Here is a 41,420-nt window from a genome sequence, read left to right on the forward strand (position 1 = left end):
TGTCAACCTACTCTCATCTCGACAACATCCGAATTCAACATGAGGTTTCCTTCGGTAACTCAAGTTTGGTTAACACCTCCTTAGGTCCGACTCTCATCCTGGATTCCACTGGCCCAACTTTCTCAATCAACCAGTTGTATTCCTTGGCGAATGGGTCACTTGCCCCTCTTTCGGTCACGGATTCGGGTTCAGGTCCATCGCTGATGTTCTGGAGATGGGACAACGGTTCACTCCAACAAACAACAAATCTGTCAAATGTTGTCCTCCCATCTTCCCTCTCGAATCATTCATGGTTAGAAATTTATTCTGTTGATGAGGTGGGGAACCTCGGGGAGGCCCTCTCCCTATCCGTGTCCAGAGATCTCAGTGCACCCAGCATCAGCGTAAATTCCAGCCATTTGAGTTATTTTGGCCCAAATTCTCAAATTTCTGGTGAGATTTATGATGACACGGGCCTCCAGAGCACAACAATTTCCTTCCATGCCGGATCAGTATTGGTCTCTGTGTTGGCAACCAATGTTTCAAGTTACAGCATTACAAATAACGATCTCCCTTCTTGGTTCTGGAATCAGTCAAGTGTGGAGATCAGAACAAGCGTTCAATCTAATTCAGGCCACTTTGTCGTGTCGCAATTTTATGTCGTACCAGATAACGTTGCACCCTCCCACGCAATCGTTGAGTCCCTCTCTCAAAACTATACTTCATTGAATTCGAGTAATTATTCGGAAATGTATCTTCAATCCTCGCAAGATATCTCCACACAATGCGTTCGGATTGGTGGAAATGTTTCCGCTGTGCAATCAGCATCATGCCTCGAATTTGAATCAAGCATTTTTTCGGTTTCGAGAAATTCAGGTTCCTATTACATTATCGTCTCAAGTACTGATTATGCCGGCAACACCAACACTGAACAATATTTGATGGAACATTTTACCCAACCCCCCACCATATCCCATTCACTTCCTTCCATTCTGCGACCGGGCCTTTCCTATTCTTTTTCAGTCTCAACGGGCTTTACCTACGAAACCAGTATTAGATTGAACAATACACTCATTGGAACCGGTCAGTCGAATTTTACTCTACCATCCGAAGAAGGAAATCGTCTCCTTGAAATCCTGATTGTTAATGCCCTTGGTCTCCAACAAACTCTCTCGTTGAACATTACCTTGGATGATTCCTCACCACAAATTGATTTTTCAGGAGAATTGTACTCAAACCATCACTTCGGAACCAACACAAGCATATCGTTTGTATTTGAAGATGATTACTCGAACCTTTCTTCGTTTTCTCTTTATTTCAACTCCACTTCCACCTCGTGTACTCTCTCACAAAGCTTGTCAGGAACAGAAGCATGGTTGAACGTTACATTTTCCACGCTTCTTCCCTCCAGTTGTACTATTTTGCAAGAGGCGAATACACCCGTCTCCCTCATCGTCCTTGTTTCTGATGATCTCGGACATGGCCAACGATGGTCTCGAAATTTGACATATCACGGGTCGATTTCTCCACTCACATGGTCCTCGGTGAATTCGAGTCAAGGCTCTGGTTTTGTGTGGTCCAGCGGCCTCTCTCGTCATGTTTGTGCTGCTCACGCATCGACCATTTCCCCAACATATGTTGTTCATTGGAGTTCAACGAACCAGACCTTCCAGAACACAACGTTGAGCAACCTTAGTGGCGATGGTATTGCGACATGTACCGTCAATGACACATTCGGAAATTCGGGCCATCGGGCCATCAGTATCAGAACTGATTCAACGCCTCCAGTTGTCAACCTTACCTGGCCGAGTGCTTCATTCCAAAATTTCATTCGATCAAATGTTGGCCACTTCTTCGCCAATGCGACCGATGACTCATCCATCCTAAGTGTACATTACTGCATCTCATCTGCCGTTTGTTCTCCCTTGACCCAAACAACAGGCATCATCGGTTCGTTGCCCTCAAGAGGTAATTTCACGCTATATCTCAAGGTCGTGAACGGTGTCGGTTTGACCACCACCAGCTCGCATGATTTTGTTGTCGATGATTCTCTCCCCACACAAGAAATCAGTTCAGTCCTCAACTCCACCATTGGTGGAAATGTGATTTATGTCGGTATGGTCTCCCCAGCAGTGAATCTGTTCTCGGAGGATGAGCATTGTATAGATGGGGCAACCTATCGTACATCTGGGGGCACGATCTCCCTTTCAGCGAACGCGTCGATCAGCATTCCTCTAAACGTCTCTTGGATTGAATTCGTTTCAATTGATTGTGTTGGACACACCACTTCTTCGAATTATACCGTCCAGCAAATTGGAAGTATTTCCACGCAACCCATTGCAGCCCTTCCATCCACTCAGTCATTGATTCATCCTAATGGGGCAGAATTCTTCCACAGTGGGAATGCATCGTTTTTGATGAATACTTCTCATCCAGTCTCAGTCAATATCAATTGTAGTGTTCAATCGTCCTCTTCTTGCTCGGTATTGGGCATTCAAAACTCGTTTAGATTTGACATTTCATCTAGTCTCACCAGCGAAATGATTGAGCTGGAGTTGACGGATGCGTTAGGAAACAGGAAAGTCATCATCCTCAACCTCCGTGGTGATTTTATTCCTGGAACTTGCGTTCCCGATGATTTTGTTTCTCTTCTCGGGACGACATTGGTTATTCCGGCAAATCGCCCTTCGTTCTTCTCTTGCACAGATTCAGGCTCTGGAATCGCCAGCATAGCATGGGATTCTTCCTCTGGTGTGGTTCAATGGGCGGAACAGGGCAATGGAACATGGATTGCCCCCACAATCTCTCAAAGTGCAGTCCAGCTTGTGATCGTTGATCGGGTCGGAAATGAACGACGTACAAATTACGCAGTCATTCTCGATTCCTCACCGCCTGTGCCATCAATCATAGCAGACAATGCGTTCATCAATTTTGACCAAATGCGCACCCGTTCAGATGGGCGATTCGCCTTTTCGTGCAATGACGCTGTGTTTTCTTCATGTGAAATCAATGTAGGTGTCGAAGTTCTCGGAACTGGTGAGCACGTATATTTCGGTGAGTTTGTCAACAACGGCGAAATTTCTCTGGTAAATTTGCCTCAAACTGGCTCTATTCGAATTATCGTCAATACGACGGATGAACTCCACAATTCCGATACGCAGACCCATGTGCTGGTGATTGACGATGTTGATCCTGTGTTTTCACTTTCCTCTCTGTCGTATTCGGGAGTATCCCTGCCCGAGGGCATCGTATCCGCAAACGGTTCCATTCAACTTTCGGGCTTGTCTTCAGATGTCAACAACTCATTGTCCCCAAACATCGAATTTGATTGCGGTCCAGGAACGCAAGGTCAGACGATTCAATTTGAAGATTTGATCGATCTTCGTGAATTGAACCTCGTCGGATGTTCAGAATTGAATGTCTATGCCATCGCCCGTGATCATGTTGGAAACGAGTATTCTGAATCAAAGGTTTTTGCAATTGATTTCTTCCAACCCGAAGTTGCGTACAATCTCGATTCCACGTGTTCAAAACCTATGCAGAATGCGGTTGACATCACCTCGTCTTGTATCGTTGAAATTCAAGTTTCGGACGATGGCGGGCGCCTCTTGGGTAACTACACGTTGAGCTACTTAGTAGATTCAGAGGTTGTTCATGACGAATTAATCGGGCGGACTCATCGAATGCCTCTTTCTCAGTTTGAAGGCGAAATTGTCACGCTCAGGGTGAGTGGTTTCGACAAAGTAGGTAATCTGGTTTCTCCGAACAGCGCAGTCTTTGCAGTATCCGATGAATTGGAGCCCATTTGGACCGGAATTGTGTGCAGTGGTGGGACTGTTTGCGATATGCGTGGAGATGTAGAAGCGGCACCAACAGGCGATGAAATCACCATCATGACTTCCAATCTTAAGGCAGACATTGCTGCTATCAACATCACGTTGGTCAACATTGACCAAGCAGCCATTTCATTCAACACTCCTGTCCTGCCGGTCGAAGAGATTCCCGATGGAGAATACCTCTTATCCATCAATATTGAGGACGAAATTGGTCGAACAACCATCACACAAGCCATGAAATTTGTTTTTGACAGTTCCAAGCCCGAGATTGAAGTGATTCAAACGCGTTCAACAGGGCTCCTTGAAGACGGGCGTGTATTGGCATGTGAGGGCTGTTTCCTGGCCTGGAAAGTCAACGATTTGACGAACTCCACCTCGTTTACGAATCATGGCATTGAAGTTGTTGACGGGGCACAATATGTCATGGAAACTTCACTCTTGGGAGGCAACACTATCAACATCACAGCGATTGATGATTTCGGCCGAAAATCTCACCTTGAGTTCTCCTCCGTATCCATCATCTCAACTAAAGTTGAGCCCGTCACATCTCGGCAGGAATACGACAGTGTTCATGTGCATTGCATCGAGATTGAACCGGAACTGAGTGTCCGGCAGGTGAAATGTCTGTGGACGCGAAAGCAGCCCACCATCTCGAACATCCCGGTGGCGATTGATGTGTTCATCGATCAGGAAGAACTCAGAAATGTGCAATTGGTGATGAGAAAACCTGGGTCCAGTGCGATTGTCCTCGATATAACGGATGGAAGTATGCTCATCTCTGATATTTATTCTTATGACCCACTCGTCAATCTTGAGCTTGTAGACAAATATTCCCAAACCAACACCATTCAACTCCAAATGGTTGAGCACAACCGCGGATGGGAATCAGTTGACCTCTTTACCTCAACAATTTCAGAAGAGGATGAAACCTCCACCATCACGTTCAATGTCCATCCTCCTGCGGATGAAGGCCGACATCTTGTCCTCGAGCGCGGGTACGCAGAACTGAGCGATTACTATACGTGTTCGGTTGAATACACGTTCAAAACCTCCGAACAGAAGCAGTTTGAGGTCCCCTCTGAAGCTTGTACGTTGCCGACGGAATCGGTTGTGTTCCTCCCGAATGGAACGATGCAGCTTTCAGCCATCATTGACCATGGGGTCCTCCGCAATGAAGAGCATCCGTTCTCCCAACACCCTGCCTACCTCTTCAACCTCCTGGAGTTCAGGATTGTACTCGAATACAGCGATGTATTCGGGGTCCGTCTTGAATCCGGTTTGAATGAGTTGACCATTGGGGAAAATATCCCTGGTACCGTTGTGCTACGTACTGATGATTCGAAACCGGTTTTCAACCAAACCGTTTCGCCGTCTTGCCCGTTGAATTTTGATTCACGAACTAAACTGGCAGGGGATGGCTACATGCAAAGTCAAGCCTCGTTCCCAATGTCCGAATGTACCGGCGCATTGAGCGATGAAGATGGGATTCGAATGGGTGGTCTGGCAATTTACATTTAGAAACCCTTCCTCAACCACATACTTGGAAATTGCGTGTAGAAACGGCCATTTCCCGAAGGATTGGGATTTCGAAGAAGCCATACGACGAACGCTTTGCCTTGAGCCAAGAGGTGAATTCCCCGACGGTACCTTTGATGCTGAAATTGTGCCCCCTTATCGTAGACGGGGCTGCCTTTAATCGAGATCAAAGTGAGTACGTAAACACCACTTATGGTATGCTGGCCAAACAGGCTTTCGAGCCGTGCGAGGAAGAAGAATGCCCGATGCTCATGGTGAGCATCGCAGATGTGGTTGTTTCATCTGATTTAAGCCCGGCCTCGGCGATCTCCAACAGCAAGGAACTGGTTGACACAGCGTCATCGATAGCTGACTCATTGTTCTTCAGGGTTTCATTTGTGCTGATTATGGGTGGCCTCGCTGCTACTGTGGGTTACTTCGCCATCAAGTTGCGTGCTCGTTTAAGGGATAGCTTAGCCTTCGAGGTTGAAGAAAATGAACGGCCCGCTCTCGCAAACGATCTTCACTTCGAGATGCGACCAAACAGCATCAACAATGTCGTGGATACCCACAACATCCTCGACCGTGATGACTTCATCAAATTCGCTGAACAATTTGACCACGACAACGACTTGCATCTCAGTAAAGAAGAATTGACGGAAGCGGCTGTAGAGTACCTGAAACAAGGCCTCAACGAGGCTTGAATAAGGTTGTTGAGAATCAACCAAGGTGCAAAGAAATTAAATGCCCGCCCCTCCTACCACAGCCATGAATCAAGATATTGCAATCTATGCAGGTGTTGGAGCAACCATCGGGTTGTTGGTGGGATATGCTTGGGGGAACATTTCTTCCAAGCGTAACCAAAACAAAAAGGTCAACCAAAAGCTTCTCCAAAATGAAATTGATCGCTGGCGAATCAAACCTAAATATGCGACTCTATTGATGGGGAAAGACCCAAAAAAAGACGCTGAGGATGAGTATGAGGAATACAAACAATTGGTGAGTAAAAATGAGGTCGTCATCGAGGAAATAGAAGCAAGTGTTAACCAACATCTCAAGGAGGTTACGAAGTTGAGATCAGAATATGAAAAACTCGAATCTCCGATTGAAAAGTCTTTCTTCATGGAACAACGTTATGCTATTTGGACCGCACGAGTCGTGAGAGAACGTCTCCGTACTCAAAATGCTTCAAACCAATTGATTGCACATGCCTATAATATGGAATTCCTCAATTTCTGTCGTCAAGGAAATGTGAAGCCAGAGATCGTGGGTCTTATGGATCAACTCGATTTAGCTAGAGAGATTAAAAATAGTCATAAGAAAAACTGGGATGGAATTGTTTCGATAACGGATAGTATCTTCACTGATTATCAAGAGGAGCAGGGTCACGCAGCATACTTGTTCGGTGCGAAGAAGTGAGGGTTCACCTTGGTTCGAAACGAAGTGAGCACGGTTCGTTCTCTCTCTCGTGCGAACCTGAGTGATAAGCAACGGGAAACGTTATCGGATGACCTCCGGCGAGCGATTCAACTCCTTGTTCCACTGATGAAATCCGAACCTGAAATGCTCATTGATGAGCCAAGAACACCGGGCTCAAGAGAAGAGGCCGTGATGTACTTTGGTCGCGCGCTGGTCGATTTTAGTCATCTCCTTCAGCGATGCACAGCGGCCTCACTGCACCACACCATGTTGGGAGATGAAGCCTACCTTTCAGGTGAAGAACACGCAAGCCTTGCCTCGTTCACATTGGATGATGACACCCATTCTTCCATCCGTGTGCTCTCAGAGCAACTTCGAAAAATCCGAACATCACTGGGGAATTGAAATGGGTCTTGCATGGTGGATGAAAAAGGCAGAAGTCTCTGCCGAGCAGTATTTTTTCTTCCTCCCTATGCCCTCACCACCCTCGCCAACGGTGGTCAACCCTCAAGAACTCGAAGCCATTGAACATGAATTCACCGAAGAATCGGTGATATCAACTTCCACGGTCGGCCGTCTGCTCGAACTTCGTGAGCAGCAAAAGAACAACATCTTTTCCGACCTCAGCCTCATTGTGGGCCAGTCTGCCACAAAGCGAATGTTGATACCAAAAACTGAAGATTTGCTTCCAGATGAGATCCTTGAACTGGCAGAGGGTTTTGTAAAAGCCTTTCACCTTTTGACCAACAACGGTGATTGAATGGAGGAGGACACCGCCCCCCCCGATGAGATTGTGCCGAGTCCATTTGAATCCGTCATCTCAATGGCTCAACAGGTTGCGGCTGTTGCAGCTGAACGAGCAAGAAGGTTCGCCGTTGAGGATACGAAAACCAGCGTGTTTGCCTTCTTTGCCGGTTTGGTTTTGTTGGCTGCACTCTTGGTTCAGGCAACCTCCGCTGTGAATCCATTCAAAGTCCTCGATCCTCGTTTCCTGTTTGGGTTGGTTGTCTTGTCAGTTTTCCTTGGACATGTGTTTTCAAGTGTTCTGACAAAAGTGTCGGTGTTCAAAGGCGCCATTGTGTTGAGTTGTTTGGCCGAAGCATTCTTTCTTATCACGCACGCACTCTTCGGGTACCTTTCAATGGACAATGTTATGACGGGCTTTCTCTCAGCATCAACCGTTGTTTCCTTCTCACTTCTTGGTGGTATTCTTTCCTCCGACCTTCAAGACTCAACCTGGCTTGGTGCGGCCCTCTACATGCGTCATATCAACGGTAAATTTTCTTCACAAGGCATTTCCTACCTGCTTTGGGACACGAACGGAATCGTTTCGATATTGCCCTCGAATAAAGTCCGTGTGAGATGGGACGGTCGTTCACAATCCGTTGTGTGCTACAGCGGGAAACGTCAATACCCAATAAGCCATTGCGCTCCCATCCTTTCTGCTGGGCATCAGGTGCGCTCAGCGCAGGTGGAGGTTTCAAGATTGTTTCAGGGACTGAATCCTTCTTGGCAACGCCTGCTTAAGCCGTATTCTGAAGCCCTTGAGCATGCAGAGATTCGAACCTCTTGGTTGGTCATGTTAACCGTCTCTGTTCATCGCGACCCTTATTCGTTAACCTCCGAGCAATCAAAAGTCTCTGTAGGGGCTCAGTCCTTGGAAATTGAAGGGGTTTCACGTAGCATTGCTTGGGGCCACCCACGATTGAGTTGGACCGAATCGCTGAACTCAATTTTTTTCCAAACTGAGGCTAACTCCGTTCTTCATACAGCCTTGTGCTCTTCGTTACCTGATGGGCAGCCACATCCATTTGAGGAACTGATTCAGAGTGAATTCAAAGGTGATTCAACGCTTCATCTCAGGGTTGGCTTGGATCGCACCCGCTTGGCCTTGGTGGTCGTCTTGTTCACCAACCTTCACGAACGAAGAAGCGTGGTTTCTGAACTGGCAAGGCAAACGCTCAGGGGATTTGCTCATTGGTACCCTCGCCTCAAAAGGGATCGGGTTTTTCTCGACTGTCTTCGGAGCATGACCGCGCAAAATCGGCCAGAACATGTCGTGTTCTCGTCTTGCGATGTTTGGGCAGAGCATTTTTCTCACATCATCTCCAATCCAACAAGCCTGTACCTCACCATGCACGACCGGCTTTCCAATCTCTCAAACGCCGCAAGTACACCGTTTGAGCAAAAAGCCTTGATACGCCAAATCATTTCTCAATGCACAAAACAAATCATGAGTTCCAACAGGCAATCACCGAATCCGGTGAACAAGATTTCGAACCAGAAAAATTCGCTGATTGATGGTTTCCAACTTGAGATTGGTCATAAGGCTCAAGTTGTGCTGAGCGCCATGAAACTGTTGTTCATTCATGAATTCCTTGTAGGTGATGGGGAATGATGCCATCCTCAAGGTCTGTGCCATCTTCTCATGCGAGGAAAACCCTCCACATCCTTGCCAGTTCGATTAAGGAGTTGGCCAAAGAGCTACCATCAGCGGCGACTGCTGATTGCAAACGATTCAAACAAGAGCAACTCCTTCTCTACCTTCAGGGGAATCATGTTGATGTGTTCTCGGGTGAACCGCTTCCCGAAGAGTTGGTCCAATCCAACGCCTTGAATTCATTTTCTCATCTTGGCGCCATGAGTAAAGATTTGATTGAATGTGATTTTGATGCCCACCAAGGGCGTACCTTTGTTTCCGTCCAGGAACTGCATACAATGGGTGATGATTGGTGTGGTTCTTGCCCAAGCAGCGCCAGTAAAAAAATCGATCTTGCGAACGGGTTCTTGAATCCGTTCGGCTGTTGGCGACGATCACATTCCTCGGGCCATCTTGGCTTTCCTTCTCACCTCTGAACTTCGATTTGCTGCGAGGGGGGAACTACTCCTCCGAAATTCTCAGACATTTGTTTCCCAAACCTTCGCTGCCCAAACACATGGGCAAGACCTTGGAGGGGCATTAACATGGGATTCTGGCCAACTCGACCCGGGTACCTCCATGGTCCAAATTATTCACGTCAACGTGAACCAAAAGTCAGAGAACGATGAATTGATTGAGATTGAGGGCCTGCTCGGCCAACAACTCCTCCGTTCGAAACGAGTGAAAAAGCGAACGAATAACCGCAGGATGGATTACACGCTCCGGAATCAAAAGATTCCGAGTTTTGTTGAAGAGGAAATTCGAAAAACGCACAACCGGTGGCAGCTCGATGGCCCTTCCGTCAACTCAAAGGGACTTCTTGCTGTGGCCATCGTACAAAACAACTCACCGTATGCGGAATCACCGACCTTCCTAAATCCGATTAGGACGCTGTGTGCAGAGCACAATATTCAACACATAAATCATACATTGCAGGAACTCAATGACCACATCAAAAAGCACCTCTTGCTCAACGAACATTCTGTTCCAGAAGGTTCGTTTTCTGTCGTGATGGTTCTTGACCCGCTGATTGACCTTGGTGAGGTGAAATAATGTCGGAAGCACAACCTCGATTCTCTCCCTTCTCTTTTTCATTGATGCTTGTCGCCGTTCTGGCCATCACGGCAGGGCTTTCTGGGTTCCTTGACTTCAACATCGCTACCTACGGCGTGTATTTTGTCAGTTCTCTTGGAATATTGCTCATGGTTTATCGAATTGAGTTGCAGCATAGTCTCTCAGAGTTAATCGACAGCAAGTTCGGGTCAGTGCCAGGAATGGAATCAGAATACAATTCAACCCGCAGTATGATCAACACAACGCTTGTCCTCTCTTTTGCAATTCTTTTACTCACGTCGTTTTACGCACTCAGCAGGCAGTTTACTTTGTTATTTGCCGTATGCCTCGCCGCGAGTGCTGGACTGTTTGGACTGTTCCTAGGCCGAACCTACAATGGCATTTCCTCCGGAGGTTCGGACTCATGGAGTTCTCAATCCTCGGACCAAAAATATGCAGAGTTCAATGAATTGCGTCAGTGGTTGGAGGGGGGGCAATCCTCAACACTTTCCGTGCACGTGATGTCGAAAATCGAAAAACAGCGCAGCGTTTTCGTTCGTGAAATTGAATCTGTTATCTCCGATAAATCAAGCCTCACGCCCCTATCTGATCAATCTCGCAGAGAGCGAAATCATGCACGAAGCACTGTTGAGGGGGCCTCTCAGAAGAGTCCAAGCCAAGTGGCTGGTCGACGCGCTGGAGTACATCAAGAAAGAGCGAATTACCCAATTCCGACAATTGTTAGGAAGTCTTCTGACCTTGCCCGTCAAAATGAAACTCCTTGAAGCGTTGTCAACACCCGGTGTTGGTCATTTGCCGCACGAAGAAAAGGCGAGGCTGTTCGGAAGATTATTGCAGGGGCGCTGAGGAAGATGCAGTGCGGTTGCAAGGTTTTGGATTCAGTCATACCAACGCCGACGAACGAAATCAGGTGTCTTTCAACATACAGGACGAGGCCTCCCAGTTTGTTCTCTTTGTATCAAAGAAAGCCAATACCACGCCCTTGTATGACTTTTCGCCAGGTTGGCTTCATCGGCTCATGTGTGTGTTTCAACTCCAAACTGACCAGCGCGAACGTTCAATTGACGCACGCCCGCAGCACTATGATTTTGAAATCAGGTCTGCAGTAGAGGATTTCGGCTCATGGTGCCTCTGCATCTCCGAGTTGTTGCAAGGCAGGGAATTGGTCGATCACCAAGGCATACCCGAAGATTTTTCAGATTTGTTTGATAAGATCCGCGAGAAAAACACAGGCCAATTTGAAAGAGATATCGTGTTGATGACATGGTTTGCATACGTCAAACTCGCTTAGGTGTTCAGGATGAAAATCGCACTCACCGACCCGCAAATTGACCTCCCCAATCCGGTTTCCAGAGAGGTTTCCTCACCAACGCTCGCTCAGTTGCTCATCTCGATTCTCGCCGAGGAGGACCCGAAAAAGTACCGGGCCATCGCCACGAAGATTCACCAAGCTTCTGCCCCTGATGACGAGCATGACGATACATACAATTGTCTTCACCCTGACTGGTTTGAAGACATTGCCGGTACCTTCCCCATTGACTCGGTGACGTGTTCCTTTTGCGCTTATGCCCATGCTTGTTCCCTGGGAACAGATAATCGGCCCACGGTAGCGATTGTTCCCCTTCTTGGTACATTCTTGCCAGAACGTGAAGTCCTCGTTGAGCTGTTCGAGCGTGTATCGAACTCATCAGACATGCCTTACGACCCATTTGTTGGCTTTTCTCACCGGGCCGGTAAACCTCGGAACATTTACGCCATTGAATATTCGAGATTTTTGAAATCCTTTCCTGAGTGTCATGTTTCCACATTCAAGCCTCAATATGCAGTGGGTTATGACCGGTCTTCAGGAGTCCCCCTTTGGCCGCAAGACCACGCCTTTCTTGAGGTGTTTGAGCAACTCAATAAACAAAATCTTGAACATTTTGAAGAGATAAAAATCGGCTCAAAAGAAACCTTGAGCAGGTTAGAGTCAAACCTTGTTCTAGAAGTATGTTATGAAAACAATTGGATTCTGGCAAGCGATGATGGACCAACAGAGGAATGCATGCTCAACTTTTTCTCCGGGGTTCGTGATTTTCTTTCTACATCACCTCTCTTCGGTCCCCTTTCTGCGTTGGCAAATTCGTCCGCCATTCCAGGTGTTGACCACCCCCATCCTGTCGGTGCATCGAGGTGGATGCACCTTGCAATAAGGTGGATGGAACTTCAACCACGCACATTTCATCGGTTGTTGTGTGAAGCATATCCAAATGGTGAATTTCCTGAATCCATCCAAACTTCATCGAAAAACTATTCACAGATGGAACCTGGAAAAACTCGGTACATTCCTCGATTTCCTGCCGTAGCCCTTATCCCAAAGAATACACCCAAATCAATAAAATTGGAACTCGGTGCTTGTCGAATTATCGATGTTCACGAGTATCGTGGCCAGGACACTGTTCTCCTGCTGGATTCACTCGGCCTCTCTCTGGAGGATGAGTTGTAAATGGGCCCTCCTCTCGACCCAAATTTGGACGCAGTCATTGAAGGGCTACCATCTCATTTCGATATTTCAATTCAAAATACAACCAAGTTTGAGGCGCAAGAAACGACTCTAGGACGGAACTCACTTTGTATTCGGCCCTTGAATCACTTGGTGTCGCTGCCTCTCCAAACGAGACGCCGTTTGTTTGCTCCTCTTTACAAAAATCAGGCATGGAACGAACAAAGCGATTCTCCTATTCGCCAAGTTGTGCGCGAGGCGACGTTGTTCATGACGGCAAAATATGGAGAGGACACTGCATTACGGTGGCGCGATGAGATGTATGAACGGATGCTTTCCCTCTTTGTTGCAGAAGGAATTCGGGGTTTGTTCTTTAATCAGAACGGTGCGTTCAGAATACGAGAGATTGGGGATGGGAATCGTTATGAGTACAACGAATCCCTCGAATTCAACTTCCTCCATGGTTGGGAAGACCTTGCGACCAGAACCGTACAGTACGGTGAGAAACCACCCCTCTTTTCAGAGGGCTCTGAAGCAATGTGGAATTGTCGACCTGAATTTCGATCAGTGTTTGACGGAGCCAAGAAACTGTATCTTTCAAATCTAAGTCGTTCCATCGGCGGGATGACCGACCTCTTTTTTTGGCACGATCAGGCCTTGCAGAATTATCCAAAATCGTTCGTGAAAGCTGCTGTCAAAGATGCTGAATCCACCTTCGATGTGCGTTCGGAAAACCGCTCATTTGCGGTGTTGCTTGTTTCGCTCAACGACGAGGGCCTTGAGGCCCTTAACGCCCTGGAAAGAATAGGTCTTCAGCGATTCGATGGGCAGGTCCGTGTCATGTTCTCCCCCGGCATCCACGAATTAACGGGGGACTCCGAACTCAAATTAAGAGGACTTGAGGACTTGGACGGGTCGCAGCTCGAGAATGCATTTTTCCAACGAGTTGAGGCATTGAATCTCCACGACAGCCCGCTGTTTGACTGTGAACCAACGGTCTTGATGCATCAAGGAACACAAGACGCCCAAGACCGTTCTTTTGTTTCGATTTCATTCCCTTGCTGGAACGGAACATGGGGGAGTTCTCATCAAATCGATGGCGAACATATTATGTCCTAATGATTTATGCTACACCCATGTCAGACGGTGCTTTGCGTCGATTTCGTTTCCGCTCAATTGGTGTTCAACAACTGAAGGCCTTTGAGAACATGATGAATAAAGATGCGACAACATTTCTAGAAGTCAAGCGGACGACACGTGCAAGGCTTGCAAAGGTAGAACCTCTCCATCTGCCCAACCAGAATATGCCGTATTCTTTGCTCCCTGGATCATTGCATTCATTCACAGTCAAAGTTGATCATGAAGGCAACTACAAGCTGAAACGAATTGTCCCGCGCAATCTTGAGGCTTACGCTCATGCACCATCACAATTAGCCTCTGACCAATACACCGAACCTTCGAAATTACTCAAGGAAACTGAGTTGATGGAACTTTTTGAATCCATTCGCCTTCTTCAGGATTACTTGAAGGAATTAGCAACAAGAACCACTGTGATTGATTTAAGCACGAGCGACTATGCCATGATTCCTGCCTCGCTCATTGAATCACTGCGCGCTGTTGAGGATGTGTTTTCAGAAAGCACGGAGGCCGCCTTGATTGGAATGAAAAAGAGCATTAAAGACCTTAAAGGTTTTTTGGATCTAAGGAAAGATCAGTTGGTTTCCTCGTTGGGTCAAATTATTACAACAATGGGAGAAGAACCGACCGAAAATATCGAACCTGCCCCTGTGAGCATAACCGTTAGCGAAGCATCCTTTCCACTCCCTTACTATCGCCCAGAGGAGTGGGTTTCCGGAAATTATTCCACCCATTACAAGCGGTTTTTGAATGGAAAAACACCCACCGCCTATAACCGTGAATTCATTAATGAATTACTTCAAAATCTCGTGATTGACGCCCTCATCCACAACCGTGAAAACTGGGTCCTGAGTAAAACCATCGACGACCAGGAGGAGGAAGTGAAAACCCCTCTCGTTTCGATTGAATCGTGACCTGTCTGATTTAAGGGAACAGTACGTCCCTGTGTCCAAAAAACTCTGATCCCTGTGCAGACGGCCTTGACGGAGCTCAGGCAAAAAGGGATTGAGGATGGAGATGCGTTAACAACGGCACTCACTCGAACGATGCGAGGACATTGGCAAGTTCCTTGACAACATCCAACAGTCTGATCTTTTGTCCTTCGTCATAGAGAGCCCGGGACAGCTTGTGAACCAAATCCAAGAGATGGTCTCGACTTTCAACCTCCACGGCATCATGGAACAGGAACTGAAAAGAGATTTCCCAGGAATCTATGAGACTCTTGAGGCTGAAACGGGTCCGACGCAAGGGTCAGCTGAACTCGATAAAATCTATCAGCAACTCACGAAAGTGCGGTACCACGTTTGAGAAAATAGATCGCCAGATTCGTGATGCAAGGGATTTAATTGCACGGAAAAAGCGACGCTTCGGGATGTCGCAAGCGTCCGCGAGCAATGCGAGTAAGGACATTCAGCAATTCCGAACCGACATACACGATTATCGAACCAACTGTCTTGAGACCGAAGACCTCTACCACAAGGCGAAAAGACCTCGACAAGCGAATCTTAGATTGGTATGATGAGCTGAAAATCAATCTTTCAGGGACCACAGATAAGGACGCTCTTTTATGGATCGGCCTAGGGCAGGCTGGAGGGCAAATTCTCAGAGAATGCCTCACCTATTGTCTGCAAAATCTTGCCGATGCCAGGTGTTCTGCCTTGCTAACGGCCTTAGGAATTACATCGGAGGACAAGAAGGAAATTCTTCGAAGCATGAAGAACATTCATTCGACAAAGGTCGAAAAGAAAAAAGAAGCAGAGCACGAACTCATTGGAATTTTTGATAAGAAAGCCCACATTCTTGCCATTAATCTAGGTGAAGAAATTGATAAGTTAGCAAAATCAGATCAACCTAGCTATTTCCTTTGGGGTGACAAACACAAAGCTGACGCCTCCTCTCAAACAGTCCGGACAAAGAGGAACATTCTGAAGTTGATCGAATCTGGAGCGGGCGCTGGTGGAGCAACCGGGATTGGTCGAGCTTATGGTTTCAGATTCCATTCGGACATTTCCGAAGCCATGCGTGATGTCGGTAACAAAGGGAATAGAAGCCCTCAACATATTGTCATTACGCACAGCTTGGCAGGAGGAAGCGGCAGCGGTATGGTGCTTCCAGTTTTGGAACAAGCTCGTCGTACATTCGGGGAGAAGCCAGTTATTTGGGTCATTTCTGTTGGTGAAGGTTCCTCAGAAGAAAAACAAACGGCAAAGATCAACACTCCGTTCATCCTTAGTGATATTCTCCAGGCAGCCTACGAAGGCATCCACCAAATTTACGACCCTGTGACACTTGGGGACGTTCGACAGTTTGAAAGAAATATCAGAGACAATATCGAAGAAATGGAAGCATCTGCGAATTCTCTTTTGGAATTCCTTAACGTGGATTTTGGTGAAGAGGGTTCCCTGTTCAAAGCTTTGCAGTCATTGGCAGGCAAGAGAAGCATGCGGTCATCTGAGACTATACGAGGGATTCATGAATCTTTGATTTATCTGAACGACACGCAAGGGAAGAATGACAACAATGGCATTAAGAAATTTTCACAGGATTGGTTCCCTACGGAAGCCTCCGAAATCGCTAATACGTATTCGGGGACGAAAAACTTCGATAACCTCCAAAAAATGTTGCCAGATTCCTCAGAAGACGCTACCCTTTTCTCAGAATGGTGTGAAGAACTTGCAGCAGACGGCACGCGCCCGGCTGTAGAGTTTTGGAGGCATTGGAGAACCTGCTTGCCCGACCCTCTCAGCATGCATCTGCGTGGCAGGGATAAGAGCAGTCAAACCAAAAACGACGACGGTGAATCGCCGACTCAGACCTTCTTTGAGCCAGATCTAACGGGCGATCAACTACGCCAGGTCGTTCGCAGTCTATACCATGAATTCCAAATTGAAAAGAACGGCAAGCAGGTTCCTTATATAGAGGTAAAGCAGGGTTTATCTTCGTTTTTTGAACTTCTCGAAAGACATCTCACCCCGAATGATGCGAATCGAAAAGAATCCCTTGAGGAACTTGACACAATCATCAACCAATATGCACGTGAACTTGACTCGTTTAACAACGCAGTGTATCGCTTTGACCGTCATCTCCATTCGCTAGGAGGAGCCGGAGATGATGACGGCATTAAATCGATCATTGTGAGCAATCGTCACCTCGAGAAAGGCGTCGAACAAACGGGAGGCATTAAGGTGAGCTCTGAGGCTTACACCATCTTTAACTCTGTGATTTTTGACTTGATGCTGAACATCATCGGGCCTCGCCTTCCCAGTGAACCCGGAGTTTACATCGCCACCGACGCCGAAAAATTCGATCACAAGGATATGTTGGGATCTACAAAACCTCCGATGGTCGTGGGGTTGTTGAATCAACGAGACTCTGCGAGCCTGGCTGAACCGATTTCGGTCGGAGGAACAGAAGCAAGACTCCAGTATCCCCAAGGCTTTGAGGACCTTCTCAACACCATGCTCAGTTCTACGCATTTTGATTCAAATGGTTCGGTAGCCAATCCTGTCTTTGTTGAACACAAACAACCCGATTTGAAATTCCAAAATATGTTTACAGCACTCTTCGGAACTCGCTTCCGATACCTGCTCGAGATTAACCCGTTCATCGGCCTCGATTTAGGCGGTGTGGATGCCAAAGCCATTGATGAATCGTTGAATTCCCTCGTCTCTCTTTGGGATAAATCTGACCATGTTGTCTTGGATTTGGACAAAGAGCAGCGTGTAACCATGTCAGAAAGTAACGGAATCAACGGGCACCACATTGCCAACTTGGTTCGATGGTATGGGCTAATTCCTCCTGAACAATTTGCTCGATTTATTTCACAAAAGAGAGGGGAAGTTGGGACGCTGGAAAAAACTACGTCGAACGGGAAGTATTTGGGATTCCATGAAGGGGCTTGGGCGACGCTTCGATATTGGCATGCTGAAGAAAGCAAGTACGCTTCAATACTACAGCAAGCATGGGACCTCTCCAAACACAGATCTCCTTTACGAATTATTCCCGACGATGGGTATACTGAATGCAGAATTTTTGAGAGCAGTCGGCCCTGCTTACATCAACAGTTTCCTACCCCTCGTCATGATTGATTCAGAAAAAGTGAACGATTTTTTGGGTGAACAAAAATTCAAAAATCCTAACAAAGATATCTTCACTGGTGGGGAATACGAGGAATTTGTAGCGGATATTTGGGAAGTAATAAAAAAACAGCACACATATCGCCTTGATGGTGAAATCAATCTCGAAGATGATGAGGCTGATACGTTCTATGACTTTGAAAAAGAAATCAATCATTTCCTTGATTCCATCGATCTCCGGCTTGATATGCATCAAGTTGGGGATGAGGTTCATCTTCAACTTAAACTTCATCCGAGGGTTGAGCGATATTTGTCGGTGATTCGAGACATACCTGCTGAAACTGACCACAAATACCTCCCTGCACGGTCAGCGCCAGCGAGCCTGGCAAGATATCTATACGCTGACAATAATACATCTTTACTTGACATGACATCTAACGTCAAAAAGCGAACGGGTATTGCCTCACCTAACTTTACTAAAGGTTTAGACTTGCTCAAGCAATTGCGCTTCTCGAACCTTCTCCCTGATGAAACGAGACTCTCACTCCCTACCTTGACGAGGATATTACTGCTGACACCAGATTCATCTGAAATGGTCCTTGACAAATTGGGAAGTCAATTGCAATCATCAGGCATCCCTCGTGAAGAGATTGCACCTCTCGTTCAGACGGTTTTGGATGATGTCCCCTACGTCTCCATGAAGTCCTACGACGTACCTGAACAGTACTGTGAGTTCATCAAAACATTTGTTCTTCGATTGCACGCGTTCAGACCACTGATTGATTATTTTATTGAATCCCGGCCAACGAAATGGACCGGTAATGACGATGCTGGTCTGAAGTATCTCGAAAGCACCATCTTCAGCAACGATGAAATCATGTACGATGATGCACAAGCCGTGAATGCTGTTCTTGGACAAGACACGGAATCGATACCAAATCTGAAAGATTGGTTCCAGGTTGTCATCAACGATGTGGTCAAAGAATTGAAGGCGGACGTGGACCAAGGCGACGACAGTGAAGAGGAGGTCGAGGACCGTTTGACTGTCTCAAATGAGAATCCCACGATTTTAAAGATTAAACAGTTTTTCTATGACCTTGTAACGACGACCTCCGAGGCTTTTTATCAAGCAGAGTACTTCAGGAACGAAGGAAAGGACTCCCGCAATGTCCATTTTGAGATGACTGGATTCAGTGATCGCCTCCTTGGTCAGCCAAGTGGCTTACTGTTGATGATGCACGACAGAAACGTCAACCTACCGATGAACATCATTAAACAAAATGCTCGTTCATCGCTTGAACATTTCATGTCTGATTTCTCCAACCCTAAGGAATTCAGCACAGCATCAGATTTTGGCCCCTCATCCTTCTTGACAATGGTCTTTACCATGGCTCCTGCAGCAGATTTGGCCGATCAGTTCCAGGAATTGATGATCAACCCCCAAAACGGCTTGGGGGGGCAGAATCCGGATTTACCAATCAGAGAGAGTAAACTGCATCCTTACATCTTGCTGTACAATATCCTCTGGTTGAGCAAATCTGTTGTGGGTAAATGGTCGCTGAGAAACAACAAAGTCTACTCCCGGCGGTTCCAAATCCCCGTCTCTGTGATTGAGCATCACTACCAATCTCCGAAACAAATTTTCGAAAATGCTCGAGAAATGCAACAAAACTACCTCCGATTTCCCCGGTGAGATTACCATGCCGCCAAGCGATAGTCGCGCCTATGCGCGTGCGCTAAAGTCGAAAATCAACGGGCCACCGCTCCGAAACATTGTACGGCTCATCGGCATCCTGGCGTTGAGGTATGAGCACATTTCTGAAGGTCGTAAAGAAAATGAGCTCTGGAAAGACATTCTCACCGATGAAGAGTATGAAACTCTAACGAACAGAATACCAGACTCTGAGATTGCCGTCGATAGAGACCATTTGATGGCACCCGGCCAAAGCTCGAACAAGCCGGCGCCTAAATCATCGATTGCAGGTAAGTGGGGTAAGAAGAAGAAGTCCGGGTCAAATCAGAATCAACAACGTGACACAGCAGAAGATCGTGCGAAAGCATGGTTTAACGCTTACAAAGCGTGGATTCGCTACGAGCCAACAGAGGACGAAGTTGAGGAAACCAGCAGCGAAGCCAACCTGTTCACGGTAAGTTCAGAACCACCGGCACCCGTGGTTCCTGTGGCCACATCTCAGCCAGCCATGCCATCCGATCCGGAAACCTCCGCCGAAAACAGCGAACAGGAATCTCCCACAAACACCGCTCAGGATGATGGTCTTGACTTGAATTAAGTCAAGTCTAAGTCTTTCTCCAACGAGTGGATTCCCCATGTGGAACGCCTTGTTTCGGTGTTTTTTTTGAGAGCACCCAATAAGGGCGGCAACGAGTGGTTCACCACGGACGATGGAACCAATTTCTACAGACTGAATGGAAGCGGTGGCGAGTGGGTCAAGTTTGAGGATTGAGTTCTTGCTCGATGAGGGCCATGGCTAAATCGGGGCGCTGTGCTTTGATGAGCGTGGCAATGGCATACAGAATGAAACGGCAATTGCATGCCTGTGCGACTCCCCAGGATTCGAACCCCCGACTCGGCCTCATTAATTGAGGTCAAACGGTTTGGCGAAACGTATGGAGGCATGAAGTTCAATAAGACGGCAAACAGCAGGTGCCCATTGACGCTTGAAGGCAACATGATGGCGTAACTCAGGGTTGCGCACAATCATACGTCGGTAGAGTTCATCAATTGCATGGGCTAAGTTTGGCATAACGATGCCAACTTGGCCCTTTTTTCCCGGTTTATAATCGGAATTTCTCTCAAGGAGCTTCTGTATTTGTTCATCGCTCATGGCGAAAAAGTTCGCCATGTGACTTCGTAATTGATGTGGAACGTTTCTGGCTGGCGCCCCGGCACGCAGGAAAGAATCGTCCGGCGTTGCCCCTATGTGCCGATTAGAGCGTCGCCCTTTCGGCCCGCTTTTCTGTCCGAGAAAATCAAGAAATTTGACCGTGGGTCGAAGCGTATGCTGTTTGAGTGTTTTTGTGTCTTCCCAGTGGAATGTATGTGTAAGGTGTGTGCCGCTTGTCCGTACAAGGAATCGGGTGCTTCGAAGGTCATCAAGAGATGGTTCGCCATTGGCGGGTTGAGGTCCCATGACTTGCGGTTAGATTTCGCAGGTTATAAACGCTTCAAAACCGATATAATATTGGGTGTCAAAAAAGGCGGTGCCTCGCAGTAAGCGGGAAAATTTACGTCTTTTTATATGCTAGAATGATTGTATATATCAATACCCCCAAAGGGGAAAAGGAGACCAGAAAAACATGGAAATGAACGTACGAAGCAAAGGGAACTACACACAAGCAGGCTACCACACACTGCATGAAGACGAGATGCCAGAACTTGACGCCTCACAGCTGCACCAAGCAGCCGACCCAAGCGACATTGAGTTCATGAAGCGTTTTCTACGCAAGGAGGAGGTGGGGCGTTACCACTGGTTTGAGAGCCTCGGCTTCACGCTTCAGAACGCTGGTGCAGGTGCGCTGCGCTGCATACACCTCGTTGATCACGAGGCTGCAGTTCTCAGTTTGTCCATCGTAAGACAGACCATTGAGCTCGCAGGAGGCCGACTTGAAGTTGCTCCTTACACAGTCATACGCCCTATGGCGGATGAGGTGGAAGAAGGGCCAGAAGGCGAAGAGCGGGTAGTTGCTCAGGTTGTTGGCATGGAGGTGGCTTGAGTGTGGTTGTACGTATCAGGTGGCTTTGTGTCCATCGTAGCCCACAGGACCGAGCCCGAACACCTGCTTGTTCGTGCTCGACACCCTAAGCACATTGCATCCATACTGCCGGACGCGAACGTCACTCACATGCCATCAGCAGACTATCCCTATCGTACCGTCGCCCGCCGCGGTGAGGTTCACCGCGCCTTGACCGAGTACCTCCTCAATCTTGATTATGACAATTTCAAGAACAGTGTGCCTGACCCCGAATACCATGACGCTTGTCTTGACGTGTGGCGCACGATGTGGTCTTACGGCAACCGTTACAGAAACCGAGGGGGAGTTTGATTGCGTAACAGCACCACGCATCCGCTCTACGTCTCGTGGATTGACCTTGAGGGTGACGAGGGAGCCCTTGGCCTAACCTTGTGTCCGGGGAAGTATCAGCCCGTGGCGTCAACGGGCAGCTGGGACCGCCAACTCGACGTTGACGTGCAAGCCCTCGTTGACATGGGCGTTTCTCATCTTGTCAGCCTTATCACCGATGAGGACATGCGAATGTTGCGAGTGGAAGACCTTCCATTACAGGTGCAAACCAGTGGACTGACCTGGGACCACCTTCCATTCGCCGATACCACCGCGCCCACCGAGGCTTGGATGGAACAGGCCAACCCCGTGTTGAATCGCATCATTGGGACCATTTCAGCAGGTGCCAAGGTGGTTGTGCATTGCATGGGGGGCTTGAGCCGCGCAGGAACCTTTGCCTCGCTGTACCTATGGTTGCGAGGTATGGATATGCATGAGGCCATCAGGACGGTCCGAGAAATTCGTAGCCCACAGGCCATCAATTCACGTCAAGTGACTTTTTTGATGCGCATGGCCAACGGGCATGATGGTGATCTGCATGAACCAGAGGGTTCCGTTTGAGTACCATATCCAAAAACACCTCAAGAGCATATAAATCGGAAAAGAAAGAGAACAGGGGAGAACCATGAAGAACAATCCGACCAATGAAATGATGCAATTGATTGCAAACCACGTCAATCACAACGAATACGAGCACTATCTCGATGAAGCGAAGCTGAGCGTTGAGGAACTGCTCGTCTTGAGCGATGAATTGTACAATCTCCATTCGGCCCGTTGGAACATCCAAGAGGCGTCCAACAACCACGGTGTGAACCCCTTTGATGTCATCTCTTTGCTTGATGCTCGTGTTGCCATCTTTGCCCGATGCGGAAACGAAGGCTACGCTGATTGGATGCAAAATATGTGGGACCTCGCCATCCGATACTCCGACCAAGCCGGCCTCAGTCGCAAGTTCAGTCTCTTTGCTGAATTGGTTGCTTCAACCAAGGCCGATCTTTCTCGAGAGGAACGCTCTGTTTTTTTCTACACCCGTGCCCTCAACCGACTTGCCCAACTCACTGATTATTGGATTGGCGAGGATGAAGCAAGACCGTTGTGGCAAGAACTCATGGAGTATGCTCTTTCTTCCATGGAAGAAGGTGAACAACTCCAAGCGCTCAATGTGATTCGGGAAAACGCACCATGGTTTGCCCAAGAAAACGAACAACACTTCCAATTCTGATTCTTCATCAAGGGGCAGGCGTGAATACGATGGAATGGAAACCGGACGAAGCATTGGTTGCATGGGGCAATGAACATTTTGACAAGATGCCAGTGGGCAGCATCTGGGCACCCGACGACACTGGTGTGCAATATCAAAAATTGTGCCAGGCCAGTTATCTGCTCATTTTTCTGCGAAACGACCCGTTGGCTCAAGAACACCACAAGAAATTCACGATGATCATGAAGGCTTGTGGTTATGCGCTTGTAGCCTGATACACTGGTGGGCGATGCAGGATTCGAACCCGCGTCGACGGGTTCGAAGCCCGTCAGGATATCCAAGCTACCCCAATCGCCCTTGTGCCTCCGAGATGTCCACCCCTCTTCAATAAGGCGGGTACCTTGGAAAGGACATGGCGCGCAAATTACCGTGTATCCCAACGGGATGTTCCGCGTGTTGTCGGGAGACAACGATGCCTATTACCAAAGCCGAAGCTGCTCGTCTTGCTCGCAGAACTGGGATGCAGGTATCCGATTTCGCAGTGGACATTAACGGAGCCTTAACCCTCTTGAATCAGTCTTCCACTCGGGCATGCGTGTTCCTTCTGACCGACTCCTCAGACACCGACGCAGAAGGTTTGTGCTCGGTTTACGAAATCCGGCCAAAAGGATGCAGAACCTACCCTTATGTTCTCAACGAAAGCGATGAAGCCATTTTGGACAAAGGATGCCCGCACAGGGAACAATTTCCAAAGCCCCCTGACGACATGGCGTTTACCCTCCTCAATCTCGAGGAACGTATCTTGCAAGAAGGATCAGACGACTGAGACTCTTGTGAACATGCTCAATATGGGCTGATTTGGGCATCCATCCGCACGACTTTAGCAACAGCAGAAGTTCGGGCCAGGATCCGTTCAGCAATTCAACCGCTTCCTCGAACCCTACCGGAAGGTTTGGCCGTTCACCCATTGGTTTGATCGGCAGAATGAGAACAAAACCGGCATCCTGTGAAGCCGTTCGGTACGAACTCTCCAGCGTCGCTTTCAACAAGGATTGAGTGTCCATGCTCCCTTGTGAGTTTCTGCCGTAAGGCGGGTCAAGAACAAATCCTGAAACCTTTCCATGCCAGTTATCAGGGAGAGCATCGCCGATTCTCGTGGCGTCTCCTCTTTCGATGGAACACGTTGGATGCTCATCGCTCCCGTGTGCCCAAGCAAGGTTTCGTCTCGCCCCTTCTACCATCTCAGAGTGAATATCAATTCCCATGCCGTCCCGTCCACTTAACGAGGCTTCGATAATGAATCCGCCAGTTCCAGTCATTGGGTCTACAACGGGTCCAGTTCCAAGCGGGCCAGCGGCAAGGTTGACCGCAAGCCGAGCAAGGCGAGGGTCAAGGCTCACCGGCTTGAAAAATGGACGTTCCGCAGCGCGCCGTTCGCCGCTTCCAAAGGATGCATTTCCACCCCCTTCCATCCAACCGCATGCGAGCGATGAAGAGGGTCCATCCGCGATGAGAGCGAGCGTGTAATCTGGAGTTTCAAGGTCAATGTCGTACTCTGCCCGTACCATGATGCCTCCAATCTTCCCAGCCAAAGAACTGGTACTCACGCCTGAAATTTTACCTTCTTGACGCCAGGCTTTGACGGCCACTGAACCGCTAACAGGGTGCTGGATTAGATAAGCCTCGACAACGGAAAGAAACCTATGTTCATCGTCCCACGGATGAATAAAACCATTCTCAAGGAAGCATTGTAGCCCGCTGGCTACTCTGAGCGCTTCGTTGCGTTGAGGCGGTGTTGAAGCATCCACGAACACCCACCGATGCGATGATGTTGGCCGAATGCTTGCTTTGGGCAAGAGCGCAGCCAATTCAGCTGCAGCGAGGGCGGGGTGCCATCCTCGAAGACACGCAAGGTGTTCGCCCATGACCCCGCCTGTGGCTTTGCCTTCTTGATGCTCTCGCAGGCCAACCCCTACATAGGGTGACCCGCTGCTTCTTTACATGGGCTGTAATTTGAAGGATTTAGCACCGGCTGAAACCATCAGATTGTCTGAACTAGCAGGGAAAAAAGTAGGTATTGACGCCTTCCTCACCGCGTTCCAATTCCTCACCACCATGCGTGACCGCTCGCCTGAAGGTGACGGCCTGCCCCTTCGGGATGCGAATGGAAACCCAGTGTCTCACCTGATGGGATTCCTCCACCGGACGACCACCTTGTTGAGCATAGGGATCAAGCCCGTTTTCGTCTTCGATGGCGATTCACCCGAGTTGAAAGAAGAAGAACTTGCGCAGCGCCGTGCTCGGCGAGAGGAAGCCGAACGCATTCACATCGAAGCGTTAGAAGCAGGTGATTTTCCTCTCGCTCAAAAAATGGCCCAACGCATCGTCCATTATTCTCCGCAGATGGTAGAAGAAACTCAACGGTTGCTTGACCTACTCGGAGTTCCCTGGGTGACGGCAGCAGCTGAAGGCGAAGCCCAAGCAGCGGTTATGGCTGCAAAGGGGCAACTGGATGTTGTAGCAACACAAGATTGGGATGCGTTACTGTACGGCTCCCCAGTCCTCGTTCGCAATCTTATGGACGATGGAGCAAAGCGCTACGGACGCATTGTTAACGCTCAACAAATCAATTTGGAATCCATGCTGGATGACCAAGATGTGTCCCGCGAGCAGTTGGTCGATTTAGCCATTATGATCGGTACGGATTTCCACCCGGGCATCAAAGGCATAGGGCCAAAGACGGGCTTGAAGTTGATTCGCGAATACAAGACCATCGAAGCGGTTTGTGAAGCAAAAGGCAAAGAATTACCACAGCGCCTTGACGAGATTCGTGAAATTTTCCTTAACCACCCGGTAGTTGAAGTCGATGATGAACGCCTGGTACAGGGTGATGTTGACCGCAAAGGCTTGGTGAAGTTTTTGCAAGAAGAGCGCCAATTTAGCCAACGCAGAATGGACCAAGCCTTCGAGAAACTGACACAAGCCGGCCTTCTCCGAGGGGCGGGTCAAACCTCGTTGTTCTCGTTCTGATGAAACCGTAATGGGCTAGCGAGAACTTCAACTCCATCAACGGCTACAACAGCTTTTCGGGCGATGGATTGAACATCGTTCAGGGCTTCATTAACGGTGTTGACAGGCGCACAGGGAATCCCCACCAGCATGGTTTCCAATTCATCGCGCGAATGATTGGCGATGTGCGCTTGAACCATACCTTCGACCGCATCACGTTCAGCAATACGCGCATTGTTCTCCCGCCATTCGTCAGGTGCATTAAGTCCCAGAGCCTTGACCAAAATATTCCATTGCCCGGTCGACCCAACGCCAACAGCAAACCATCCATCACTGGCTTCAAAGACACGATACGGGACAAGATTTGGGTGTGCAGTCCCCATACGCTTCGGCGTGACTCCAGTCAGTGCATTATGCCCTTGATTCACCAGCGCTGCTATTGCAGTGTCCCATAATGAGATGTCAATCCTCGACCCCTCTCCGGTCCGTTCCCTGTGATAGAGCGCAGCAAGAATTGAACTGACGGCATTCATTCCTGTCATCACGTCAATCCATGCTACACCGACTTTTGCAGGAGGGCCATCAGCCTCTCCGGTGATGGACATGATCCCAGACCTTGCCTGCATGGTGAGGTCAAATGCTGGTTCGTCACGACGCGGACCGTTTTGACCGTATCCGGAGATACTGCACAGGATGATTCCCTTTGGAAGTGAGCCAAGATACCGTTCAAACGTTCCAGGTCTGAAATTTTCAATGACAACATCCGATTGTTCGATCAAAGATTGAATGTGCTCTCGGTCTTCCTTGATGTTAGCAGATTGGATGCTTTTACCTCGGTTGCAGGACAGGAAATAGGATGCAACGTTTTCACCGTCAAATCCTTTTTGGAAAGGGGGACCCCATCCTCGTGTATCATCGCCCCAAGGGGCTTCGATTTTCGTGACATTTGCACCGAGATCACCAAGCGACTGGGCCGCATGCGGCCCTGCTAGAATCCTGGAAAGGTCAAGAACGCGTATTCCCTCAAGTGGACGAAGCATGAGCAGGGCTCGTGCGTGGTTCAAATGAACGTATCCACTAAGGGCGTTGTTCGAAGGGCAATGCTGCCCTAAAAGAAACGAACGAACTCAGTTCTTGTCTGCTTGGACTTGCTTGCGCACGTCCTGTGCAGTGTTCTTTGCAGCTTGCATGGCCTTGCGAACGCGAGTACCAGCTGCGGAGTTTCCTTTGTCATGCTTTGCAGCATCACCAAGGGATTCGGTCAAATCGTCAATCATCTTCTGTACCATAGCCTCAACGGACATAAAGCCGGCTCGGAAAGTCGGTTCTTATGTATTGCCGTGGGATAGCATGAGTATTGGCTTCTAACGAGGCATTTTTCTTCACCCAGAGAAGTGAATGAATCAGGCGTGCTGAAAGGACCTACTTTTCCGAGGGGTTGAAAACCCTCACCATTGAGCACTCCCCAAGGGGGGCATCAAGTGGGCTTTACGCGACGGTCAACACAACCAGACCCCGATCCTGTTTCAACACGAGAATGGATGGATTCCATTCGAGCCGTGAAAGAACAACTCGGGGAAGAAGAAGCACGACGTCTTCTTCACGCAACCCTCAGTGCTGCCCGTGAGGTTGGGGTTGATGTCGACGTCGTCAATACGCCGTATCTAAACAGCATTCATCCGGACGACCAAGGTACCTACCCGGGCAACCTTGACTTGGAAGAGCGCCTTCATGGAATTCTACGGTGGAACGCTATGATGATCGTCACTCGTGGAAACAAGTATTTCGAAGGTATCGGAGGACACATCTCCACCTATGCTTCAGCATCCCATGCCTGGGAAATCGGCTTCAATCATTTCTTCCGAGGTAAGGACGGGGACGGTTCTGGCGACCATCTCTACTGGCAAGGACATGCTTCCCCTGGGATTTATGCGCGTGCATGGCTGGAGGGGCGCCTTACGCTAGAAAACATGGAACGGTTCCGACAAGAAGTCGCCGGAGGAGGCCTTTCCTCCTACCCCCACCCTCGCCTGATGCCTGATTTTTGGGAATTCCCTTCCGTGAGCATGGGCCTCGGTGCGATGACGGCCATCCATCAGGCTCGCTTCAATCGCTATCTGGAAGACCGTGGCCTTGTCACAACAGCCAACTCTCGAGTTTGGTACACAATGGGTGACGGAGAGTCCGATGAACCCGAATCACTCTCTCAATTGTCGTTGGCGGGAAGAGAAGGATTGGACAACATTGTGATGACGATGAACTGCAATCTGCAGCGGTTGGACGGGCCCGTGCGCGGGAACTCAAAAATCGTACAAGAGCTTGAAGGTCGATTCCGAGGCTCAGGTTGGAACGTGATCAAGGTCCTTTGGGGCAGTTCTTGGGACGACCTCTTTGCTCGCGACTCAGCGGGTTTGTTGGCGTCTCGCCTCGCCGCGCTTGTTGACGGAGATGAACAACGAATCATGACAGCCGACGGCGCCACCATTCGCAAAGAACTGTTCAACACTGAAGGACTGGCGGGTCTTGTTTCGCACCTCAGCGACGAAGACCTCGTTGACCTCTGTGCCGATGTCGGTGGACATGACTTCGTCAAGTTGCATGCAGCATATGCGCAGGCTTCCGCTCACAAAGGCCAGCCGACGGTCGTGATTGTTCGGACCATCAAAGGATACGGGCTCGGGCCAGCCTTTGCAGGACGAAACACAACGCATCAAAAGAAAAAGGCGGGAATGGAAACGATGCAGTTCATGCGCGACGATCTCGGACTTTCATTCACTGATGCCGATTTGGAATCCTATCCTTATGTTCTGCCTGAAGACGTTCCCGAATTGGTGGCTTACGCAAAGGAACGCCGAGCAGCTCTTGACGGATTTATGCCTACAAGAACCGTCCCCGATGAAACCATTACTCTCCCTGGAGAGCAAGCATATGCAGATTTTGATGAAGGTACGAAAGGAACGTCCCAAGTCTCCACGACCATGGCCTTCGTCCGTGTTCTTCGTTCACTCATGAAGGACAAGGAATTCGGCCAGCGGGTTGTACCTATTATTCCCGATGAAGCCCGTACCTTCGGTATGGACCCCTTGTTTTCCGAATTTGGAATTTACCATCCTGACGGCCAATTGTACAAGCCAGTTGACCACAAGGTGCTGATGAAGTACAAAGAATCGGAACAGGGACAACTGTTGGAAGAAGGAATCAATGAAGCCGGAGCAACCTCAACGTTCATCGCTTCTGCGACATCCTATGCGACCCACCACTATCCTACCGTACCGTTCTACACCTTCTATTCCATGTTCGGATTCCAGCGGGTTGCGGATTTGATTTGGTCGGCTGCAGACCAACGGGCTCGCGGCTTCCTCATGGGTGCAACATCGGGTCGTACAACCCTCAATGGAGAAGGGCTGCAACATCAGGATGGCCACTCTTTGCTCATGGCTCATACCAATCCGGCCGTGCGTGCTTGGGACCCAGCATTTGCTTACGAGTTGGCCACGATCATCCGGCATGGAATCGATGAGATGTATGGCCAAAACAAAGACGTCATTCATTACATTGCGGTTTACAACGAAAATTACCCGATGCCACCCAAGCCAAAAGGTGTAGACGAAGGAATTGTTCGCGGAATGTATCTGTTGCGTGGCGCCCCAAAGGGCGATGGGCCCGTCGTTCGCCTCATCGGTTCAGGGCCGATCATGGTTCAAGTGTTGGACGCAGTTGAGAAGTTGGAGACCTTTGGTGTTCGCTGTGAAATCTATTCTGCAACATCCTATGGAGAGATGCGTCGCGACGGACTCGAATGCGACCGTTGGAATCGTCTCCATCCGAGTGAGGAGGCCCGAAAACCATGGATTGAAGGCCTTCTTTCAGAAGCACTCCCGACCGTTGCAGTTTCGGATAACATGGCTGCCGTCCCCGACATGATTCGACAATGGGTGAGTGGGCATTATACCGTGCTAGGTACGGATGGATTTGGACGCTCAGATACCCGAGAGGCGCTTCGCCGATTCTTTGAAATTGACGGAGCAGCCATCGCCCTCGCCGCTCTTTCTTCACTGGTGAGGGACGGTTCTATTGAGGCCAAGGTTTACTCAAAAGCAGAGAAGGATTTCGGTATTTCCACTGAACGAAACGACATCACAGAATTGTGACGGACAAATACCCTTTTCGAACCGGATGTTGATGTTGGCCTGTGGTTCTTTGGAATCATTCTGCCCTATCGTGGCGGGGTGGTCCTGCTCATCACGAATCTGAGCGATCAAGTCAACGCTGTTCCCAAAGACGGTTCTATCGGCGCGAGTTATGCTTCGGGTGGCTTCCATGTGCCTGCTTCCTTTGCAAAATCCAGAAGATGGCAGTAGAGCGTGACCACGTTCGTTCGGTGGTTGCTCACTTCAAACACCTCGTCTTGTTTAAGCGGGGCGGGTGCGGTGTTCCAAGCCTTTTTTGCTATGAGTGAAAGAGGAAATCGGAAGAGAGCAGGACCGGTTACAGGCAAGCCAAACCTCGTTCTCCAAGGGCGTTCAATCATCCCTGCTTGGAACATTGCTGAATTCACCGACTTCCATGACCCACCTCCCGTCTTGTGGCGCACCAACCAAGAAGGATTGACCGATGAATCAACGGTATATCCGTGGTCGGCCAACACTTGGGCCATCCACGGCGCGATGTATCCGTTTGGGGCTCTAAAAAAGGGGCGAAACGAAGGGCCTGCCGATTGTTGAAGAAGGGCCGTTGAAGTCGTCAACATCGCACTAAACCCTTCAACATCTTCGCCCCAAGCCGACCATGAACGGTGACTGTGGCCGTGACATCCCACGGTGAGTCGTTCTCCAAAGGTGTTGAGCAATCCCTCAAGAAGCGAACAAAACCCATCGTTTTCAAGCAAGTCAGTGATCAGAAAAAGGGTCACTGCATAATCGTGATGTTCCATCCAACGGCGAAACCCTTCAACGCCAATGAGAAACTCATCAGAAAGTTCCGTGTTGGAATGAAGCATCTGCTTCTTGCTCCTCGTCGGGTGACCTTGGTACTGGGGCAGATGCCGGAAATCGTCGCTATCTACGGTGTACCACGTTCTCATGACGCCTCACCACGCCCAATATCGACGAGGTGAAGATGGTGGGGGACGGTCCGTTCGTTGAATTCAATTCCAATAAATTGTTCGAGCCGTTCTCCGTTCCAGCGGTTGCATATTGCACTTGCAGTAGCCAGTCCTGCTTCGTTGTGGGGGTGAACTGCGATTTCCACGACAACGTCGCCCCCACGGTGCTTCAACCAATTGAAGACGGCATCAACACATAGGGTTGCAATGCCCTTCTTCTGATGGCCTTTACGAACCCAGTACCCCAGATTGTACTTGGCATGCAACGATTGCAGTTCGTCTCCCAAGCCGAGCAAACCGATGAATTTCTTGGTCTCAGTCTGGTGGATGGACCAGAAATGAAGTTGGTCCGTCCCGTTTTGTGCTTGGATGTCAAAGAGCATATCTCGAAGTTGACGGCGGATGTCTTCGTTTGGGTTCAGCCATGGAAGGGCTGTTTGAGCGGCTACAGAATCCTCGTTGTAGGTGTCCAGAAGGTCGGTCAAGATGTTGTTTTTTGCAGGATTGAGGGTAATGCCGTTTTCCAAACTCAGTGTTGGTGTATGAATCATTTTATCCACCTAATTGATCACTTGAGACCGTGCGCGCAAAACTTCTGGATGGTTGGGGTGGACATAAGCAGCCATGTCGAGCGTCCACTTCACATGGTCGTGACGGCCCAAATGTTGCATGAGGACCGATATGTGCAACAACATGTTCAGGTTTTCATGCAGATGCGGCCCCAGCGTGTCGAGCGTCGTCGCTGCTTCGTTCATTCGTCCGTGTTTGATGTGCTCCATCGCTTCTACCACTTCTTGGTACACCCGGTGTTCGTCCCATGGTTGACCTTGAGGCCAAGGCCAAATCCGATCGTTATCAATTGGTGGCGCAGGCGTTTCTTCCTGGGCTTGTGCAGGTGGTGTCGCACCGGTCGGTTGAGCAACTTCGTCATCATCAGGCAGTTCAGGAAGAGCCATTTCTTCGTTCACAGGGGTTTGAGTGACAGCAGCTGCCTCGGGCTTTGAGGCTTGGACCGATTGGCTTGGAGGGATGTCGGCGGGCAACTCCGGTGTAGTCGCAAGTTCAGCCTCAATGGCGGTTGCTTGTGCAAGAGAGGAACGTACCGGCTCGTCATCCGGAAGGTCCGGCAGGTCGGGAGTGGTCTCACCAACATTTGGCCCAACACTTCCCAGCAGGTCGTCATCGTTCGCTGTTGGTGTCGATGGAGAATACAAACCACCCTTGCCGGTGTGAACCGGCTCTGCAACTTCAGCGAAGGGGTCCGTCTTTTCAATTTCAAACATCACAGAAGCAGCAGGAGCGTCGCTGGGTTGCAATTCCACTTCTTCCTCTTCTTCGCTGGAAACAGTTTCCGAAAGGGTAGGTCCGTCCCCTTCAATGAATTGAAACGATTCTGGGATATCTTCACCGTCTTCATCGGTTTCGGCCTTAGAAATTTCGTATTGGTCAACATCAACGGTAACATCGTCAAGCGAAAGGACTGCTTCGACTACTACTGCATCCTCTTCCAGAAGCTCATTGTCTCCAAGGAGAAGGCCCATGATTTCCTCTCCGGTAGCCGTAGGTTTCGCCATTGGCTGTTCTCGTGCTGATTTATTCAGCGAGTAATAGCATTGGACGCACGTTTCAGCCCCCTCCTGATTCAAAAATTCGCAATAGGGACAAGGGTGACCATCGGCCTCCCTCTCCTTCTTTTTGCGACCGAACATCAACTCACCCAGTCCTCGGCCGTAGAATATTGGTTTAAGAATGCGGGTTTCCCGATTACCTACGGCTTCATTCCGAAGGCATATGCTGATGAAGCGAGGCGACTTGGTTGACGCCATGGGACGAAAGGGTTCAGTGCATCGGATGAACAATGCCGCAGTGCCGGATGTTCCGATGGCCAAAGGAGAACCCATGCCGGACCGTTGGCGGAAAAGCCAAGACCATTTTCAACGCTTTACGGAACTCATCAAACAAGAATTGGACGATGAAACCCAACTGGTCGAAGAACGCTGGAAAACTTGGACCAAACAACGTCTGGTTGTTGCTGGCGTGGCCATGTTTGACCTCAGTGCAAGGCCACAGGGCCGTTTCTTTGGCGATGACATCATCGTCTTTGAAACGCAGCGTGGTGACCGAATGCCGAACCATCGGTTTGGCCCCGGTGATATCGTGTTGATCTCACGTTCAAGGCCGTGGGGGGAAAAGGTCGTTGAAGGCGTTGTTTTGGACCGCGGTCCAACACGCATACGAATCGTCGTTAAAGAACGGCCCAAGGATGTCAAAAAAGGTGGATGGCGCCTGGACCGCGGAGCAAATCGTGTCGCCCATGACCGAATGCATGAGGCACTCATTGGATTTCACTCCACCGAAGGGGAAAGTGGAACCGTGCTAAGGGACCTTCTTTTGGCCAATGTTTTGGACGTCAATGAAAGCGCTTCTCTCCCTCCAGACATTCGAGGAAAACCATCCCTTCGCGCTCCCCGCCCAAATGTATCTCACCTCAATAAGTCACAGCAACAAGCCATTGAATTGGGTCTTTCTCAACGCTTGACGCTCATTCAAGGCCCGCCTGGGACGGGGAAAACCTACACGGCAGTCCATCTTCTCAACACCATGGCCCATTTGGGCAGTGGCCCATTACTGGCGACTGCAGAATCCAATGTCGCAGTAGACAATTTGCTCGAAGGCCTCCTTGATTTGGGGGTCAAGGCCTTGCGTATTGGCCGCCCAGTAAAGGTGCGAGAAGCATTGAGAGATGCAACCCTTGACGCTCTCGTTGAACAACATCCCATGCAAGAGGAACTCGCTTTTCTTCAGGACGAACAACGTCAACTTCGCAAGGCTCTCCCTTCGCTAAGAGGTAAAGAAAAGGGTTTGATGCACAAGGACATCAGCATCAATCAACGGGAAATCCGTCGAATTGAAGCAAACATGATGGCGAGTATTTTGGATGAAGCGGAAGTCATTTGTGCCACGACCATCGGGTGTGGGCATCGATTGTTAGGGTCCAGAAAATTCCCAATCGTTCTCATGGATGAAGCCACTCAGGCCAGCGAACCGAGCGCTTTGGTCCCCATCGTGAAGGGGTGCAGGCAATTGATTCTGGTCGGCGACCATCAACAACTCCCGCCGACGGTGATCAGTCGACGTGCTGAACAGGGTGGATTGAACCGTTCACTCTTCGAACGATTGATTGCTTGCGGCCTGACTTCCACAATGCTCACGACACAATACCGTATGCATCCGGTCATGCGCGAATATCCAAGCGCTCGATTTTACGAGAACAGACTCGAAGACGGATGCGCACCGGCCGACCGCCCTGCTCCTGCAGGATTTTTATGGCCCGATTGGGACCGTCCAATGGCCTTCATCCCGATTGAAGGGTCTGAAGTTCAAGATGAAGAAGGGAAAAGTCGTTCCAATCTTGACGAAGCTGCAAAAGTTATCGGTATCGTTGACGAATTGCTTGCGATGGGCGATATTCAAGCCGCCGAAATTGGAATCGTCACGCCATACAACGGCCAAGTTCGTTTGCTCTCATCGCTGTTTGAACAAGCAGGCGGTTTGGAACCAGGCCAACGGTATGGGGGCTTGGAAATCAAGAGTGTCGATGGCTACCAAGGCAGAGAGAAAGACGTCATCGTATTCTCCACCGTCCGTGCAAACGATGCCGGCGAAATTGGCTTCCTGTCAGACCATCGCCGTCTTAACGTTGCGATTACCAGGGCAAAGCGAGGCCTGATTGTTTTGGGCCATCCAACAACATTACGCCACGACCCAACCTGGCGAGCATATTTGGATTGGGCCGATGAGAGTGGATTATTTGCTTGGCATTTGACGCACAGTTAGAAGCGCAAATTGACAAAGGAGAACCCACGCCTAACACCATGGCCGACAGTCCCATTACGATGGTTCAAGGTGGCGGGACGCTCGCTCAAACCGTCTTGGCCTCTGCACCAGAAGGCATGCTCATCGCTCCAGCATGGAAGCGGGTTGCAGCCTTTATGCTCGATGTCGTGTTGATCAGTGTCGTCCTCTCATTCGCCACCGGCGGACGGCTTTTGGCGGCCCTGTTTGACCTAAGCCTTCTCACGGTTGACCTGAGGACAGGAGCCTTTTTCGCTCTGAATTGGTTTGTCTTCTTGTCTGCATTTTATCTTTATTTCAAGTACACCGGCCAAACCATCGGGAGGTCACTTGCTCAGCGAGGGTTTAGAATCGCCATTGTTCATGACAACGGGACGCTCCTCGAACAACACCATTGGGGTCCACGGGCCATGGCCAAACTGATCTACCTCATTCCAGCTGTTGGATGGCTGTATTTTGGACTCCGAGACGCCTACAACGCCCAATCATCGAAAGAAGAATACCGAACCAAGGTTGACCTTAAGCACCATACTGTTGCGGCCGTAGATTGGTCGTTGCCGGCAGAAACTCGTTTCGGTCTTCGCTGATTTTTATCAAGTTCAAGCATGATATTGAAGTACAGCCACCTCTCAGTGCCGGTTGGTGAGAATGCATGAGCGATGACCACAGCGCCCGAGCAGGCTCCCTGAGCACTTCCCTTCAATCGGTCTCGATGGAGATTGATGATGATGATGAAGACATCATCATGGTCGTTATTGAATTGACGAATGAATCCGCCATTCCGGTCGGAGGTTTATCCGCTGCTCTAGTGAGTGACAAAGGTCAACGGTTTGAGCCCATTGATGGCATCAGTTCCATCGGGCCTGGATTGACACGACAATTCAAGTTTGAAGCTTCGATTGACACCGGAGAATGGACGTTTGAATTCAACGGGGGCGGTCATGCGATTTCATTGGGCCCATACGCCGCCGACTTTGAATTCCAGGCAAATAAGGGTCGGAAAATGGGCAATGCGATCGGCTCGACTCTGTTCAGTGGAGCATTTGATAACCATCTCGATGATTTTGGTACGACCGAAGAACGAGGCATTATTGATGCTGAAACCATCACGATGACGTCGTATTTTGGTGAAAACAGTGAGGGCGGTTCAACAAAGGTGATTCTTGGTGAATCCGGAAGCGCAGACGAAGAAGACGGACCTCGAACGCCACCGTGGCAGAGCGAAAAACCTGCAGCGGTTGAACCAACACCGGCCGCCGCTGCCAGCCGTCCAGACCCACTGCTTGCACCGCTCAAGCCGCTGACACCTTTGACTCCCCCTACGCCACCAGCAGCTGAGCCAGAGCCAGAGCCTGAACCAGTGCCTGAGCTTGAACCTCAACCGCTTAGCGTACCAGAGCCCGTTGAAAAAGCAAAACCAGCCCCTGCTACAGCCTCTACCCCACCCCCACTTCCCTCTTCACCAAAACCAACTTCCAGCCCACCCAGCGGTCCTCCGTCCGGCCCTCCGTCCGGTCCACCCAGCGGTCCACCTTCCGGCCCTCCGTCCGGTCCACCCAGCGGTCCTCCGTCCGGCCCTCCGTCCGGTCCCCCAGCGGTCCACCTTCCGGCCCTCCGTCCGGTCCTCCCAGCGGTCCACCTTCCGGCCCTCCGTCCGGTCCTCCCAGCGGTCCACCTTCCGGCCCTCCGTCCGGTCCACCTTCCGGCCCTCCTTCCGGCCCTCCCAGCGGTCCACCTTCCGGCCCTCCGTCCGGCCCACCCTCGCGTCCCGAGAAGCTCTGAGGTGATTGCATGTCAGACGGATTTGCGATGGAACTCTGTGGCAATCAAGCCTCATGGCAGATCGTACCAGACGGGATTGGTTCAGTGAACTTGGACAGCGTTGGTTCTGCAATAGAGGCCGCGGGATACATTGTTGAAATCCGTTCGGTGTTGTGTTGGACCTTCACAGGACCTTGTGACCTAACGCTTTATCCGAGTGGAAAACTGTTGGTTAAGACCCAAGACAGAGAGTTAGCGAACAACGTCGCTCAACTTCATGTGACGAAGTGGGCTCTATCCTGAGGGGCAGCCATGATCGATGATCAAACGCTTCATCACCTTCGCAACAACGGGGTCGTTGCCTATCCAACGAGCACCCTGCCTGGCTTGGCTTGCCTACCTACTGTGGAAGGGTTGGATGCATTATTTGCTCTCAAGAACAGAGCATCCGATAAACCCGTCAGCCTTGGTGTACTTTCATTGGAACAAGCCACAACCCTCGTTCACGTCGATACAAAAGTGATTGAATTGGAGGCCTTTTTCCCAAAAGGTGGACTGACTTTTATCCTCCCAGCCCGAACACCGCTTGACGAACGCCTCGGTGGTTCATTTGTGGCTGTTCGGTGCCTCGCCCATCCAGTCGCTCGTGAATTGGTCTCGGCGGTGGGCCCGATTACGGCAACCAGTGCGAATGAATCTGGCGACGAGCCACAATTGACATCACAAGATGCAGGAGCCGAACTTAGGCTCCCGCCATATGCCATTCTTGAGGGGGATTGTGCGGGCGGTCTGGGCAGTACAATCATCAAAGTAACAGATGGTGGAGATGCTGGCCCGGTGGTAACTGTTATGAGAGAGGGCGTTGTACCTACACATGAAGTGGCTGAATGGTGGAAGAATCGCAACTGAAGTATTGGCGGGATGCAGGGCATGTCGCTCGCCGAACCTTGGAAGCCATGAAACTCGAATTACAACCTGGTAAAACCTTTCATGAGATCATTGAATCTGCGGAACGATTCATTCATCGCCACGGTGGAAAACCGGCCTTCCCTGCCACCATTGCCGTCAATGACATGGCTGCACACTTTACCACGAACCACTTGATTGATGGTGTTGACGGATGGGATAACGACAATGTATTGTCAAAAGGCGATTTGGTCAAAATCGACTTCGGAGTTCACATCAAAGGACACATCGGTGATAACGCCCTGTGCATGGAAATCGGGAACTCGAACAACCATACCGAACAAATCAAGGCTGCAAAAGAGGCCCGGGACGCAGCAGTTGAGATGCTTCATCCCGGCACCCCGTGGTACAAAGTAGGCCAAGCAGCCGCCCAACCTTCTCTTGATGCAGGATTCCAACCGATTCGCAATTTGTGCGGCCATCAACTCAAGCCATGGGAACTTCACGCAGGAGTTTCGGTTCCTTCCTACGCTTGCGGTAAGGACAATCAAGGGTTCAGGGGCGTTGTTGAAGAAGGCGCAATCTACGCCGTAGAGCCGTTCAACACCACGGGCTCCTCAGGGATGATTGAAAACATCGGCTCTCCACACTCATCCAACATTTACCGCGTAACAGGAATGACAACATCCAAGAAGGCACGAGCCAAAAACCAACTCAAGCCGCTTGGGGCACAGATGGCCAGGAATCTCGAGGAGCGTTACTCAACGCTCCCATTTGCAGAACGCTGGGCGTTCCCCATGCTCAAGAAACCCTTCCCCGATGCCGATGAAGCCAACTTACAAAGCAAATGGAATGCGCTTGTGAAGAAATTGATCAGCATACGCTTCTTGGAAACATACCATGTACTCCGATGTAAAGACGGCGGCAACATTGCCCAATTCGAACATACCGTGCATGTTACGTCGGGTGGACCTGAGATTTTGACCGTAGAATGACGTTTAAATCACGGATTCCCCTTCAAAAACCAATATAAACCGTGAAATCATGGACTTACATGAACAGGGCTGTTGAAGTTCTCGTTTGAGTGCATCCCATCCCCTCTGCGTTTCTCTCACCCTGTTCACCTTTATTCCCTCATTAGCCGTCAGGCTGGTTTGGTTATTTTCGTGAAAATCGAAGTCTTACAAATCGTATGCTCCACTCGCTTGGCGCGGAAAACAACAAAAAGTAACATTTGAAGAAACCCCTTTTTTTGCTGTTTTTGGGCTTCTACGCGAATTAAATAGACAATATTGTTTAATATGACGACGGCTGTGGTAGCCCTACCCCCCGAAAGGGGAAGGAGGACAAAAATATGAAAAACGAAAACCGAAATGAAGAGGCTGTCAGCCCAGTTATCGCTACCATCTTGATGGTCGCAATCACTGTTGTGCTGGCTGGTGTGCTGTACGTATGGGCTAGCTCCCTTGCTGAAGGCAACACCGACGGAAACCTGACCTTGTACGTCTTTGACGGAGAGGACGCCAGTGGTGCACCATCTGATGGAACCACTGACAACCTTATCCGCATGTCAATGACCAAGGGAGAAAACATCAACTGGGCCAACCTAAAGGTCCAAATTGAAGTGGACAACGCTGCACCTGTTACCTGTGACAACCCAGGACAGGACTCTGGCGCTGTTTGCTTGTTGGTGCCTTTCGAAGGTGATGGCGGCCAATTCTGGTCTGTTGGTGACGGTGTTACCATCCAAGAAAGCGGACAAGACCTTTGCACTGCTACGTGCACCATTGACGTGACCATCACGGACACCCGTGAAGGAACTGTCATTGACAACACCAACGGCGTTTCAGCAGAAGCAGACCAAGCTTGAAGCTCGTCTAAGCCCTTAGGGCATCTGCAAGAACACTTCCACGTTTGATCACAAACGTGAACATCGCCTCCTCGTTGACTTCGGTCGGCGAGGAGGCCTTTTTTAATTTTCAAATTCAGCAACCATCGCTTCCCTAACATCAGCGTGCTGCTGCCACATGTGCAAGGAACGCCCGCGGGCAGATGTGACCAGTGAACGCATGAGCAGTTCCATGCTCGAGAGCCATTGACCCAGCAAGGACAGCGGCCCAGATGTTTTCCCACTTCGAGCACGCCACCATAATCCGAGCATGATGGCTTCCATAGCGCAGAGGCCCATGTGAAGGGAATGAGCGAGGGTAAAGGTGGCTGGCCATCCATAAAGGCCAATAAAACCCCAGCGCAATAAGGCACTTATCGAAGCGATTCCAACTGCGAGAGGAGCGGTAATGTGAAAATGGAATTGGCGCTTCATGATTTTACTGAACACCCCATGGCGACGTCCAGAGCCCTCCTTTCTCCTGCGAACGAGCAAGCGCTGAAGTGCCCTGCGCCTCTTCGTGATTTTTTGCCGACGTTGTTCGCTTGGGCGGTCAGGAGCGGCGTCATGAAAGACCGCTTGCTCGTCAACGACAACCCTCCACCCCTGGCAGCGAATGGCTGTTGCAATTTGTGCGTCATCGGCATTTGAGAGCGGATTGAGCTCATCGATAGGAAGTGCTTCCTGCCTCCACATCATGCATGAGCCTTCCAAGAAAGGTGTGCTGTCAATGTAGGATTCAGTGATGCGCATCATCTCCCACATCGCCCGGTGACCAAGTTCTTCATTTCGGGCGTTCATTCGTTCGGGAAGAGCCCCTACGGCCCCGATCATCGGGTCAGAAAACCAATCCATCAACCTGCGTAGAACTCCACGACCCAAACGCGCATCGGCATCGGTCATGCAAACCAAAGTGGCTTCGCCCTCCTTCTTGATGTGGTTCAATGCTCGAATCACCGCAGCCGTCTTTCCTTCTCGCTGTTCCATAAGCAGGACATCCACCTTGAGAAAGGCATCAGGATGTTGGTCAATCCACGTCCTCGCTAAATCTACCGTAGCATCGTCCGATGCAGAATCGATCAGCAGGAGGGAGCAGGATGCAGATTGTTTGGCTAAATCGTCCAATTTTTGCTTGATGATGGTGGCTTCATTCCAGACGGGCAACAAAACAGTCAGAGGCAATTCCTTGTTCATGGGTTCAGGAACATGGGTTTGAGCATGGGCCTTTGTCCACTGATGCATGTTCCACCGATGCAGACCAAACGGAACGATGGCCGTCAGTAATGCAACACCTTCTACGATGGCAGGTACGACGACCATGATGCTTTGAATCCCATGTTGCCCTTGATATCTCCCCTTCTTTATGTGCGTCTTCATGGCTTTTTGAGCCGTTAGGTCTTCATCCGATGACGAAGTGGGTAAACCATGCCTAAGGTCCTCCACATCGGTCCTTGCGATACGCCAGGAGGGATGGCTAACGTCATGCGAACGCTGGCGGAATACCCACCTGAGGGGTGGGAGGCAGACCTTCTCTCCTCCCATACCGTTGGCTCGCCCTGGGCGAAGTGGAAGGCGTACAGGCGAGCCAGAAAGGAATTGATTCGACGCTGCCGTTCTGCTGAGGAAAGGCCGGATGTCGTCCACCTTCATACTGCAGCAGATTGGTCTTGGCGGAG

The 41,420-nt window shown here is 49.8% G+C and carries 41 protein-coding genes and 1 tRNA gene (1 of these 42 only partly in view); 33 read left to right on the forward strand and 9 right to left on the reverse strand.

Annotated features, from left to right (window positions below; genetic code table 11):
• From AAA857_RS08625 to AAA857_RS08705, 17 genes are all read left to right on the forward strand, one after another.
• Positions 1-5,333: the end of a hypothetical protein gene (locus AAA857_RS08625; RefSeq protein WP_338174562.1), read on the forward strand. 6,622 nt of this gene lie to the left of the window's left edge; the window shows 5,333 of its 11,955 coding nt (coding positions 6,623-11,955); the start codon falls outside the window, past its left edge; its stop codon occupies positions 5,331-5,333.
• A gap of 131 nt (positions 5,334-5,464) precedes the next feature.
• Entirely contained in the window at positions 5,465-6,034 is a 570-nt protein-coding gene (locus AAA857_RS08630) for a hypothetical protein (protein WP_338174563.1), read from the forward strand.
• Positions 6,035-6,098: 64 nt separating this feature from the next.
• On the forward strand, positions 6,099-6,749 hold the full coding sequence (locus AAA857_RS08635) for a hypothetical protein (protein ID WP_338174565.1): 651 nt from the start codon (positions 6,099-6,101) through the stop codon (positions 6,747-6,749).
• A 9-nt stretch (positions 6,750-6,758) separates the two neighbouring features.
• Positions 6,759-7,154 carry a hypothetical protein gene (locus tag AAA857_RS08640; protein WP_338174566.1) on the forward strand — a complete coding sequence of 132 codons (396 nt, stop codon included), beginning with the start codon at positions 6,759-6,761 and terminating at the stop codon, positions 7,152-7,154.
• A 1-nt stretch (position 7,155) separates the two neighbouring features.
• On the forward strand, positions 7,156-7,509 hold the full coding sequence (locus AAA857_RS08645; RefSeq protein ID WP_338174567.1) for a hypothetical protein: 354 nt from the start codon (positions 7,156-7,158) through the stop codon (positions 7,507-7,509).
• The gene (locus AAA857_RS08650) at positions 7,510-9,147 is read left to right on the forward strand and encodes a hypothetical protein (RefSeq protein ID WP_338174568.1); all 1,638 of its coding nucleotides are present in this window, start codon (positions 7,510-7,512) and stop codon (positions 9,145-9,147) included.
• Positions 9,144-9,605, forward strand: coding sequence for a hypothetical protein (locus AAA857_RS08655; protein ID WP_338174569.1), 462 nt, complete (start codon positions 9,144-9,146; stop codon positions 9,603-9,605). Before AAA857_RS08650 ends, AAA857_RS08655 begins: the two co-directional genes overlap by 4 nt.
• 142 nt (positions 9,606-9,747) lie before the next feature.
• Positions 9,748-10,221, forward strand: a complete 474-nt coding sequence (locus tag AAA857_RS08660; RefSeq protein WP_338174570.1) for a hypothetical protein — start codon at positions 9,748-9,750, stop codon at positions 10,219-10,221.
• Positions 10,221-11,006, forward strand: coding sequence for a hypothetical protein (locus AAA857_RS08665; RefSeq protein ID WP_338174571.1), 786 nt, complete (start codon positions 10,221-10,223; stop codon positions 11,004-11,006). The genes AAA857_RS08660 and AAA857_RS08665 overlap by 1 nt, the downstream gene beginning before the upstream one ends.
• Before the next feature lie 92 nt (positions 11,007-11,098).
• Entirely contained in the window at positions 11,099-11,533 is a 435-nt protein-coding gene (locus AAA857_RS08670) for a hypothetical protein (protein WP_338174572.1), read from the forward strand.
• Positions 11,534-11,542: 9 nt separating this feature from the next.
• Positions 11,543-12,727: a hypothetical protein gene (locus AAA857_RS08675; protein ID WP_338174573.1), complete on the forward strand. Its 1,185-nt coding sequence runs from the start codon at positions 11,543-11,545 to the stop codon at positions 12,725-12,727.
• Positions 12,728-13,843, forward strand: a complete 1,116-nt coding sequence (locus AAA857_RS08680) for a hypothetical protein (RefSeq protein WP_338174574.1) — start codon at positions 12,728-12,730, stop codon at positions 13,841-13,843.
• A 17-nt stretch (positions 13,844-13,860) separates the two neighbouring features.
• Positions 13,861-14,775 carry a hypothetical protein gene (locus AAA857_RS08685; protein WP_338174575.1) on the forward strand — a complete coding sequence of 305 codons (915 nt, stop codon included), beginning with the start codon at positions 13,861-13,863 and terminating at the stop codon, positions 14,773-14,775.
• Positions 14,776-15,037: 262 nt separating this feature from the next.
• Positions 15,038-15,169: a hypothetical protein gene (locus AAA857_RS08690; RefSeq protein WP_338174576.1), complete on the forward strand. Its 132-nt coding sequence runs from the start codon at positions 15,038-15,040 to the stop codon at positions 15,167-15,169.
• A gap of 86 nt (positions 15,170-15,255) precedes the next feature.
• The gene (locus AAA857_RS08695; protein WP_338174577.1) at positions 15,256-17,949 is read left to right on the forward strand and encodes a tubulin-like doman-containing protein; all 2,694 of its coding nucleotides are present in this window, start codon (positions 15,256-15,258) and stop codon (positions 17,947-17,949) included.
• Positions 17,870-19,630: a hypothetical protein gene (locus AAA857_RS08700; protein WP_338174578.1), complete on the forward strand. Its 1,761-nt coding sequence runs from the start codon at positions 17,870-17,872 to the stop codon at positions 19,628-19,630. Before AAA857_RS08695 ends, AAA857_RS08700 begins: the two co-directional genes overlap by 80 nt.
• Before the next feature lie 7 nt (positions 19,631-19,637).
• Positions 19,638-20,228: a hypothetical protein gene (locus AAA857_RS08705; RefSeq protein ID WP_338174579.1), complete on the forward strand. Its 591-nt coding sequence runs from the start codon at positions 19,638-19,640 to the stop codon at positions 20,226-20,228.
• A gap of 306 nt (positions 20,229-20,534) precedes the next feature.
• Here the strand turns inward: AAA857_RS08705 and AAA857_RS08710 are convergent, their stop codons facing one another.
• Positions 20,535-21,089: a hypothetical protein gene (locus AAA857_RS08710; RefSeq protein WP_338174580.1), complete on the reverse strand. Its 555-nt coding sequence runs from the start codon at positions 21,087-21,089 to the stop codon at positions 20,535-20,537.
• A 166-nt stretch (positions 21,090-21,255) separates the two neighbouring features.
• Between AAA857_RS08710 and AAA857_RS08715 the strand changes: the two genes are divergently transcribed.
• From AAA857_RS08715 to AAA857_RS08735, 5 genes are all read left to right on the forward strand, one after another.
• Positions 21,256-21,672: a hypothetical protein gene (locus tag AAA857_RS08715; protein ID WP_338174581.1), complete on the forward strand. Its 417-nt coding sequence runs from the start codon at positions 21,256-21,258 to the stop codon at positions 21,670-21,672.
• A complete protein-coding gene (locus AAA857_RS08720; protein ID WP_338174582.1) occupies positions 21,673-22,002 on the forward strand; it encodes a hypothetical protein in 330 nt (109 codons plus the stop codon).
• Positions 22,003-22,581 carry a dual specificity protein phosphatase family protein gene (locus AAA857_RS08725; protein ID WP_338174583.1) on the forward strand — a complete coding sequence of 193 codons (579 nt, stop codon included), beginning with the start codon at positions 22,003-22,005 and terminating at the stop codon, positions 22,579-22,581. It begins immediately after the preceding gene.
• A 64-nt stretch (positions 22,582-22,645) separates the two neighbouring features.
• Entirely contained in the window at positions 22,646-23,242 is a 597-nt protein-coding gene (locus AAA857_RS08730) for a hypothetical protein (RefSeq protein WP_338174584.1), read from the forward strand.
• A 29-nt stretch (positions 23,243-23,271) separates the two neighbouring features.
• Positions 23,272-23,496 (forward strand): hypothetical protein, encoded by a 225-nt coding sequence (locus tag AAA857_RS08735; protein WP_338174585.1) that lies wholly within the window; start codon positions 23,272-23,274, stop codon positions 23,494-23,496.
• A 5-nt stretch (positions 23,497-23,501) separates the two neighbouring features.
• Here AAA857_RS08735 and AAA857_RS08740 read toward each other — a convergent pair.
• A tRNA-Arg gene (locus tag AAA857_RS08740) sits at positions 23,502-23,578 on the reverse strand.
• A 55-nt stretch (positions 23,579-23,633) separates the two neighbouring features.
• Here AAA857_RS08740 and AAA857_RS08745 point away from each other — a divergent pair.
• Positions 23,634-24,047 carry a YkgJ family cysteine cluster protein gene (locus AAA857_RS08745; RefSeq protein WP_338174586.1) on the forward strand — a complete coding sequence of 138 codons (414 nt, stop codon included), beginning with the start codon at positions 23,634-23,636 and terminating at the stop codon, positions 24,045-24,047.
• Here AAA857_RS08745 and AAA857_RS08750 read toward each other — a convergent pair.
• Entirely contained in the window at positions 24,004-25,146 is a 1,143-nt protein-coding gene (locus AAA857_RS08750; RefSeq protein ID WP_338174587.1) for a hypothetical protein, read from the reverse strand. The two genes, AAA857_RS08745 and AAA857_RS08750, sit on opposite strands and share 44 nt — an antisense overlap.
• A 76-nt stretch (positions 25,147-25,222) precedes the next feature.
• Here AAA857_RS08750 and AAA857_RS08755 point away from each other — a divergent pair, with 76 nt between their 5' ends.
• Positions 25,223-26,251, forward strand: coding sequence for a hypothetical protein (locus AAA857_RS08755; RefSeq protein ID WP_338174588.1), 1,029 nt, complete (start codon positions 25,223-25,225; stop codon positions 26,249-26,251).
• Here AAA857_RS08755 and AAA857_RS08760 read toward each other — a convergent pair.
• Together AAA857_RS08760 and AAA857_RS08765 are read right to left on the reverse strand one after the other, a co-directional pair.
• On the reverse strand, positions 26,227-27,270 hold the full coding sequence (locus tag AAA857_RS08760) for a CoA transferase (protein WP_338174589.1): 1,044 nt from the start codon (positions 27,268-27,270) through the stop codon (positions 26,227-26,229). The two genes, AAA857_RS08755 and AAA857_RS08760, sit on opposite strands and share 25 nt — an antisense overlap.
• Positions 27,271-27,357: 87 nt before the next feature.
• A complete protein-coding gene (locus AAA857_RS08765; RefSeq protein ID WP_338174590.1) occupies positions 27,358-27,534 on the reverse strand; it encodes a hypothetical protein in 177 nt (58 codons plus the stop codon).
• A 177-nt stretch (positions 27,535-27,711) separates the two neighbouring features.
• On the opposite strand from AAA857_RS08765, the gene aceE reads away from it, so the two are divergent.
• Positions 27,712-30,381, forward strand: a complete 2,670-nt coding sequence (aceE, locus tag AAA857_RS08770; RefSeq protein ID WP_338174591.1) for a pyruvate dehydrogenase (acetyl-transferring), homodimeric type — start codon at positions 27,712-27,714, stop codon at positions 30,379-30,381.
• 149 nt (positions 30,382-30,530) lie between these two features.
• On the opposite strand, the gene AAA857_RS08775 is transcribed toward aceE, so the two are convergent.
• From AAA857_RS08775 to AAA857_RS08785, 3 genes are read right to left on the reverse strand one after another with little or no spacing between them, the layout of a single operon-like run.
• Complete coding sequence (locus AAA857_RS08775; protein ID WP_338174593.1) at positions 30,531-31,313, reverse strand: polysaccharide deacetylase family protein; 783 nt, start codon at positions 31,311-31,313, stop codon at positions 30,531-30,533.
• A complete protein-coding gene (locus AAA857_RS08780; RefSeq protein ID WP_338174594.1) occupies positions 31,310-31,885 on the reverse strand; it encodes a GNAT family N-acetyltransferase in 576 nt (191 codons plus the stop codon). The genes AAA857_RS08775 and AAA857_RS08780 overlap by 4 nt, the downstream gene beginning before the upstream one ends.
• A 9-nt stretch (positions 31,886-31,894) precedes the next feature.
• Entirely contained in the window at positions 31,895-32,908 is a 1,014-nt protein-coding gene (locus AAA857_RS08785; RefSeq protein WP_338174595.1) for a hypothetical protein, read from the reverse strand.
• Positions 32,909-33,125: 217 nt separating this feature from the next.
• Here AAA857_RS08785 and AAA857_RS08790 point away from each other — a divergent pair, with 217 nt between their 5' ends.
• From AAA857_RS08790 to AAA857_RS08820, 7 genes are all read left to right on the forward strand, one after another.
• Positions 33,126-35,171, forward strand: a complete 2,046-nt coding sequence (locus tag AAA857_RS08790) for an AAA domain-containing protein (protein WP_338174596.1) — start codon at positions 33,126-33,128, stop codon at positions 35,169-35,171.
• A gap of 38 nt (positions 35,172-35,209) precedes the next feature.
• Positions 35,210-35,776 carry an RDD family protein gene (locus AAA857_RS08795; protein ID WP_338174597.1) on the forward strand — a complete coding sequence of 189 codons (567 nt, stop codon included), beginning with the start codon at positions 35,210-35,212 and terminating at the stop codon, positions 35,774-35,776.
• A 65-nt stretch (positions 35,777-35,841) separates the two neighbouring features.
• Entirely contained in the window at positions 35,842-37,059 is a 1,218-nt protein-coding gene (locus AAA857_RS08800; protein ID WP_338174598.1) for a hypothetical protein, read from the forward strand.
• On the forward strand, positions 36,981-37,253 hold the full coding sequence (locus AAA857_RS08805; protein WP_338174599.1) for a hypothetical protein: 273 nt from the start codon (positions 36,981-36,983) through the stop codon (positions 37,251-37,253). Before AAA857_RS08800 ends, AAA857_RS08805 begins: the two co-directional genes overlap by 79 nt.
• A 9-nt stretch (positions 37,254-37,262) precedes the next feature.
• Positions 37,263-37,859 (forward strand): L-threonylcarbamoyladenylate synthase, encoded by a 597-nt coding sequence (locus AAA857_RS08810; protein WP_338174600.1) that lies wholly within the window; start codon positions 37,263-37,265, stop codon positions 37,857-37,859.
• The gene (locus AAA857_RS08815) at positions 37,838-38,851 is read left to right on the forward strand and encodes a M24 family metallopeptidase (RefSeq protein ID WP_338174601.1); all 1,014 of its coding nucleotides are present in this window, start codon (positions 37,838-37,840) and stop codon (positions 38,849-38,851) included. The genes AAA857_RS08810 and AAA857_RS08815 overlap by 22 nt, the downstream gene beginning before the upstream one ends.
• A gap of 359 nt (positions 38,852-39,210) precedes the next feature.
• A complete protein-coding gene (locus AAA857_RS08820; RefSeq protein ID WP_338174602.1) occupies positions 39,211-39,726 on the forward strand; it encodes an archaellin/type IV pilin N-terminal domain-containing protein in 516 nt (171 codons plus the stop codon).
• A gap of 102 nt (positions 39,727-39,828) precedes the next feature.
• Here the strand turns inward: AAA857_RS08820 and AAA857_RS08825 are convergent, their stop codons facing one another.
• Positions 39,829-41,064 carry a glycosyltransferase gene (locus tag AAA857_RS08825; protein WP_338174603.1) on the reverse strand — a complete coding sequence of 412 codons (1,236 nt, stop codon included), beginning with the start codon at positions 41,062-41,064 and terminating at the stop codon, positions 39,829-39,831.
• Positions 41,065-41,169: 105 nt separating this feature from the next.
• On the opposite strand from AAA857_RS08825, the gene AAA857_RS08830 reads away from it, so the two are divergent.
• Positions 41,170-41,420, forward strand: a 251-nt coding sequence (locus AAA857_RS08830; protein ID WP_338174605.1) for a hypothetical protein, incomplete at its 3' end; no start/stop codon positions are given.

This window comes from Candidatus Poseidonia alphae, assembly GCF_943787815.1.
Classification (GTDB): Archaea; Thermoplasmatota; Poseidoniia; order Poseidoniales; family Poseidoniaceae; genus Poseidonia; species Poseidonia alphae.

Coding starts and splice junctions, on each gene's coding strand:
- AAA857_RS08635 (WP_338174565.1), top strand. CDS start 6,099: ATGAATCAAGATATTGCAATCTATGCAGGTGTTGGAGCAACCATCGGG.
- AAA857_RS08645 (WP_338174567.1), top strand. CDS start 7,156: ATGGGTCTTGCATGGTGGATGAAAAAGGCAGAAGTCTCTGCCGAGCAG.
- AAA857_RS08650 (WP_338174568.1), top strand. CDS start 7,510: ATGGAGGAGGACACCGCCCCCCCCGATGAGATTGTGCCGAGTCCATTT.
- AAA857_RS08655 (WP_338174569.1), top strand. CDS start 9,144: ATGATGCCATCCTCAAGGTCTGTGCCATCTTCTCATGCGAGGAAAACC.
- AAA857_RS08660 (WP_338174570.1), top strand. CDS start 9,748: ATGGTCCAAATTATTCACGTCAACGTGAACCAAAAGTCAGAGAACGAT.
- AAA857_RS08665 (WP_338174571.1), top strand. CDS start 10,221: ATGTCGGAAGCACAACCTCGATTCTCTCCCTTCTCTTTTTCATTGATG.
- AAA857_RS08675 (WP_338174573.1), top strand. CDS start 11,543: ATGAAAATCGCACTCACCGACCCGCAAATTGACCTCCCCAATCCGGTT.
- AAA857_RS08680 (WP_338174574.1), top strand. CDS start 12,728: ATGGGCCCTCCTCTCGACCCAAATTTGGACGCAGTCATTGAAGGGCTA.
- AAA857_RS08685 (WP_338174575.1), top strand. CDS start 13,861: ATGTCAGACGGTGCTTTGCGTCGATTTCGTTTCCGCTCAATTGGTGTT.
- AAA857_RS08690 (WP_338174576.1), top strand. CDS start 15,038: ATGGAACAGGAACTGAAAAGAGATTTCCCAGGAATCTATGAGACTCTT.
- AAA857_RS08695 (WP_338174577.1), top strand. CDS start 15,256: ATGCGAGTAAGGACATTCAGCAATTCCGAACCGACATACACGATTATC.
- AAA857_RS08700 (WP_338174578.1), top strand. CDS start 17,870: ATGGGTATACTGAATGCAGAATTTTTGAGAGCAGTCGGCCCTGCTTAC.
- AAA857_RS08705 (WP_338174579.1), top strand. CDS start 19,638: ATGCCGCCAAGCGATAGTCGCGCCTATGCGCGTGCGCTAAAGTCGAAA.
- AAA857_RS08710 (WP_338174580.1), bottom strand. CDS start 21,089: ATGGGACCTCAACCCGCCAATGGCGAACCATCTCTTGATGACCTTCGA.
- AAA857_RS08715 (WP_338174581.1), top strand. CDS start 21,256: ATGGAAATGAACGTACGAAGCAAAGGGAACTACACACAAGCAGGCTAC.
- AAA857_RS08730 (WP_338174584.1), top strand. CDS start 22,646: ATGAAGAACAATCCGACCAATGAAATGATGCAATTGATTGCAAACCAC.
- AAA857_RS08735 (WP_338174585.1), top strand. CDS start 23,272: ATGGAATGGAAACCGGACGAAGCATTGGTTGCATGGGGCAATGAACAT.
- AAA857_RS08745 (WP_338174586.1), top strand. CDS start 23,634: ATGGCGCGCAAATTACCGTGTATCCCAACGGGATGTTCCGCGTGTTGT.
- AAA857_RS08750 (WP_338174587.1), bottom strand. CDS start 25,146: ATGGGCGAACACCTTGCGTGTCTTCGAGGATGGCACCCCGCCCTCGCT.
- AAA857_RS08755 (WP_338174588.1), top strand. CDS start 25,223: ATGGGCTGTAATTTGAAGGATTTAGCACCGGCTGAAACCATCAGATTG.
- AAA857_RS08760 (WP_338174589.1), bottom strand. CDS start 27,270: ATGCTTCGTCCACTTGAGGGAATACGCGTTCTTGACCTTTCCAGGATT.
- AAA857_RS08765 (WP_338174590.1), bottom strand. CDS start 27,534: ATGTCCGTTGAGGCTATGGTACAGAAGATGATTGACGATTTGACCGAA.
- AAA857_RS08775 (WP_338174593.1), bottom strand. CDS start 31,313: ATGAGAACGTGGTACACCGTAGATAGCGACGATTTCCGGCATCTGCCC.
- AAA857_RS08780 (WP_338174594.1), bottom strand. CDS start 31,885: ATGATTCATACACCAACACTGAGTTTGGAAAACGGCATTACCCTCAAT.
- AAA857_RS08785 (WP_338174595.1), bottom strand. CDS start 32,908: ATGGCGAAACCTACGGCTACCGGAGAGGAAATCATGGGCCTTCTCCTT.
- AAA857_RS08790 (WP_338174596.1), top strand. CDS start 33,126: ATGCTGATGAAGCGAGGCGACTTGGTTGACGCCATGGGACGAAAGGGT.
- AAA857_RS08795 (WP_338174597.1), top strand. CDS start 35,210: ATGGCCGACAGTCCCATTACGATGGTTCAAGGTGGCGGGACGCTCGCT.
- AAA857_RS08800 (WP_338174598.1), top strand. CDS start 35,842: ATGAGCGATGACCACAGCGCCCGAGCAGGCTCCCTGAGCACTTCCCTT.
- AAA857_RS08805 (WP_338174599.1), top strand. CDS start 36,981: ATGTCAGACGGATTTGCGATGGAACTCTGTGGCAATCAAGCCTCATGG.
- AAA857_RS08810 (WP_338174600.1), top strand. CDS start 37,263: ATGATCGATGATCAAACGCTTCATCACCTTCGCAACAACGGGGTCGTT.
- AAA857_RS08815 (WP_338174601.1), top strand. CDS start 37,838: ATGGTGGAAGAATCGCAACTGAAGTATTGGCGGGATGCAGGGCATGTC.
- AAA857_RS08820 (WP_338174602.1), top strand. CDS start 39,211: ATGAAAAACGAAAACCGAAATGAAGAGGCTGTCAGCCCAGTTATCGCT.
- AAA857_RS08825 (WP_338174603.1), bottom strand. CDS start 41,064: ATGGTCGTCGTACCTGCCATCGTAGAAGGTGTTGCATTACTGACGGCC.